The sequence below is a fragment of the Caballeronia grimmiae genome, assembly GCF_022879615.1.
In the GTDB taxonomy this organism is placed as follows: domain Bacteria; phylum Pseudomonadota; class Gammaproteobacteria; order Burkholderiales; family Burkholderiaceae; genus Caballeronia; species Caballeronia grimmiae.
In genome coordinates this window covers 1,078,767-1,135,217 of sequence record NZ_CP084271.1, presented here as the reverse complement: position 1 = coordinate 1,135,217, position 56,451 = coordinate 1,078,767, and the positions used below count along the sequence as shown (strand labels likewise).

At 62.3% G+C, this 56,451-nt stretch carries 53 protein-coding genes, 1 tRNA gene, 1 rRNA gene and 1 pseudogene (2 of these 56 running past the window's edge); 15 read left to right on the top strand and 41 right to left on the bottom strand.

The window, feature by feature from the left end; translation table 11 throughout:
• Window positions 1-1,282, bottom strand: a 16S ribosomal RNA gene (locus tag LDZ21_RS05415); it reaches 250 nt to the left of the window's first position.
• Between the two features lie 617 nt (window positions 1,283-1,899).
• Between LDZ21_RS05415 and LDZ21_RS05410 the strand changes: the two genes are divergently transcribed.
• From LDZ21_RS05410 to LDZ21_RS05395, 4 genes are all read left to right on the top strand, one after another.
• Window positions 1,900-3,111 (top strand): DUF2863 family protein, encoded by a 1,212-nt coding sequence (locus LDZ21_RS05410; protein WP_244794537.1) that lies wholly within the window; start codon window positions 1,900-1,902, stop codon window positions 3,109-3,111.
• 186 nt (window positions 3,112-3,297) lie between these two features.
• Window positions 3,298-4,107: a response regulator transcription factor gene (locus tag LDZ21_RS05405; RefSeq protein ID WP_244794536.1), complete on the top strand. Its 810-nt coding sequence runs from the start codon at window positions 3,298-3,300 to the stop codon at window positions 4,105-4,107.
• Window positions 4,108-4,175: 68 nt separating this feature from the next.
• Window positions 4,176-4,850 carry an energy-coupling factor ABC transporter permease gene (locus LDZ21_RS05400; RefSeq protein WP_035959816.1) on the top strand — a complete coding sequence of 225 codons (675 nt, stop codon included), beginning with the start codon at window positions 4,176-4,178 and terminating at the stop codon, window positions 4,848-4,850.
• A gap of 138 nt (window positions 4,851-4,988) precedes the next feature.
• Window positions 4,989-5,624 carry a BspC domain-containing protein gene (locus LDZ21_RS05395; RefSeq protein ID WP_244794535.1) on the top strand — a complete coding sequence of 212 codons (636 nt, stop codon included), beginning with the start codon at window positions 4,989-4,991 and terminating at the stop codon, window positions 5,622-5,624.
• A gap of 90 nt (window positions 5,625-5,714) precedes the next feature.
• Here the strand turns inward: LDZ21_RS05395 and LDZ21_RS05390 are convergent, their stop codons facing one another.
• On the bottom strand, window positions 5,715-6,884 hold the full coding sequence (locus LDZ21_RS05390) for a M14 family metallopeptidase (protein WP_244794534.1): 1,170 nt from the start codon (window positions 6,882-6,884) through the stop codon (window positions 5,715-5,717).
• Between the two features lie 47 nt (window positions 6,885-6,931).
• The gene (yaaA, locus tag LDZ21_RS05385) at window positions 6,932-7,711 is read right to left on the bottom strand and encodes a peroxide stress protein YaaA (RefSeq protein ID WP_244794533.1); all 780 of its coding nucleotides are present in this window, start codon (window positions 7,709-7,711) and stop codon (window positions 6,932-6,934) included.
• Window positions 7,712-7,767: 56 nt separating this feature from the next.
• Between yaaA and LDZ21_RS05380 the strand changes: the two genes are divergently transcribed.
• The 7 genes from LDZ21_RS05380 (at window position 7,768) to LDZ21_RS05350 (ending at window position 14,966) form a co-directional block, all read left to right on the top strand.
• Window positions 7,768-8,250: a putative toxin-antitoxin system toxin component, PIN family gene (locus LDZ21_RS05380; RefSeq protein WP_035959359.1), complete on the top strand. Its 483-nt coding sequence runs from the start codon at window positions 7,768-7,770 to the stop codon at window positions 8,248-8,250.
• A 42-nt stretch (window positions 8,251-8,292) separates the two neighbouring features.
• Window positions 8,293-9,474, top strand: a complete 1,182-nt coding sequence (locus LDZ21_RS05375; protein WP_244794532.1) for a pyridoxal phosphate-dependent aminotransferase — start codon at window positions 8,293-8,295, stop codon at window positions 9,472-9,474.
• A 62-nt stretch (window positions 9,475-9,536) separates the two neighbouring features.
• The gene (locus tag LDZ21_RS05370) at window positions 9,537-11,078 is read left to right on the top strand and encodes a 3-hydroxyacyl-CoA dehydrogenase (protein WP_244794531.1); all 1,542 of its coding nucleotides are present in this window, start codon (window positions 9,537-9,539) and stop codon (window positions 11,076-11,078) included.
• Window positions 11,075-11,863, top strand: coding sequence for an oxepin-CoA hydrolase, alternative type (locus LDZ21_RS05365; protein WP_035959363.1), 789 nt, complete (start codon window positions 11,075-11,077; stop codon window positions 11,861-11,863). The genes LDZ21_RS05370 and LDZ21_RS05365 overlap by 4 nt, the downstream gene beginning before the upstream one ends.
• A 3-nt stretch (window positions 11,864-11,866) precedes the next feature.
• On the top strand, window positions 11,867-12,592 hold the full coding sequence (locus LDZ21_RS05360) for a histidine phosphatase family protein (RefSeq protein ID WP_244794530.1): 726 nt from the start codon (window positions 11,867-11,869) through the stop codon (window positions 12,590-12,592).
• A 31-nt stretch (window positions 12,593-12,623) separates the two neighbouring features.
• Window positions 12,624-13,721: a phosphotransferase gene (locus tag LDZ21_RS05355; protein WP_244794529.1), complete on the top strand. Its 1,098-nt coding sequence runs from the start codon at window positions 12,624-12,626 to the stop codon at window positions 13,719-13,721.
• Between the two features lie 21 nt (window positions 13,722-13,742).
• Window positions 13,743-14,966: an acyl-CoA dehydrogenase family protein gene (locus LDZ21_RS05350; RefSeq protein WP_244794528.1), complete on the top strand. Its 1,224-nt coding sequence runs from the start codon at window positions 13,743-13,745 to the stop codon at window positions 14,964-14,966.
• A gap of 24 nt (window positions 14,967-14,990) precedes the next feature.
• Here LDZ21_RS05350 and LDZ21_RS05345 read toward each other — a convergent pair whose 3' ends face one another.
• The 27 genes from LDZ21_RS05345 to LDZ21_RS05215 all read right to left on the bottom strand — a co-directional run bounded on the left by LDZ21_RS05345 (window position 14,991) and on the right by LDZ21_RS05215 (window position 41,668).
• On the bottom strand, window positions 14,991-15,449 hold the full coding sequence (locus tag LDZ21_RS05345; protein ID WP_035959368.1) for a MaoC family dehydratase: 459 nt from the start codon (window positions 15,447-15,449) through the stop codon (window positions 14,991-14,993).
• Between the two features lie 19 nt (window positions 15,450-15,468).
• Window positions 15,469-16,602: an acyl-CoA dehydrogenase family protein gene (locus LDZ21_RS05340; RefSeq protein ID WP_244794527.1), complete on the bottom strand. Its 1,134-nt coding sequence runs from the start codon at window positions 16,600-16,602 to the stop codon at window positions 15,469-15,471.
• Between the two features lie 10 nt (window positions 16,603-16,612).
• Entirely contained in the window at window positions 16,613-17,809 is a 1,197-nt protein-coding gene (locus LDZ21_RS05335) for an acyl-CoA dehydrogenase family protein (protein ID WP_244794526.1), read from the bottom strand.
• Window positions 17,810-17,861: 52 nt separating this feature from the next.
• On the bottom strand, window positions 17,862-18,311 hold the full coding sequence (locus LDZ21_RS05330) for a DUF1178 family protein (RefSeq protein WP_244794525.1): 450 nt from the start codon (window positions 18,309-18,311) through the stop codon (window positions 17,862-17,864).
• A 188-nt stretch (window positions 18,312-18,499) separates the two neighbouring features.
• A complete protein-coding gene (locus tag LDZ21_RS05325) occupies window positions 18,500-19,099 on the bottom strand; it encodes an NUDIX domain-containing protein (protein ID WP_244794523.1) in 600 nt (199 codons plus the stop codon).
• A 46-nt stretch (window positions 19,100-19,145) separates the two neighbouring features.
• A complete protein-coding gene (locus LDZ21_RS05320; RefSeq protein WP_244794770.1) occupies window positions 19,146-19,466 on the bottom strand; it encodes a DUF2818 family protein in 321 nt (106 codons plus the stop codon).
• Entirely contained in the window at window positions 19,466-20,938 is a 1,473-nt protein-coding gene (nuoN, locus tag LDZ21_RS05315) for an NADH-quinone oxidoreductase subunit NuoN (protein ID WP_244794522.1), read from the bottom strand. The genes LDZ21_RS05320 and nuoN overlap by 1 nt, the downstream gene beginning before the upstream one ends.
• Before the next feature lie 25 nt (window positions 20,939-20,963).
• The gene (locus LDZ21_RS05310) at window positions 20,964-22,454 is read right to left on the bottom strand and encodes an NADH-quinone oxidoreductase subunit M (protein ID WP_244794519.1); all 1,491 of its coding nucleotides are present in this window, start codon (window positions 22,452-22,454) and stop codon (window positions 20,964-20,966) included.
• Window positions 22,455-22,467: 13 nt separating this feature from the next.
• Window positions 22,468-24,516, bottom strand: coding sequence for an NADH-quinone oxidoreductase subunit L (gene nuoL / locus LDZ21_RS05305; RefSeq protein WP_244794517.1), 2,049 nt, complete (start codon window positions 24,514-24,516; stop codon window positions 22,468-22,470).
• Between the two features lie 17 nt (window positions 24,517-24,533).
• Window positions 24,534-24,839 (bottom strand): NADH-quinone oxidoreductase subunit NuoK, encoded by a 306-nt coding sequence (gene nuoK, locus LDZ21_RS05300; RefSeq protein WP_007588140.1) that lies wholly within the window; start codon window positions 24,837-24,839, stop codon window positions 24,534-24,536.
• Window positions 24,840-24,860: 21 nt separating this feature from the next.
• Window positions 24,861-25,550 carry an NADH-quinone oxidoreductase subunit J gene (locus LDZ21_RS05295; RefSeq protein ID WP_035959378.1) on the bottom strand — a complete coding sequence of 230 codons (690 nt, stop codon included), beginning with the start codon at window positions 25,548-25,550 and terminating at the stop codon, window positions 24,861-24,863.
• 162 nt (window positions 25,551-25,712) lie between these two features.
• Window positions 25,713-26,201 (bottom strand): NADH-quinone oxidoreductase subunit NuoI, encoded by a 489-nt coding sequence (gene nuoI, locus LDZ21_RS05290; RefSeq protein WP_035959380.1) that lies wholly within the window; start codon window positions 26,199-26,201, stop codon window positions 25,713-25,715.
• A 26-nt stretch (window positions 26,202-26,227) separates the two neighbouring features.
• The gene (gene nuoH, locus LDZ21_RS05285; protein ID WP_035959381.1) at window positions 26,228-27,292 is read right to left on the bottom strand and encodes an NADH-quinone oxidoreductase subunit NuoH; all 1,065 of its coding nucleotides are present in this window, start codon (window positions 27,290-27,292) and stop codon (window positions 26,228-26,230) included.
• The gene (gene nuoG / locus LDZ21_RS05280; protein ID WP_244794515.1) at window positions 27,292-29,628 is read right to left on the bottom strand and encodes an NADH-quinone oxidoreductase subunit NuoG; all 2,337 of its coding nucleotides are present in this window, start codon (window positions 29,626-29,628) and stop codon (window positions 27,292-27,294) included. Before nuoG ends, nuoH begins: the two co-directional genes overlap by 1 nt.
• A gap of 50 nt (window positions 29,629-29,678) precedes the next feature.
• The gene (gene nuoF / locus LDZ21_RS05275; RefSeq protein WP_244794513.1) at window positions 29,679-31,001 is read right to left on the bottom strand and encodes an NADH-quinone oxidoreductase subunit NuoF; all 1,323 of its coding nucleotides are present in this window, start codon (window positions 30,999-31,001) and stop codon (window positions 29,679-29,681) included.
• On the bottom strand, window positions 30,998-31,483 hold the full coding sequence (gene nuoE / locus LDZ21_RS05270; RefSeq protein ID WP_035959385.1) for an NADH-quinone oxidoreductase subunit NuoE: 486 nt from the start codon (window positions 31,481-31,483) through the stop codon (window positions 30,998-31,000). The genes nuoF and nuoE overlap by 4 nt, the downstream gene beginning before the upstream one ends.
• Window positions 31,484-31,651: 168 nt before the next feature.
• Window positions 31,652-32,905: an NADH-quinone oxidoreductase subunit D gene (locus LDZ21_RS05265; protein ID WP_035959386.1), complete on the bottom strand. Its 1,254-nt coding sequence runs from the start codon at window positions 32,903-32,905 to the stop codon at window positions 31,652-31,654.
• 9 nt (window positions 32,906-32,914) lie between these two features.
• The gene (locus tag LDZ21_RS05260) at window positions 32,915-33,517 is read right to left on the bottom strand and encodes an NADH-quinone oxidoreductase subunit C (RefSeq protein WP_035959387.1); all 603 of its coding nucleotides are present in this window, start codon (window positions 33,515-33,517) and stop codon (window positions 32,915-32,917) included.
• Between the two features lie 20 nt (window positions 33,518-33,537).
• A complete protein-coding gene (locus tag LDZ21_RS05255; protein ID WP_006052903.1) occupies window positions 33,538-34,017 on the bottom strand; it encodes a NuoB/complex I 20 kDa subunit family protein in 480 nt (159 codons plus the stop codon).
• Window positions 34,018-34,078: 61 nt separating this feature from the next.
• A complete protein-coding gene (locus LDZ21_RS05250) occupies window positions 34,079-34,438 on the bottom strand; it encodes an NADH-quinone oxidoreductase subunit A (RefSeq protein WP_035959388.1) in 360 nt (119 codons plus the stop codon).
• A gap of 177 nt (window positions 34,439-34,615) precedes the next feature.
• Window positions 34,616-34,700 (bottom strand) — tRNA-Leu (locus tag LDZ21_RS05245).
• 127 nt (window positions 34,701-34,827) lie between these two features.
• Window positions 34,828-35,193, bottom strand: coding sequence for a preprotein translocase subunit SecG (gene secG / locus LDZ21_RS05240; RefSeq protein ID WP_035959390.1), 366 nt, complete (start codon window positions 35,191-35,193; stop codon window positions 34,828-34,830).
• 80 nt (window positions 35,194-35,273) lie between these two features.
• Window positions 35,274-36,047 carry a triose-phosphate isomerase gene (tpiA, locus tag LDZ21_RS05235; RefSeq protein ID WP_244794511.1) on the bottom strand — a complete coding sequence of 258 codons (774 nt, stop codon included), beginning with the start codon at window positions 36,045-36,047 and terminating at the stop codon, window positions 35,274-35,276.
• A gap of 185 nt (window positions 36,048-36,232) precedes the next feature.
• Window positions 36,233-37,249, bottom strand: coding sequence for an NAD(P)H-quinone oxidoreductase (locus tag LDZ21_RS05230; protein ID WP_244794509.1), 1,017 nt, complete (start codon window positions 37,247-37,249; stop codon window positions 36,233-36,235).
• Window positions 37,250-37,448: 199 nt separating this feature from the next.
• Window positions 37,449-39,584, bottom strand: a complete 2,136-nt coding sequence (gene pnp, locus LDZ21_RS05225) for a polyribonucleotide nucleotidyltransferase (protein ID WP_035959393.1) — start codon at window positions 39,582-39,584, stop codon at window positions 37,449-37,451.
• 368 nt (window positions 39,585-39,952) lie between these two features.
• The gene (gene rpsO, locus LDZ21_RS05220) at window positions 39,953-40,222 is read right to left on the bottom strand and encodes a 30S ribosomal protein S15 (RefSeq protein WP_035959394.1); all 270 of its coding nucleotides are present in this window, start codon (window positions 40,220-40,222) and stop codon (window positions 39,953-39,955) included.
• A gap of 165 nt (window positions 40,223-40,387) precedes the next feature.
• Window positions 40,388-41,668: a branched-chain amino acid ABC transporter substrate-binding protein gene (locus tag LDZ21_RS05215; RefSeq protein ID WP_244794507.1), complete on the bottom strand. Its 1,281-nt coding sequence runs from the start codon at window positions 41,666-41,668 to the stop codon at window positions 40,388-40,390.
• Window positions 41,669-41,816: 148 nt separating this feature from the next.
• On the opposite strand from LDZ21_RS05215, the gene LDZ21_RS05210 reads away from it, so the two are divergent.
• On the top strand, window positions 41,817-42,332 hold the full coding sequence (locus tag LDZ21_RS05210) for a hypothetical protein (RefSeq protein WP_244794505.1): 516 nt from the start codon (window positions 41,817-41,819) through the stop codon (window positions 42,330-42,332).
• 65 nt (window positions 42,333-42,397) lie between these two features.
• On the opposite strand, the gene LDZ21_RS05205 is transcribed toward LDZ21_RS05210, so the two are convergent.
• The 6 genes from LDZ21_RS05205 to LDZ21_RS05180 form a co-directional block, all read right to left on the bottom strand.
• Entirely contained in the window at window positions 42,398-43,942 is a 1,545-nt protein-coding gene (locus LDZ21_RS05205; protein WP_035959395.1) for a 2-isopropylmalate synthase, read from the bottom strand.
• 375 nt (window positions 43,943-44,317) lie between these two features.
• On the bottom strand, window positions 44,318-44,974 hold the full coding sequence (locus tag LDZ21_RS05200; RefSeq protein WP_035959397.1) for a C40 family peptidase: 657 nt from the start codon (window positions 44,972-44,974) through the stop codon (window positions 44,318-44,320).
• A gap of 147 nt (window positions 44,975-45,121) precedes the next feature.
• Window positions 45,122-46,720 (bottom strand): ABC transporter ATP-binding protein, encoded by a 1,599-nt coding sequence (locus LDZ21_RS05195; protein WP_244794503.1) that lies wholly within the window; start codon window positions 46,718-46,720, stop codon window positions 45,122-45,124.
• Window positions 46,717-47,829, bottom strand: a complete 1,113-nt coding sequence (locus tag LDZ21_RS05190; protein WP_244794501.1) for an ABC transporter permease — start codon at window positions 47,827-47,829, stop codon at window positions 46,717-46,719. The genes LDZ21_RS05195 and LDZ21_RS05190 overlap by 4 nt, the downstream gene beginning before the upstream one ends.
• A gap of 2 nt (window positions 47,830-47,831) precedes the next feature.
• Window positions 47,832-48,887, bottom strand: coding sequence for a microcin C ABC transporter permease YejB (locus LDZ21_RS05185; RefSeq protein ID WP_244794499.1), 1,056 nt, complete (start codon window positions 48,885-48,887; stop codon window positions 47,832-47,834).
• 12 nt (window positions 48,888-48,899) lie between these two features.
• Window positions 48,900-50,732, bottom strand: a complete 1,833-nt coding sequence (locus tag LDZ21_RS05180) for an extracellular solute-binding protein (RefSeq protein ID WP_244794769.1) — start codon at window positions 50,730-50,732, stop codon at window positions 48,900-48,902.
• 335 nt (window positions 50,733-51,067) lie between these two features.
• Here LDZ21_RS05180 and fabI point away from each other — a divergent pair, with 335 nt between their 5' ends.
• The gene (gene fabI / locus LDZ21_RS05175; RefSeq protein ID WP_244794497.1) at window positions 51,068-51,859 is read left to right on the top strand and encodes an enoyl-ACP reductase FabI; all 792 of its coding nucleotides are present in this window, start codon (window positions 51,068-51,070) and stop codon (window positions 51,857-51,859) included.
• Between the two features lie 92 nt (window positions 51,860-51,951).
• On the opposite strand, the gene LDZ21_RS05170 is transcribed toward fabI, so the two are convergent.
• Together LDZ21_RS05170 and LDZ21_RS05165 are read right to left on the bottom strand one after the other, a co-directional pair.
• Window positions 51,952-52,296 carry a hypothetical protein gene (locus LDZ21_RS05170; protein WP_035959403.1) on the bottom strand — a complete coding sequence of 115 codons (345 nt, stop codon included), beginning with the start codon at window positions 52,294-52,296 and terminating at the stop codon, window positions 51,952-51,954.
• A gap of 235 nt (window positions 52,297-52,531) precedes the next feature.
• Window positions 52,532-52,864 (bottom strand): annotated as a pseudogene (locus LDZ21_RS05165) (hypothetical protein); the annotation flags it as partial.
• 352 nt (window positions 52,865-53,216) lie between these two features.
• Here LDZ21_RS05165 and loiP point away from each other — a divergent pair.
• Complete coding sequence (gene loiP / locus LDZ21_RS05160; protein ID WP_244794495.1) at window positions 53,217-53,987, top strand: metalloprotease LoiP; 771 nt, start codon at window positions 53,217-53,219, stop codon at window positions 53,985-53,987.
• 81 nt (window positions 53,988-54,068) lie between these two features.
• Here loiP and LDZ21_RS05155 read toward each other — a convergent pair whose 3' ends face one another.
• Entirely contained in the window at window positions 54,069-54,569 is a 501-nt protein-coding gene (locus tag LDZ21_RS05155; RefSeq protein WP_244794493.1) for a porin family protein, read from the bottom strand.
• A gap of 652 nt (window positions 54,570-55,221) precedes the next feature.
• Here LDZ21_RS05155 and LDZ21_RS05150 point away from each other — a divergent pair.
• Complete coding sequence (locus LDZ21_RS05150) at window positions 55,222-55,482, top strand: hypothetical protein (protein WP_244794491.1); 261 nt, start codon at window positions 55,222-55,224, stop codon at window positions 55,480-55,482.
• 333 nt (window positions 55,483-55,815) lie between these two features.
• Here LDZ21_RS05150 and LDZ21_RS05145 read toward each other — a convergent pair whose 3' ends face one another.
• Entirely contained in the window at window positions 55,816-56,187 is a 372-nt protein-coding gene (locus tag LDZ21_RS05145) for a hypothetical protein (protein ID WP_244794489.1), read from the bottom strand.
• A gap of 3 nt (window positions 56,188-56,190) precedes the next feature.
• A protein-coding gene (locus tag LDZ21_RS05140) for a hypothetical protein (protein ID WP_244794487.1) crosses the window boundary here: on the bottom strand, window positions 56,191-56,451 show its 3' end. It continues 738 nt past the right edge of the window; 261 of the gene's 999 nt are visible here — the last part of the coding sequence; its start codon lies beyond the right edge, outside the window; the stop codon is at window positions 56,191-56,193.

Sequence of the window (56,451 nt, the reverse complement as noted above, 5' to 3'; positions counted from 1 at the left end):
GGTTTTCTGGGATTGGCTCCACCTCGCGGCTTGGCAACCCTCTGTTCCGACCATTGTATGACGTGTGAAGCCCTACCCATAAGGGCCATGAGGACTTGACGTCATCCCCACCTTCCTCCGGTTTGTCACCGGCAGTCTCCTTAGAGTGCTCTTGCGTAGCAACTAAGGACAAGGGTTGCGCTCGTTGCGGGACTTAACCCAACATCTCACGACACGAGCTGACGACAGCCATGCAGCACCTGTGCGCCGGTTCTCTTTCGAGCACTCCCGCCTCTCAGCAGGATTCCGACCATGTCAAGGGTAGGTAAGGTTTTTCGCGTTGCATCGAATTAATCCACATCATCCACCGCTTGTGCGGGTCCCCGTCAATTCCTTTGAGTTTTAATCTTGCGACCGTACTCCCCAGGCGGTCAACTTCACGCGTTAGCTACGTTACTAAGGAAATGAATCCCCAACAACTAGTTGACATCGTTTAGGGCGTGGACTACCAGGGTATCTAATCCTGTTTGCTCCCCACGCTTTCGTGCATGAGCGTCAGTGTTGGCCCAGGGGGCTGCCTTCGCCATCGGTATTCCTCCACATCTCTACGCATTTCACTGCTACACGTGGAATTCTACCCCCCTCTGCCACACTCAAAGCCTGCCAGTCACCAATGCAGTTCCCAGGTTAAGCCCGGGGATTTCACATCGGTCTTAACAGACCGCCTGCGCACGCTTTACGCCCAGTAATTCCGATTAACGCTCGCACCCTACGTATTACCGCGGCTGCTGGCACGTAGTTAGCCGGTGCTTATTCTTCCGGTACCGTCATCCTCCATCCATATTAGGGACGAAGTTTTCTTTCCGGACAAAAGTGCTTTACAACCCGAAGGCCTTCTTCACACACGCGGCATTGCTGGATCAGGGTTGCCCCCATTGTCCAAAATTCCCCACTGCTGCCTCCCGTAGGAGTCTGGGCCGTGTCTCAGTCCCAGTGTGGCTGGTCGTCCTCTCAGACCAGCTACAGATCGTCGCCTTGGTAGGCCTTTACCCCACCAACTAGCTAATCTGCCATCGGCCGCCCCTATAGCGCGAGGTCCGAAGATCCCCCGCTTTCCTCCGTAGATCGTATGCGGTATTAATCCGGCTTTCGCCGGGCTATCCCCCACTACAGGACACGTTCCGATGTATTACTCACCCGTTCGCCACTCGCCACCAGGGTTGCCCCCGTGCTGCCGTTCGACTTGCATGTGTAAGGCATGCCGCCAGCGTTCAATCTGAGCCAGGATCAAACTCTTCAGTTCAAACCTGTTACTGTTTTTCGGTTCCGTTAGAAACCGGTCGCTCACTCAACGTACTGACGATGATTGTTCATCCTAAGATGAAAAACCTTCCTCTTAATACTTCGTGTGAGACTCTTGATACTTTTGCTATTGCCTCAGTCCGAAGACCGAAGCCGCACTCGCTATCAAGCGCCCACACTTATCGGCTGTTAGTTTTTAAAGAACATTTCCGCCAAGACCGTCTTGCTTCGTCTTGCGTCGCTGCATCAGCAGCAGAGAAACGAGATTATGAACATCGTTTCGAAGTCTGTCAACAAGTTTTTGAACCGCTTTACTTGCTGACTGCGCTGGAGAAGATGTTTTACCGCCCCTCTCCAGCACCCCTCCGAACCGCTTACTCCCGCTTCCTTCGCGTTCCGTGAATCGCGAAGGAACGGAATTCTAGTTAGCCCGAACGCAATATGCAAGGGCTGCAACGTGAAAATTTCCAGACCGCTACGGCACGTCGCTGGCCCCCGGGCGATCGCGTGGGGCGCGCCGCTTCGTCGCTTATGTCCTTCGACGACGAACGCTCCGGTAAAACAAGCGCCCGAGCGACTACAATAAAAGGTTCACTGCTCCAATTAACTCGTATCGATATGCGCACGCGAACCGCCAAACGTATTCCCCCAGACGCGGACAAGCTCGTCAGTCTCTCCCTTGCGCTGTTCGCCTCTGGCAGCCGCGTCGAGGATCGATTCTGGGAAAGCCGCCTCGACACACTCGTCGCCAAACTCGTGCGCAATGGCAACCAGACGACGCTCGATGCCGCGCTCGATCACCTTCAGCAGAATCATCCTGATGCCTACGGCGCCCTGGCCGATATGGCCGAAACTCACAGCGAGTCGTTCCGCATCGACATCGATGGCGCTCCGCACGAAGCGCTGTTGATCGCGGCGCCCGTGCTGGCCTGGACGCGCTACGCGATCCCGTCGGGGGCACTCAAAAGCGATACCGTCGACGCCCTTCGTACGCAATTGCAAGCGCATGTCCTTGCTTCGGACGCGCGCGTCGCCGTCGCGCCTTATCTGTATAGCATCGACCAGTTGCCGCGCCATCACGTGGACACCGCGCGTCTCGCGCAACAGTTGATGCAGACCGCGCTTGGCGGCGCCACGGCCCGCCTGAACTTGTCGGACTTGCCTGAAACTTCGCCGATTCTCGCCGACCCGCGCTTCTTGCTCGCACTGGCTGTCGTGCCGGCGGACGCCGCGTTCTTCCGCTGGCAACAAGAAGAGAGCGGCGTGCGGATCGAGCGTAGTCAGTGTCTTGAGCAGTGGGCAACGCAGGGCGGAGCGAGCTTCGCGACGATTCTGCCCGGCTGCGAATTCGAATGCCTGCTGCCGGATGCCTACTATTCAGCGTGCCGTGATGCCGACGAGCAAGTTCGTCCCCATACCGTTCGCACCGCCGTCCGCTATCTTTTCGATACGCTCGGCACCGCGCCGCAGGAATTGCGAGCGGTTATCGCCGGCTTCGGGGAGCGGCGCATTGACGAATACCGCATCGGCTTCACGCGCCGCGGCAGCAACGACGTGATCTACGGCGTCGTCTGGCCGCTATATGGCCGTGAAAACGCGGACACCGATATGGAAGACGAAGGCGACCTGGAGGGGGAAGACGGTCCCATCGAAGAGATCGTCGAACTGTTGAGGAAAGCAGGCGTCTCGGATGTGCGTCGCCATGCCGGCCGCTTCGAGCCGGAATTTTGCGACGACTGCGGCGTTCCGCTGTATGCCGATCCTCTCGGCGAGATCGTCCACGCGGAAATGCCCGAAGACGCCGAGCCCGCGCAACCTCATTTTCACTGACCCGACTCAGCCATCTCGCCGTCCAGCCAAGCCCCGCCTCGCGCGGGGCTTTGTCCATTTTGCTTATGCCTTTCGGATAGGGGGCGGAACGACCGGAAGTTTGTCAATATGACGTCGACACCGACAGATTGGCCGGTGTCGAGACCCGTCGCGAATGGCGGCGGACGTATTGAAACGAGGTCAAGCATGAAAATTATCATCATGGGTTCGGACGCGGAGCGCCGTGCGGGCCTGAAAACATTGCTGCGCCGTATCGCGCGTCAAGCACAGTTCACCGAAGCGAAAGACTGGCGGCAAGCGGCTTCCGCGCTGAAGCGCACCGAGGCAAGCATGATCGTCATCGACTGGGCGGAGACTTTGCGCATGAGCGATCTGGAGACATTGCTCGACAACGCGCCGGGCGTACCCGCCGCCACGGTGGTGGACCGCTGCGGAGCTGCGCAGGTGTACATGCTGATGGGCGCCGGCGCGATGGGCGTCATTCCGCGCACCCTCGAACCCGTTTTGATCCTCCGCGCGCTCGAGATGGTGCTGATCGGCGGCCACTATGTTCCGCCCGATGTCATCGACCTCGAGCCGCTGCGCGACCTTCCCCTGCGCCGCTTTCAGAACAACGCCGCACTTGCGCGCCCCACACGGATTCATTCGACCTTGTCGCCGCGCCAGCATCAGATCATGCGATGCGTCCATATGGGAAGCACGAACAAGATGATTGCGAAGACGCTCGGCATCAGTGAAGGCACAGTCAAGATTCACCTTGCGAGCATCTTCCAGCAACTCGGCGCGACGAATCGCGCGGCTGCCGTCGCGATTTACAACGGCGTGCAGAACTCGCACCTTGAAGTCCTGCGCAGCGAGGCGCAACGATCGATACGCCCCAAGCCCGGCGAATCCAACGTGATCCCGCTGCGTCATCGGCATATCCAGTATTCGCCGCTAACGGACGATGCAGCCGCGCCCCTGCCGATGGCGGCCGAGCCCGAGGCTTCGTTTTAGCAACAATCGCGAAAAGTGGGTTCGTGGATTGCGCACACGTTTCACACGCAACGAGTAATATGCAAGGCATGGGGTTCTTCTACACACCGCTACCGCTTTGGCTGACCCTCGGCAGCTGGATTGTCGCCGCGGGGCTGCTCGCACTCGTACTGGTGCAGCGGCCGTTCAGCCGGCTGCAGGACGCTACGCTTCAGCACGTGTGGCTGGGCGTCATCGTGTCGGTGACGGTGCTATGGGCGTGCAATGCATGGTTCGACGACGGCCCCGTCATCCATCTGCTGGGCGCAACGCTGATGGTCACGCTCTTCGACTGGCGGCTGGCGCTTATCGGCACCGCCGCCAGCACGGGGCTTGCCGCAGTGGTACTCGATGCCTCGTGGCTCTCGGTTGCCACCACGTACCTGCTTTTCGGCGCGCTTCCCGTCGGGGTGTCGACGTTGCTGCAACGTCTCTCCAACGCGTGGCTGCCCCGCAATCTCTTCACGTTCATCGTCGGCCACGGATTCGTCACTTCGGCGGCGGCAGTTGCTGCTGCATGCGGCGCGACGGTGCTTCTGGAGATGGCGCTTGCCGGCGGTCACATCAATGTTCCTGCGTCATTTACGCGCGGCTCGCTGCTGCTTGGCATCGGCGAGGCGCTCTTCACCGGGCTGCTCACCATATTGATTACGGTGTATAAGCCTGCGTGGATCACTACCTACGACGTCCGTCGTTACCGGCTGGACCGCGGCCCTCGCGTCTGAACGCGCCGGGTTTTTTACCTGCCCAGCAACGTCATCTCGGACTTCAGGCGGTCCGAAGCGCGCACAAAGTACGATAAGATTGAACTCCTTCCCCACACGAGGCATCTTACTTGCCCGTGTCTTCTTAGCGCCAAATTGATGGAAAGTAACTACGCACCGCGCCGGCTCATGCGGCTCGTCGGCCGGTTCGCGGTATGCGCATGGCTTGCCTGCGCGGTATCCGCCTTTGCCGATACGCTCGACGAGCGCAATGAACTGATTCACCACTTCGTCACCGATTACAACGCCAATCCGCTGGTTGCCGATTGCGCCGCGCACGGCAACTTCATCGCCAGCACATCGGCGGCGTTCGATCACGTCGACTTCCCTCCCTCTTCTTTCGATCCCTCGCATTCCACCATCGAGCCCTGGAACGATTCCTTCGATGAGAAAAAGCAGCGCATCAAGGTCGACAACGTCGTGACGGTCGAGGGACAAGGCATGTCGAAGAGCGGCGAGAACGATTCCACGCCGCTGAAGTTCCGCTGCGGCTATGTCGGCAGTCAGATGCTCGCGTTCGGCTGGAACGACCCCGTGCCGCCCCTGCGTCCGCGCACCGAAGCGCCTGCCGCGCGAAGCGCGGCACGCGGCGGGAAGCACGGCGCAACGGCCAAGCACGGCGCGAAGAGCAAGCCGGCGGCATCGGCAGGCAAGGCAAAGACCACGAGCAAGGCGTCCACGAAGTCAACGAAGGCATCGTCGGGCAGCACGAAGAAGACTTCGAAGAAGCACTGAGCTTCGGGAAGGCACATAGGCAAAGGGCGTGGCCATCGGAAGATGGCCACGCCCTTCGTTTTTATCGCGCTTCAGCGATGCCCGGTCAACTCACGCGACGCCGTCGGCAAATGCCTGCAGGTGCCAAAGAATCGCCTGAAGCATCGATGCTCCCAGCGCCGCACTCCGCTCCCCGTTCCAGCCGACGCGCTCGTCCGGCAGGTTCGCGTTGTCCTTGAACGGCATTTCCAGAGTGAGCGACACGCATTTGTACTCATTGCCGATGTACTTCGACGCGAGCTTCAACGCATCCGACTGATACTTGCCCGACTCATAGCCGTGGACATCCTGAAAGTCCGGGCTCGCCTGCTTGAAGAAATCGACGAATGCTTTCTGCTCCCTCGCCTGCTGCGCGGTGAAGCCCAGCAGCATCTCGGAGCCCGCGACGAACACGTACGGAATGGCTTCGTCGCCGTGGATATCGAAGAACATGTCGCAGCCGTTCGTGCGGATCGCGTCGCGCACGAGCAGCACTTCCGGACTACGCTCGGCACTCGGCTCCATCCATTCGCGATTCAGATTCGCGCCCGCCGCATTCGTGCGCAGATTGCCGAGCACGCTGCCGTCCGGGTTCATGTTCGGCACGATATGAAACACCGCGCGATCGAACAGCGCGCGCGCTACCGGATCGCCGGACCAGTCGCCCCAACCCGCGAGGCGCTTGACGAGCCCTTCGACGAACCATTCCGCCATCGTTTCGCCAGGATGCTGACGCGCGATGATCCAGACGTGCTTTTTCGCCCGCGCGTCCGGCTCGTTGTCGAGACCGAGCGTGAGCAGCGACATCGGCCGATGCTCGACCGTGCGGCCAAACTCGGTCAGCCTCGCGTGCGGCATTTGCTGAAGCGCGCCGAGAAACTCGGCATGGCGCTCCTCGCTGTACGGCTCGAAGTAGGCGTAGTAGATGCGATCGAAATCCGGCGTATGGTCGATGACCAGCACCGTGCCGTCATACCGCGTCGGCACACGGAACCAGTTCACGCGATCGTAGCTCGCGACCGCCTGATAGTCGCGCCAGCCCTCGGGAAAGGCGCACTTCGACGCGTTCTCGAACGTCATCACGAGACGCTCGCCGCGCACGCCCGATACGCGAAAGTAGAACCACTGCGCAAAGTCGGCGCGGTTATCCGGACGAACGCGCAGACGAATGTCCGCCGGATTGCCGGCGTCGATGACTTCGATCGCGCCCGCGTCGAAGTTGCTGGTGATGGAAATGCTCATGTGGATGTCCCTTGTTCTGCGTCGCGATGCATGAATGCCACTGGCGGTCACTCCGCGATGCGGCGGCGAAAAACGTAAGTCGTATCGTTCGATGCTTTCGCGTCGAACCGGTAGCCTTCGCTGTCGAAGCCCTTCAGCGCCTCCGGCTCGTCGATGCGATTCTGCACCGCATACCGCGCCATCAACCCGCGCGCCCGCTTCGCATGAAAGCTGATGATCTTGTACCGCCCGCCCTTCCAGTCCTCGAACACCGGCGAGACCACCGGCACGTCCAGCAGCTTCGGCCTCACCGACTTGAAATACTCTCCCGACGCGCAATTCACCAGCACGCGCGCGCCGCGCTGCCGTTTGAACTGCTCGTTGAGCGCCGCCGTGATGCGCTCGCCCCAGAATGCGTACAGGTCCTTGCCGCGTGCGTTCGGAAACTTCGTGCCCATTTCCAGCCGATACGGCTGCAGCAGATCCAGCGGCCGCAACAGCCCATACAGCCCCGACAGCACGCGCACGTGGCTCTGCGCGAAATCGAGATCGGCGGAGGTGAGCGTCCTGGCCGCGAAGCCTTCGTACACGTCGCCGTTGAACGCGAGCACCGCCTGCTTCGAGTTTTGGGCGTCGAAGGTCTTCGACCATTCGGCGTAGCGCTGGAAGTTCAGCGTCGCGAGCTGATCGGAAATGCCCATCATGCCGCCGATCTGCTGCGGCGAAAGTTGCCGCAAGCCCTGTATGAGTTCGGCGGCGTCATCGACGAAATCCGGCAGCGTGTGTTTCCTGATATGGGCGGGCGTCTCGTAGTCGAGCGATTTGGCAGGCGAGAGAACGATTATCATGGAGGCTCGCCGGCACCCCGCCGACGATCATAGGCATAAACCCCCGATTGTATCGAATGGATAATTCCGCCGCGTCACCCGCCAGAGCGCGCGTCGTGCTCGATTCGAACGTGTGGATCGACATCCTCGTGTTCGACGATCCCGCCACCCGGCCGATCCGCGCCGCGCTCGAAGCCCGCACGCTCGACGCGCTGATCGATGCCCGCTGTCTCGCCGAACTGACGCACGTGCTCGACTATCCGCAGTTCGTGCGCATCGGCATCGACAAGGCAGCGGCACTCGATACGCTCGCGCGTCTGTCGACACTGATCGCACCGGAAGCGCCGGCGGACGAGCGGCCTTTGCCGAAGTGCCGCGACCGCGACGACCAGAAGTTTCTCGAACTCGCGCATGCATCGAACGCGGACTGGCTCGTTTCGAAGGACCGCGCGGTGTTGAAGCTCGCGCGCCGCGTCGCGCGCGATTTCGCGTTCCGTATCGCCGAGCCGAAGCCGTTCGTCGCGGCATTCGAAGCGGGAGTCGTCGCCGAACCTGCCTGAAAGCGTGCGCGAGAACCGCACAGCCCACGTCCAACAATCACCATGAACGCCATGCACTCCATGCCTGAAGCGTCACCCGAGCTGTCCTTTCCGTCGCGTCTGCCGAACGTCGGCACGACCATCTTCACCGTGATGAGCGCGCTCGCCGCACAAAAAGGCGCGGTGAATCTCGGTCAGGGCTTTCCTGATTTCGATTGCGATCCGCGCATCGTCGATGCTGTCGCCTCAGCGATGCGCGACGGCCACAATCAGTATCCGCCGATGGCCGGCGCCGCGCCGCTGCGTCAGGCCATCGCGCGCAAGATCGAGGCGCTTTATGGCCGCGCCTACGAAGCCGACCGCGAGATCACCGTCACCGCGGGCGCGACGCAAGCGCTGCTCACCGCCGTGCTGTGCTGCGTGCATCCGGGCGATGAAGTCGTCGTGATCGAGCCGATGTACGACAGCTACGTGCCCGCGATCGAACTGGCGGGCGGCAAGCCCGTGTTCGTATCGCTCGAAGCGCCGGACTACGCACTCCCGTTCGACAAGATCGCCGCCGCGATCACGCCGAAGACGCGGCTCCTGATGATCAACACGCCGCACAATCCGACCGGCCGCGTCTGGCGCGAAGCGGACATGCGCAAGCTCGAAGACATCGTGCGCGGCACCAACGTGCTGATCGTCTCCGATGAAGTCTACGAGCACATGGTCTACGACGGCGCGCCGCACGAAAGCGTCTCGCGCTATCCGGAACTCGCAAAGCGCAGCTTCGTCGTGTCGAGCTTCGGCAAGACGTTTCACGTGACGGGCTGGAAGCTCGGCTATGTCGCCGCGCCCGCCGCGCTCACCGCCGAATTGCGCAAGGTGCATCAGTTCAATGTGTTCACGGTGAACACGCCGATGCAGATCGGCCTTGCGCACTATCTCGAAGACCCGAAGCCGTATCTGGAACTGCCCGCGTTCTATCAGAAAAAGCGCGACTTCTTCCGCGCGGGCCTCGCGAACACCCGCTTTTCGCTGCTGCCTTGCGACGGCACGTACTTCCAGTGTGTCGATTATTCGGCGATCAGCGACATGTCCGAGGCCGACTTTGCGCAATGGCTCACGAGCGAGATCGGCGTCGCGGCCATTCCGGTGTCGGCGTTCTATCACGAGCCTCACGAATCCGGCGTCGTGCGTTTCTGCTTCGCGAAGAAGGAAGAAACGCTGGCGCTCGCGCTGGAGCGGCTGAGCAAGCTCTAGACGTCGATTCCGCTGCCGGACATTCAGATCAGACGAAGCACATCGAGGAGACGAAACGCATCATGAGTCCGCAGGAATACAAGATCGACACGCTCGGCATCGTCGGCAGCGGCGCGATGGGACGCGGTATCGCCCAGATCGCCGCGCTCGCCGGGCTGACCGTGCGTCTCTACGATTCAAACCCGGCCGCGCTCGACGCCGCGCGCGCGTATCTGTCGGAGACCTTCGGCAAGCTCGCCGCCAAGGGCAAGATCAAGGAGGCCGACGCGCACGCCGCGTTCGCCCTCGTCCACGATGCGCAAGACCTGAGCGAGCTTGCCGATTGCGGCGCGGTCGTCGAGGCGATCGTGGAGAAACTGGACATCAAGCGCGAACTTTTTCGCGAACTCGAAGCCGTGGTCGGCGCGTCCTGCATTCTGGCGTCGAATACGTCGTCGCTGTCGATCACCGCGATCGCCGCGGGCTGCTCGAAGCCCGAGCGCGTCGCGGGCTTTCACTTCTTCAACCCGGTGCCGCTGATGCGCGTCGTCGAAGTCATCGACGGACTGCGCGGCGATCCCCGCGCCGGCGATGCGCTGATGCAGCTCGCGCGCCGCATCGGTCACACGCCGGTGCGCGCGAAGGACATGCCGGGGTTCATCGTCAACCACGCGGGACGCGGCATGAACACCGAAGGCCTGCGCGTGGCGAGCGAAGGCGTCGCGAGCTTCGCGGATATCGACCGCATCATGCGCGAGCAGGCGGGCTTCAGGCTCGGGCCGTTCGAACTGCTCGACCTGACCGCGCTGGACGTCTCGCACCCGGTGATGGAATCCATCTATCACCAGTTCTACGAGGAGCCGCGCTTCACGCCGTCGCCCATCACCGGCACGCGGCTCGCGGGCGGGCTAATCGGACGCAAGGCGGGCGAAGGCTTCTATCGTTATGTCGATGGCAAGCAGCAAGCGCCCGAAGAAGCGCCCGCGCCGACGCAACTGCCGGCGCGCGCGTGGATCAGCCGGGCATCGCACGCGGCGCGCGAGCAAGTGCTGAAAGTGATTGCCAAGCATGACGCCGGCATTCACATCGATTGCGGCATCACGCCCGCGCCGGAATCGCTGATCGTCGTCACGCCGCTCGGCTTCGATGCAACGACGACCGCCGTCGCCGAGCATCTCGACGCCACGCGCGTCGTCGCGGTCGACACGCTTTTTCCGCTCGATACCGTCGCGCGCCGCACGGTCATGACGACGCCCGCGACCACGCCCGCGATGCGCGACGCCGCCCACGCGCTCTTCGCCGCCGATGGCGTGCCCGTCACCATGATTCGCGATTCGACCGGCTTCGTCGCCCAACGCGTCGTGGCGACGATCGTCAACATCGGCTGCGATATCGCGCAGCAAGGCATCGCGACGCCGGAGGATATCGACCTCGCCGTGACGCTCGGGCTTGGCTATCCGCGCGGGCCGCTCGCGCTCGGCGACTCGCTCGGCGCGACGACTATCCTCACGATCCTGCGCAACATGCAAAGCGTGCTCGGCGATCCGCGTTACCGCCCTTCGCCGTGGCTCACGCGCCGCGCGCAGCTCGGACTTTCGCTCACCCACGACGAGGAGCGCCGATGAGCGCCGAACTTCTGACACACCGCCCGGCGGGCAGCGACACCACGCTCGTGCTGAAGCTGTCGAATCCGGGCGCACGCAACGCGCTGCATCCCGACATGTACGCGGCGGGCATCGAGGCGCTGTCGACCGCGGAGCGCGATAGCTCCGTGCGCGCCATCGTGCTCACCGGCGCGGACAACTTTTTCTGCGCGGGTGGCAATCTGAATCGCCTGCTGGAGAATCGCGCGAAGGAGCCATCGGTGCAGGCCGAAAGCATCGACTTGCTCGCGGAATGGATCAGCGCGCTGCGGGCATCGACCAAACCGGTGATCGCGGCTGTCGAAGGCGCGGCGGCCGGCGCGGGCTTTTCGCTTGCGCTCGCGTGCGATCTGATCGTCGCCGCCGACGACGCGCGCTTCGTCATGTCGTACGCACGCGTCGGCCTCACGCCGGATGGCGGCGCTTCGTGGTTTCTCTCCCGCGCGCTGCCACGCACGCTCGCGAGCGAAGTGCTGCTCGAAGCAAAGCCGATCGGCGCGGTGCGGCTGTATGAGGTGGGCGTCGTCAACCGGTTGACGAAGAAAGGCATCGCGCTGGATGCGGCCATCGCCTGGGCCGACGATCTCGGCAGCGTGTCGCCGAAGGCGCTCGCGCGCATCAAGTCGCTGATCAACGCAGCGGACGTGCAGCCGCTCGCCGCGCATCTCGATCTGGAACGCGACTGCTTCGTCGATGCCCTCCATCACGGCGATGCGCTCGAAGGCATCACCGCGTTCCTCGAAAAGCGCCAGCCCAACTACCGTTAAGTCATGGCTCACTACGAACTGCCGAAACGGCGGCGCATCTTTCTGATGCGTCACGGCGACGTCACTTATTTCGACGACACCGGCCGCGCGATCGATCCCGCAAGCGTGCCGCTTAACGAACGCGGCCGCGAGGAAGCGAGCGCGGCCGGGCGCGAGTTCGCGGCGCAGAAGATCCGCTTCGATCGCGTGATCGCGAGCGGCCTGCCGCGCACGGTCGAGACGGCGCAACGCGTGCTCGCGGAAACGGGGCAAGCGGCGGAAATCGAAATTTGGCCGGAGTGGCAAGAGATACGCGGCGGCCGGCTCGCGAACCTGTCGACGAGCGACATCGAGCGCGCGTTTCTCTCCGTGTTCGATGGCGTCGTGCCCGAAGACACGCAGTTTCTCGGCGGCGAGACGATCGGCGAATTGCTCGACCGCGCGTTGCCCGCGATGGCCCGGCTGCGAGCGGACACGGCGTGGGACACGGTGCTGCTCGTGCTGCACGGCGGCGTCAACCGTGCGCTGCTCTCGCATGCGATCACGGCGGGCGGACGCGCGTTCTACGGGCATCTGTCGCAGGCGACGGGCTGCATCAACGCGCTCGATGTCGGCGACAAAAGCGGCGACTGGGTCGTCCACGCGATCAATCATTCGCCGCCCTCGCCGCTGCACGCCGGCATCCGCAATACGACGATGGAACTGCTTTACGCCCAATTCGTGCGATTCAAGGCGAGCGGCATGAACTGACGACGCTTCGCTCACAAAACCGGAGGAGACAATGCCCGACAACGACACAGACAAGCACTCCGATTTTTCAGCATTCGAAGGCACGCGCCCCGTTCACGAACGGCAGCGCTTCGATACCGGCGCGCTCGCCGCGTGGCTCGCATCGCACGTCGATGGCTTCGCGGGGCCGCTCGACATCGAGCAATTTGCAGGCGGCCAGTCCAACCCAACGTTCAAGCTCGTTACACCGTCGCGCTGTTTCGTGATGCGTGCGAAGCCCGGCCCGGCCGCGAAGCTGCTGCCGTCGGCGCACGCGATCGAGCGCGAGTACCGCGTGATGGACGCGCTCGCCGCCACCGACGTGCCCGTCGCGCGCATGCTGGCGCTTTGCGAGGACGAGAGCGTGATCGGCCGCGCGTTCTATGTGATGGAGTTCGTCGACGGCCGCGTGCTGTGGGACCCGTCGCTGCCCGGCATGACGCAGGCCGAACGCGCCGCGATCTACGACGAAACCAATCGCGTGATCGCCGCCCTTCATACGGTCGATGCCGAGGCCGCCGGTCTCGCGAGCTATGGCAAGCCGGGCAATTACTTCGAGCGGCAGATCGGGCGCTGGAGCAAGCAGTACGTCGCATCGCAGACGGAGGACATCGATGCGATGAACCGGCTGATCGACTGGCTGCCTCGACACCTTCCCCCTCAGTCGGAACGCAAAGTGAGCGTCGTGCATGGCGACTTCCGGCTCGACAATCTCATCTTTCATCGCGACGAGCCGCGCGTGCTCGCCGTGCTCGACTGGGAACTCTCGACGCTCGGCGATCCGCTCGGCGACTTCGCGTATCACTGCATGGCGTGGCATGTCGATCCGTCGCAGTTTCGCGGTATCGCCGGACTGGACTGGGCAGCGCTCGGGATTCCGGACGAAGCCGCGTATGTCGCGCGTTATTGCGAGCGCACGGGCTTCACGATCGAAGGCGACTGGAACTTCTACCTGGCGTACAACATGTTCCGCATCGCAGCGATTCTGCAAGGCATCATGAAGCGCGTCGCCGATGGCACCGCCGCGAGCGCGCAGGCCGTCGACGCGGGACGCCGCGCCCGCCCGATGGCCGAACTCGCGTGGCGATATGCGCAGAAAGCCGGACGATGAACACAACGGGGACACGACCGCATGAACTTCGATTACACGCCGCAAGTCGACGCGCTGCGCGAGAAACTGCTTGCGTTCTTCGATGCGCACATCTACCCGAACGAGCGCGCGTTCTTCGATGAGATCGCAGCGAATCGCGCGGCGGGCAATGCGTGGGTGCCGACGCGGCTCGTCGAAAGCCTCAAGGAAAGAGCCCGCAGCGAAGGACTCTGGAATCTCTTTCTGCCCGCGTCGGAACGTGGCGCGGGCCTGACGAACCTCGAATACGCGCCGCTTTGCGAGATCATGGGCCGCGTGCCGTGGGCGCCGGAAGTGTTCAATTGCAGCGCGCCCGATACCGGCAACATGGAGACGATCGAGCGTTACGGCACCGACGCACAGAAAGCGCAATGGCTCGAACCGCTGCTGCGCGGCGAGATCCGCTCGGCGTTCCTGATGACGGAGCCGGAAGTGGCGTCATCGGATGCGACGAATATCCGGTGCAGCATCGTGCGCGACGGCGACAGCTATGTCATCGACGGTCACAAGTGGTGGTCGTCCGGTGCGGGCGATCCGCGCTGCAAGCTGTTCATCGTGATGGGCAAGACGAATCCCGACGCACCGAAGCACGCGCAACAGTCGATGATCCTCGTCCCGGCGGATGCGGACGGCATCACGATCCATCGCCCGCTGAACGTCTTTGGATACGACGACGCGCCCCACGGCCACATGGACATCACGCTCAATCGCGTGCGCGTGCCCGCTGCGAACATGCTGCTGGGCGAGGGACGCGGCTTCGAGATCGCGCAGGGACGGCTCGGGCCTGGGCGCATTCATCACTGCATGCGGCTGATCGGGCTCGCGGAACGCGCACTCGAACTGATGACGAAGCGCGCACTTTCACGCGTCGCGTTCGGCAAGCCGATTGCGGAGCATGGCGTGACGCAGGAACGGATCGCGGAGGCGCGGATCATGATCGAGCAGGCGCGGCTTCTCACGCTGAAGGCCGCGTACATGATGGACACCGTCGGCAACAAGGGCGCACGCGGCGAAATCGCGATGATCAAGGTCGTCGCACCGAACGTAGCGTGTCAGGTCATCGACTGGGCGATACAGGCACACGGCGCCGGCGGCGTCTGCGATGACTTTCCGCTCGCGTACGCCTATGCGTCGGCGCGGACCTTGCGCCTGGCGGACGGACCCGACGAGGTTCATCGCAACGCGATCGCCCGGCTCGAGTTGGCGAAATACATCGCGCGCGAGTAGCGACCCGGCGCGCGACGGCTGCCTTCAAGACTGCGATGCCGGCTCGCGCAATCCGAACAACGCGGCCGAATCGACCGTCAGGACGAGTTCGCCGTCCTGGTTATGCGCTTCCCAGCGCGTCGACACGATGCCGCGATCCGGCTTGCTCTTCGACACGCGCTTGTCGAGCACGCGCACCGTGAGGCGCACCGAATCGCCGACGCGCACGGGCTTCAGCCAACGAATGTTGTCGAGGCCCGGCGATCCCATCGATGTCGAATCGGCGAGCATGTCGCGCACCAGAATGCCCATCATCGCCGAGCAGGTGTTCCAGCCGCTCGCGACGAGCCCGCCGAAATGCGACGCCCTGCCCGCTTCCTCGGAGAGATGGAACGGCTGCGGATCGTAACGGCCGGCGAAGTCGACGATCTCCTCGCGCGTGAACGTATGGGCGCCGAGCGTCACCGCCGCGCCGACTTCAAAGTCTTCAAAGCTGTAGGTCATGCAAAGGTCCTCGTGAACGTCAAACGTTGGTGATGTCGGTGATGGAAAACGCGGGCGACGATGCAAAACGCGCGAGATGATGATCCACGTCGCCGAGCGTCGTCTCGATAATCGACAAGCGCTTAAACCAGTGCGCCACCGGCAACTCGTTCGTCATTCCCATGCCGCCGTGCAACTGCACCGCCTGCTGGCCGACGAAGCGCGCGGCCTGTCCGATACGCGCCTTCGCCGCCGATATCGCTTGCGCGCGCGTCGCGGCGTCGTCGTGCCGGCAGCGCGCGGCGGCGAGATAGGTGATCGAGCGCGCCTGCTCCGTGTGAATCAGCATGTCGACCATGCGATGCTGCAACGCCTGGAACCGCGCGATCGGCCCGCCGAATTGCTGGCGCTCTTTCGTGTAGCCGACCGTCGCGAGATTGAGCGCATCGAGCGCGCCGAGCGCTTCGGCGCAAAGCAGGAACGTCGCGTAATCCGCGATGCGCTCGAGCGTGGCTGCGCCTGAGCCAGCGAGGCGCGTGGCGGGCGTCGCGTCGAAGACGAGGGTCGCGGCGCGCTGGCCGTCGATCGTGCGGTATCCGGTGATGCCCGCGTTGGCCGCATCGCGCGCAATGAGAAACAGCGCGATCTCGCCGTCCACGCGTGCCGGCACGATCCAGTAATCCGCTTGCGCGCCGTGCTGCACGACGGACTTTACGCCGGTTATCGCGCAAGCATCGCCGCTCAAGGTGGCCGTCGCGCGCAAGTCGAGCACGTCATAACGCGCGTGCGGTTCGTTGAACGCGACCGTCGAACGCACATCGCCCGTTGCCGCACGCTCGAGCAACTCACGGGCTATCGCGCTTCCCTGCGAAGCGGCGAGCCGCAACGCCTCGATTCCCGTCAGCGTCGCCCAGACCGGCTCGACGACGAGCGCGCGCCCAAGTTCCTGCATGACGACGAGCATATCGACCGGACCGCCATCGAAGCCGCCTTGCGCTTCCGGAACCGGCAGCGCAAGCAGGCCGAGTTCCGCGAAAGCACGCCAATGTTTGTCATCGACGCCGGACTCGGATGCAACGATTTTCTGCCGCATATCGAAGCTGTATTCGTTGTCGAGATAGCGGCGCAGCGCATCGCGAAACTGCTGCTGTTCATCGCTGAAATCGAAGTTCATGGGCGGCTCCTCAAAGTCCCAGAATCATCTGCGCGATGATGTTCTTCTGAATTTCGTTCGATCCGCCGTAGATCGATGTCTTGCGGAAATTGAAGTAGTAAGCAGCGAGCGGCGCGGCGTCATCGTCACCGGTGATGCTTGTTTGCCGCTCGCCGTCGAGGAACGCCGGATCGAAGGCGGCGGCCTGCGGACCGATGGCTTCGAACATCAACTCGGTCAACGTCTGCTGCACTTCCGTGCCCTTGATCTTGAGCATCGAGGCTTCCGGACCGAGGCCCTTCCCGCCCGTCTCGCTCCCGACGACACGCAGCACCGTCACCTCCAGCGCCATCAATTCGATTTCGAGCGCCGCGACCTTCGCCGCAAACAAGGGATCGTGGAGCAGCGGCTTGCCCTCTTTGTTCCGATCGAGCGCGGGGCGCTTGAGAAACGCCAGCTCCCGCTTCGATTGCCCGACGCGCGCGATGCCCGTGCGCTCGTGGCCAAGCAGATACTTTGCGTACGTCCACCCGCGATTCTCCTCGCCGACGAGATTGGCGACCGGCACCTTCACGTCCTCGAAGAAGACTTCATTGACCTCGTGATCTTCGTCGAGCGTGATGATCGGGCGCACGGTGATGCCCGGCGTTTTCATATCCACGAGCAGGAATGAAATGCCCTCCTGCTTTTTCGCGGTGCTGTCGGTGCGCACGAGGCAGAACATCATGTCGGCGTGCTGGCCGAGCGTCGTCCAGGTCTTTTGTCCGTTGATGATGTAGTGCTCGCCTTGCCGCTCGGCGCGGGTGCGCAGCGACGCGAGGTCGGACCCCGCGCCAGGTTCCGAATAGCCCTGGCACCACCAGTCGTCGCCATTGAGGATGCGGGGAAGGTAACGAGACTTTTGCGCGTCGCTGCCGAATTTCATCAGCACGGGCGCGACCATCGACACCCCGAACGGCAGCACGATCGGCGCGCCGGCGCGGGCGCATTCCTCGTCCCAGATGTGGCGCTGCGTGGCGTCCCAGCCGGGGCCGCCGTATTCCTTCGGCCACGCGACCGCCGACCAGCCGCGTGCGGCCAGCAACTTGTGCCAACTGGCGTAGTCGTCGCGGTTCAGGCGTTTGTGTCCGAGAACTTTATCGCGCAGCGCGCGCGGCAGACTGGCGTCGAGCCAGGCGCGGACGTCGGCCCGGAAGGCGTTGTCCGCAGGGGAATAGTCGAGATCCATGCGCGGTGTCTCCTTATCGTGCCGAAGCCTTCGGAGACGCCGCGCTCGCGCTCTACTGCAGCGGCTCCTTCAACGCTGCCGGCACCGGCAGCGGCATCACTTCGATTCCTTCTTCGAGCAAGGCATGCGCGTCTTCCGGCGTCGTGACGCCGCGAATATTGCGCGCGGGCGCTTCGTTGTAATGGATGCGCCGCGCCTCTTCCGCAAAACGCTCCCCCACGTTTTCGGTCTTCTCGACGAGCTCGCGCATGAACTTCAGCGCGCGGGCCTGAAGCGCGGCGGCGTCGGAGGCGGCAGCCGGCGGTTGCGCCGATGCGGGCGCATCTCCGCGCGCCGACGTCAGATTCAGCCGCGGTGCGGACGGCATGCGGCTGACGTCCGTCGCCGAGCAAACGGGACAGGCGACCAGCTTGCGCGCCAATTGCGACTCGAACTCGTCGGCCGAAGCGAACCAGCCTTCAAAGCGATGTTCGTGCGCGCACTTTAAATCGAGGACCTTCATGCTGATGGGGCTTCGTGAAGTTTAATCTCGGAATTGCTGTTTGTGAACGGTCGTTCGTGACGGACATCGACGATGCGTCCGGCTTTTAGATTCTAGCTGTTCAACCGGTGCGACGCTTGGCGGTTGGAGTGCATATAAACGACAAAAGCGGCCACGTGGGCCGCTTTCGGATCCGCTGACGCTTTGGCTCAAGCCTTGACCGGATCGCCCGCCTGCCACTCGCCGGACCGCAGCTTCTCGAGCCAGAACGCGCCGATGATCGTCTTCACGTCGCTGATGGTGCCGTCTTTAACCCACGTCATCAACTGCGCGTGATCCACGATGAACGTTTCGAGGAATTCACCCTCGTCGAGCTTCGCGTCGCCGGCGGTCAGGCCGCTTGCGAGATACAGATCGATGAATTCCGTCGAATACGAAATCACCGGATGAATGCGCGTCAGAAACGTCCACTCACGCGCGCTATAGCCGGTCTCTTCCTGCAACTCGCGCTTGGCGCACGTAAGTTCATCCTCGTTCGGATCGAGCTTGCCCGCCGGAAACTCGAGCACCACGCGGCCGACCGGATAACGAAACTGGCGTTCGAGCAGCACGCGGCCATCGTCGAACACGGGGAGGATCATCACCGCGCCCGGATGCTCGACGAACTCGCGCGTCGCATGCTTGCCATCGGGCAGAGCCACGGTGTCGCGCTTGAGCGTCAGCAACTTGCCTTCGTGCAACGTGACGCTTTCGACCTTTTTTTCGATAAGGCCATCGTCGCTACCGGGAGTGGACGTGTGATCTGCCATGCTGAACCCTAGCTTGGATGCAAACAAGCCGCTGACGGCAGAACCATCAGCGGCGTTTGACGAGGTATTGGTACGTGAAGCCCGGAAACGCGAACACCACGAAGAGACTGAAGGTAATGGCATAAAACTGCCATTCCTGACTGAAGCGATTGCCGGCGCGCGCTTCGAGCGTGAAGCCGAGCGCGCCGACGACGAAGTACAGAACGATCAACTCGCCGATTCTGATCCAGGCGCTTTTCTTCGCCGCTTTACGCCCCGTCGACGCGGCAAGCGGCAACGGCACGACGGCGAAGAGGCGCTGATTCAGGAAGGGGATGTTGGCGCCCACGAGCGCCAACAGCACGATGAACCAGCCCGCCGCCGACATTACAGCGGCAGCGTATGCGAGATCGCCTGCATGCACGCCGTCATCAGCGGACCGGGAACCAGGCCGAGCACCAGCACGGCCAGACCGTTGAACGCGAGCAGCGAACGATTGAATGCACCGGCCACGATCGGCGATGCGTCCTGCGGCGCGTCGAAGTACATCAGCTTCACGATACGCAGATAGTAGAACGCGCCAACCAGCGAAGTCAGGACGGCCAGCACCGCGAGCCACGTAAGGCCAGCGTTCATCGTCGCTTCGAGCACGGCGAGCTTCGCGTAGAAACCGACCGTCGGCGGAATGCCAGCGAGCGAGAACATCATCACCATCATCACGAACGCGAAGACCGGGCTGCGTTGATTCAGGCCCTTGAAGTCGTCGATCATTTCAGCTTCGAAGTCGCGCCGCGCGAGCAGCATGACCACGCCGAAGGTGCCGAGCGTCGTCACGAGATAGATGATGCTGTAGAACATTGCCGAGCTGTAAGCGCCCGCCGCGCCCGTCACCTTGCCGTCCACGACGCCCGCAAGCAGGCCGAGCAGCACGAAACCCATGTTGGAGATGGCCGAGTAAGCCAGCATCCGCTTGATGTTCCGCTGGACGATACCCGTGATATTGCCGACGATCAGCGACAGCGCCGCCAGAATCACCAGCATTTCCTGCCAGTCCACCGCCAGCGGCAGCAGGCCCATCACGAGGAAGCGCAGGCCCCAGGCGAACGCCGCGACCTTCGGGCCGCCGCCGGTGAGCAGCGTCATGGCGGTCGGTGCGCCTTGATAGACGTCGGGCACCCACATATGGAACGGCACCGCGCCCATCTTGAACGCCACGCCCGCGACGATGAAGATCACGCCGAAGAGCAGCACGGCGTCGTTGATGCGGCCGGAAGCCACCGCCTTCAGCACTTCGTTCAGTTCGAGCGAGCCGGTCGCGCCGTACAGCATCGACACGCCGTAGAGCAGGAAACCGGAAGCGAGCGCGCCGAGCACGTAGTACTTCATCGCCGATTCGTTCGACTGCGGCGCGTCCTTGCGCAGCGCGATGACCGCATACAGCGACAACGACATCAGTTCCAGACCGAGATACAGCGTCAGGAAGTTGTTGCCCGAAATCATCACGCACTGGCCGAGCAGCGAGAACAGGCCGAGCAGGAAGAAGTCGCCGCGGAACAGATCTCGGTCTTCCAGATACTTGCGCGAATAGATGATCGACACCGCGTACCCGAGCGTCACGACCGCTTTCATCGCGCTCGCGAACGGATCGACGACATACATGCGCGTGAAGAAGTAGTGCGGCGTCGGATCGAGCGCGGTGAAGGCGAACCACACGCCGACGACGATCGTCGACAACAGCGCGATCAGGTAAGTGACGCGACGGCTCGACGGTCCGAAGATGGTGTCGTTCAACCAGGCCACGACGACCGCGGCCATCAGGACCGCGTCGGGCAACAGCACACTCATAGGGGCGTTTTGCATGATCTTTTAGTTCCTCCGCACGGCGTTACTGAGCCAGCGGCAGCTTGGACTGCGCGACGTGGGAGAGCAGGTTTGCCACCGACTCGTGCATCACGTCGGTGAAGGGCTTCGGATGCAGGCCCATGTAAAGCGTGAACAGCGCGAGCACGACGAGCATGAACATCTCACGCTTGTTGATGTCCGCGAGTTTCGCGACGTGGTCGTTCGCGACCGCGCCGAAGTACACGCGCTTGTACATCCACAGCGTGTAAGCCGCGCCGAGAATCAGCGTGAACGTGGCGAGGAAGCCAATCCAGAAGTTGAACTTCACGGCAGCCAGAATCACCATGAATTCGCCGACGAAACCCGACGTGCCCGGCAAGCCGCAGTTGGCCATCGCGAACAGCATCGACAACGCCGCGAACTTCGGCATCGTGTTGACGACGCCGCCGTAATCCGCGATCTGGCGCGAATGAACGCGGTCATACAGCACGCCGATCGAAAGGAACATCGCGCCCGAGATGAAGCCGTGCGAGATCATCTGGATGATCGCGCCTTCGACGCCCAACTGGCTGAAGATGAAGAAGCCGAGCGTGACGAAGCCCATGTGCGCAATCGACGAATACGCGACGAGCTTCTTCATGTCCGCCTGCACCATCGCCACGAGGCCGATGTAGATCACGGCGATCAGCGACAGCGTGATGACCACGGGCGCCAAGAAGTGGCTCGCGTCCGGCGCGATCGGCAGCGAGAAACGCAGGAAGCCGTATGCGCCGAGCTTCAGCATGATCGCCGCCAGCACGACGGAGCCGCCCGTCGGCGCTTCGACGTGCGCGTCGGGCAGCCAGGTGTGGACCGGCCACATCGGCACCTTCACGGCGAACGCCAGGAAGAACGCGATGAACAGCAGCACCTGCGGCGTCATGCCGATTTTCGCGGCGTGCCACGTGGCGAGGTCGAACGTGTGCGTCTGCGTGTACAGGTACAGCAGCGCGACCAGCATCAGCAGCGAGCCGGCCAGCGTGTACAGGAAGAACTTGAACGCCGCGTACACACGGTTCGGGCCGCCCCACACGCCGATGATGATGTACATCGGAATCAGCGTGGCTTCGAAGAACACGTAGAACAGCATGCCGTCGGCCGTCGAGAACACGCCGATCATGATGCCCGAGAGGATCAGGAAGGCGGCGAAGTACTGCGACACGCGCTCGGTGATCACTTCCCATCCGGCGATCACGACGATGACGGTGATCAGCGCGGTCAGCACGACGAACCACATCGAGATGCCGTCCACGCCCAGGTGATACGTGATGTTGAACCGCTCGATCCAGTTCGCCTGCTCAACGAACTGCAACGCGGCGGTCGACGAATCGAAGCCGGTGATCAGCGGAATGGTGACGATCAAACCGAGAACCGAGCCGATCAGCGCGACCCAGCGCGCGGGCGCCGGGTTGCGGTCATTGCCTACAGCGAGAACCAGGAGGCCGAATACGATCGGCAACCAGATCGCGACACTGAGAATCGGAAAAGAGTGCATGGGGTCCCTCGCCTTATTTGCCGCCGAGCGTTACAAACAGGGTCAACAGCCCCAACATGCCGATAATCATGGCGAACGCGTAGTGATAGATGTAACCGGATTGAAGGAAGCGGATGACACCGGCGAACCAGCCGACGAATCGCGCACTGCCATTGACCATGCCGTCGATGACGACCACATCGCCCTCTTTCCACAGGCCACGGCCGATGGCGATGGCGCCCTTCGCGAAGACCACTTCGTTGATCTTGTCGAAGTAGTACTTGTTGTCGAGCAGCGTGTAGATCGGGCCGAAGCGGCGGCGGATGACCGGCGGCAGATCCGGGCGCTTCATGTACAGGAACCACGCGACGACCACGCCCGCGAGCGCCAGCCACACCGGCAAGCCGGAGACCGAATGCAGGCCCATCGCGAACCAGCCGTGGAATTCCTCAGCCATTTCGTGCATGCCTTCGTGGTTCTCGGCGATGTAGATCACCTTGTCGAACACGACGCCGTGCGAGAAGAAGTCGCCGAACAGCATCGGGCCGATCATGATCGCACCGATCACGACCGACGGAATCGCGAGCAGGATCAACGGCAGCGTGACGACCCACGGGCTTTCATGCGGCTCATGCGCGTGGCCGTGGTCATCGTGACCATGACCGTGGCCGTGCGCTGCTTCTTCGGCGCCCATCGGCGACTCAGGGTGTTTCGGACCGCGGAAACGCTCCTTGCCGTGGAACACCAGGAAATACATACGGAACGAGTACAGCGCCGTGACGAAGACGCTCGCCACCACCGCGAAGTACGCAAAGCCAGAACCCGGCAGATGCGAGAGCTTCACTGCGTCGATGATCGAGTCTTTCGAGTAGAAGCCCGAGAAGAACGGCGTGCCGATCAGCGCGAGCGAACCGAGCAGCGACGTGATCCACGTGATCGGCATGTACTTGGCCAAGCCGCCCATGTTGCGCATGTCCTGATCGTGGTGCATGCCGATGATGACCGAGCCCGCGCCGAGGAACAGCAGCGCCTTGAAGAACGCGTGCGTGCCCAGATGGAACACGGCGACCGGATACGCCGATACGCCGAGCGCGACCGTCATGTACCCGAGCTGAGAAAGCGTCGAATAAGCGACGACACGCTTAATGTCGTTCTGCACCACGCCGAGGAAGCCCATGAACAGAGCCGTGATCGCACCGATGACGGTCACGAACGATAGCGCCGCATCCGAATGCTCGAACAGCGGCGACATGCGCGTCACCATGAAGATGCCGGCGGTCACCATCGTCGCCGCGTGAATCAGCGCGGAGATCGGCGTCGGGCCTTCCATCGAATCAGGCAGCCACACGTGCAGCGGGAACTGCGCGGACTTGCCCATCGCGCCGATGAACAGGCAGATGCACGCCACCGTCAGCAGGCCCCAACTCGTGCCCGGGAATTGCATGCTGGCGAGCTTGTCGCCTTGCGCGAAGACATCGCCATAATTGAGCGAGCCGGCGAACGCGAGCAACAAGCCGATGCCCAGCAGAAAGCCGAAGTCGCCGACGCGGTTCACGAGGAACGCCTTCAGGTTCGCGTAAATGGCGCTTTCACGCGTGTAGTAGAAGCCGATCAGCAGGTACGACACGAGACCCACCGCTTCCCAGCCGAAGAACAGCTGCAGGAAGTTGTTGCTCATGACGAGCATCAGCATCGAGAACGTGAAGAGCGAGATGTACGAGAAGAAACGCTGGTAGCCGTCCTCTTCCGCCATGTAGCCGATGGTGTAGATGTGGACCATCAGCGAGACGAAGGTGACGATGACCATCATCATCGCGGTGAGCGAGTCGACCAGGAAGCCGACTTCCATCTTCAGCGAGCCGAGCGACATCCACTGATAGATGGTCCCGTTGAAGCTGGCGCCCTTCATCACGTCGGCGTAGACGATCGCCGACAGGATGAATGAGATAAAGACGCCGAGAATGGTCACGCGATGCGCGCCCTTGCGCCCGATGGCCTTCCCGAGCAGCCCGGCGATCAGCGAGCCCGCGAGCGGCGCAAGCGGGATCGCAAGCAGTAGGTTTTCGTTGAGTGTCGTGGACATAACAGCCTAGCCTGAAATTAACCTTTGAGCTGATCGAGATCCTCGACGTTGATCGTGTCGAGGCTACGGAACAGGGTCACGAGAATCGCGAGACCGATCGCGGCTTCGGCGGCGGCCACGGTCAGGACGAAGAACACGAAAATCTGGCCGTGCACGTCGCCCAGATAGTGCGAGAACGCGACGAAATTGGTGTTCACCGCGAGCAGCATCAGCTCGATGGCCATCAAGATGATGATCACGTTGCGGCGGTTCAGGAAGATCCCGACGATGCTGATCGCGAACAGGATCGCGCCGAGCACCAGGTAATGAGCAAGACTCAACATGTTTAGATTTCTCCTCTGCGCTCAGCCTTTGTTGTCGACGGTGCCCGCGCCGACATTGCCGGTCACGGCGGGCTCGACAGACGCGTCCGGCGCCTGCTTCTCCGCTTGCATCTTCACGAGGCGCACGCGGTCTTCGCGGCGCACCTTGACCTGCTCGCTGACGGTTTGCGTCTTCTTGTCCTTCTTGTCGCGGATGGTGAGCGAGATCGCTGCGATGATCGCGACGAGCAGCACGAGGCCCGCGATTTCGAACGCGAAAATGTAGTCGGTGTAGATGACCTTGCCGATGAGTTGCGTGTTCGGCATGACCGCCGCCCCGCCGACGCCCGCGCCCGCTGCCGCATCACGCAGCGGCGCGAAGGTGTCCCCGTAGCCGTGCCACAGGATCAGCGCGGTCTCGATCACGATGATCGCGCCGACGATGGTCGCGAGCGGCACGAAGCGCCGGAAGTCGCGTCGCAGCACGTCGATGTTGATGTCCAGCATCATCACGACGAACAGGAACAGCACCATCACGGCGCCGACATACACGAGAACCAGCAGGATCGCGAGGAATTCGGCTTGCAGCAGCATCCAGATCGCGGCCGCGTTGAAGAACGCGAGCACGAGAAAAAGCGCGGACGACACCGGATTGCGCGAAGTGATCACCTTCAGCGCGGACACGGTCAGCAGCAGCGCGAAGATATAGAACAGTACGGTTGTGAATTCCATGATTACCGGTTCATCGTTAGGCCATCATCAGGCATGGTGTGTCGGCGCGCGTTTCTTTTCGCGTGCGCCGACACCAAAGCAGAATCGCTTCGTGTTCGATGCCGGTTTGCGCGAAAGCATGACGCCTGGTTCTTTCCGCGCGGCGCCGACACCGAACTCGCATCAACGGTAAGGAGCGTCGGCCGCCTTCGATGCGGCGATTTCCTTCTCGTAACGATCGCCCACTGCAAGCAGCATGTCCTTCGTGAAATACAGATCGCCGCGTTTTTCGCCGTGATACTCGAGGATGTGCGTCTCGACGATCGAGTCGACCGGGCAGCTTTCTTCACAGAAGCCGCAGAAGATGCACTTGGTCAGGTCGATGTCGTAGCGCGTCGTGCGGCGGGTGTTGTCCGCGCGCGTTTCCGATTCGATGGTGATCGCGAGCGCCGGGCATACCGCTTCGCACAGCTTGCACGCGATGCAGCGCTCTTCACCGTTTTCGTAGCGGCGCAGCGCATGCAACCCGCGGAAGCGCGGCGAAACCGGCGTCTTTTCTTCCGGGAACTGCACGGTGATCTTGCGCTGGAACGTGTAACGTCCCGTCAGCGCCAGACCCTTCAGCAGCTCGGTCAGGAAGAAGGTCTTAAAGAAGTTCTGAATGGCATTCATGATGATTTTCGTCCGCTCTTTCGCCGTTACTTCCAGATGTTGAGCGGCGACATGATCCAGAAGCCGACCACGACCACCCACACGACCGACACCGGCAGGAAAACCTTCCAGCCGAGACGCATGATCTGGTCATAGCGGTAACGTGGGAAAGTCGCGCGCGCCCAGATGAAAATCGACAGCAGCAAGAAGACTTTCAGCACGAGCCAGAAGACGCCGGGGATGAACGACAGGAAGCCGAACGGTGCATCCCAGCCGCCCAGAAACAGCGTCGCCGCGATCGCCGAAATCACGATCATGTTGATGTATTCGGCCAGGAAGAACAGCGCGAACGCCATGCCCGAATAGTCGATCATGTGACCCGCGACGATCTCCGATTCGCCTTCCACGACGTCGAACGGGTGACGGTTCGTTTCGGCGATGCCCGAGATGAAGTACACGACGAACATCGGCAACAGCGGCAGCCAGTTCCACGACAGGAAGTTCACGCCGAAGCCCGCGAAGATGCCGCGCTGCTGCGAAGCGACGATGTCCGACATGTTCAGTGTGCCGGCGACCATCAACACGACGACCAGCGCGAAGCCCATCGAGATTTCGTAGGACACCATCTGCGCCGCCGCGCGCATCGCGCCGAGGAACGCGTACTTCGAGTTCGATGCCCAGCCCGCGAGAATCACGCCGTACACGCCGATCGACGAGATCGCCATGATGTACAGCAGGCCCGCGTTGATGTTGCCGAGCACGGCCTTCGCCTGGAACGGAATGACCGCCCACACGGCGAACGCCGGAACCACGGTCATGATCGGCGCAATCACGTAGATCCACTTGCTGGCTTGCGTCGGCTGAATGACTTCCTTCAGCAGCAGCTTCAGCACGTCCGCGATTGGCTGCAACAAGCCAGCCGGGCCGACGCGGTTCGGTCCGAGACGCACGTGCATCCAGCCGATGAGCTTGCGCTCCCAGAGAATCAGGTACGCGACGCACAGCAGGATCACCACCGCCACGACGACGATGCGCACGAGCGCCCACACGGTCGGCCATGCAACGCCAAGAAGCTGCGTGCCGCCTGCGTTGATCGTATCGAACAAGCCCATTACGCCTTCTCCACTACCAGTTCACCGAACAGGCCGCCGAGTGCCGCGCCAGCCGCCGTCGCGGCCGGCACGCGGACCACCGATTCAGCCAGATTCGCGTCACGGACCGCGGGCAGCACCACCGACAGGTTGCCTTGCTTGACACGCACCGCGTCGCCGTCCTTCAGGCCGAGCTTGTCGAAGAGCGTCGTCGGCAGGCCGGCGACATTCGCGTCGCGCGCCGCTGCGGTCAGATGCAGCGACGGCGCGCGGCGCACGAGCGCGTCGGCGTGATAGATCGGCACATCGGCAAGACGCTCGAAGCCGCCCTTCACCGCGATGTTCGACGCTGCGCGCTTTGCCGCGACCGTCGTCTTGTTCGACAGGCGCGTGGTCAGATCACCCGTGCCGAGCGCCGCGATGCGCACTTCTTCGGCGGTGTCGAATTCGAAGCCCGGCAGGCCGAGCATCGTGCCGAGCACGCGCAGCACCTTCCAGCCCGGACGCGTATCGCCGAGACCGCGCACGACGCCGTTGAACGACTGAGCCGTGCCTTCCGCGTTGACGAACGTGCCCGATGTTTCCGTGAACGGCGCGATGGGCAGCAGCACGTCCGCATACTCCATGCCGTGCCTGAACGGCGACATCACGACGACCATTTCCGCCGACTTCAGCGCAGCGATGGCTTGCGCCGGATTGGCCGTGTCGAATTCCGGCTCCGCGTTCAGCAGCACGTAGCCCTTGCGCGGTTGTTCGAACACTTCGCGTGCATTGAGGCCGCCTTCGCCCGGCAATGCGTCGACGAGATGGGCGCCGACCGAGTTTGCACCTTCGGTCAGGAAGCCGAAGCTCGCGCCGGTGTTATCGGCGATCCACTGCGCCGCCGCTTGAATCTGCGCGAAATCAGGATGCTGAACCGCGACGTTGCCGAGCAGCACGACGCGCTTCTCGCCCGCCGACAGCGACGCAGCAACGTCCTTTGCCGCAGCCGATGCTTCGCGACCCGCGAATGCCTCGGGCAACGCGACGCCGCGCGCCTCGGAGACCGCCGCCGCGATACCCGCCAGTTGATCCAGCCATGCCGACGGCGCCGCCACCAGGCGATGCGCGGTTGGGATCAGCGAATCGTCGTTGCTCGCGTTGAGGAACGTGAGCTTCGCGCCGTTCTTCGCTGCCTGACGCAGACGCGCGGCGAAGAGCGGATGATCGCGGCGCAGGAACGAGCCGATCACGAAAGCGGTGTCGACGCTCGACAGATCCGCGATCTTGACGCCCAGCCACGGCGCGCCCACGCCGACCGGCGCGGAGAAATCGCTTTGACGCAGACGGAAGTCGATGTTCGGCGTGCCGACGCCTTCAGTCAGCGCCTTCAGCAGGTGCAGTTCTTCGATCGTGCTATGCGGCGTCGCGAGCGCGGCGATGGCGTTCGCGCCATGATCCGCCTTGATGCCCTTGATGCCCTTCGCCACGTATTCGAGCGCGGTCTGCCAGTCGGTTTCGATCCAGTTGCCGCCCTGCTTCAGCATCGGCGTGGTGAGACGCTCGTCGCTGTTCAGGCCTTCGTAGGAGAAGCGGTCCTTGTCCGAGATCCAGCATTCGTTGATGGCTTCATTTTCCATCGGCAGAACGCGCATCACGCGGTTGTTCTTCACCTGGACGACCAGGTTCGCGCCGACGGAATCATGCGGGCTCACCGACTTGCGGCGCGACAATTCCCACGTCCGCGCGCTGTAGCGGAACGGCTTGCTCGTGAGCGCGCCGACCGGGCACAGGTCGATCATGTTGCCGGACAGTTCGGAATCCACCGTCTTGCCGACGAACGACGTGATCTCCGAATGCTCGCCGCGGCCCAGCATGCCGAGTTCCATCACGCCCGCGACTTCCTGGCCGAAGCGCACGCAGCGGGTGCAGTGGATGCAGCGCGTCATCTCTTCCATCGAGATGAGCGGACCGACGTTCTTGTGGAACACGACGCGCTTTTCTTCGCTATAGCGAGACTGCGACTTGCCGTAACCGACCGCCAGATCCTGCAACTGGCACTCGCCGCCCTGATCGCAGATCGGGCAATCGAGCGGATGGTTGATCAGCAGGAATTCCATCACCGACTGCTGGGCCTTCACGGCCTTGTCGGACGTCGTGCGCACGACCATGCCCGCGGACACGGGGGTCGCGCACGCGGGGACCGCCTTCGGCATTTTCTCGACTTCGACGAGGCACATCCGGCAGTTCGCCGCGATCGACAGCTTCTTGTGATAGCAGAAGTGAGGAATGTACGTATCGACCTTATGCGCAGCCTGGATCACCATGCTGCCTTCGGGCACCTCGACCGTCTTGCCGTCAATTTCTAGTTCAACCATGATGGGGAATGGTCCTCAACCTCTTTCGCGCAACTGACTTGTGCGCCTGATTACGCGGTAAGCGCTTCGGACGCCGCATGATGTGCGTGCCCGCCGACGAGACAGTGCTTGTGCTCGACGTGATATTCGAATTCGTTCCAGAAGTGCTTCAGCATGCCGCGCACCGGCATCGCCGCGGCATCGCCGAGCGCGCAAATCGTGCGGCCCATGATGTTTTCGGCGACCGAGTTCAGAAGATCCAGATCTTCCTTGCGCCCGAGACCATGCTCGATGCGATGCACGACGCGATAAAGCCAGCCCGTGCCCTCGCGGCAAGGCGTGCACTGGCCGCATGACTCTTCGTAATAGAAGTACGACAGGCGCAACAGCGAGCGCACCATGCAGCGCGTCTCGTTCATGACGATGACCGCGCCCGAGCCCAGCATCGAACCGGCTTTGGCGATCGAATCGTAGTCCATGTCGGTGGCGAGCATCATCTCGCCAGGCACGACCGGCGCGGACGAACCGCCCGGAATCACCGCCTTCACCGAGTTGCCGCGCACGCCGCCGGCGAGTTCCATCAGCGTCGAGAACGGCGTCCCGAGCGGAATTTCGTAATTGCCCGGACGGTTCACATCGCCCGACACCGAGAAAATCTTCGTGCCGCCGTTGTTCGGCTTGCCGAGTTCCAGATAATTCTGCGGGCCGATTTCCAGCAGGAACGGCACCGCCGCGAACGTTTCGGTGTTGTTGATCGTGGTCGGCTTGCCGTACACGCCGAAGCTCGCCGGGAACGGCGGCTTGAAGCGCGGCTGGCCCTTCTTGCCTTCGAGCGATTCGAGCAGCGCCGTTTCTTCGCCGCAGATGTACGCGCCGTAACCGTGATGCGCGTAAAGCTCGAACGAGAAGCCGGAGCCGAGAACGTTCGCGCCGAGATAACCGGCTGCGCGCGCTTCTTCGAGCGCCGCTTCGAACACGCGGTAGACCTCGAAGATCTCGCCGTGGATGTAGTTGTAGCCGACGGTGATGCCCATCGCGTACGCGCCGATGGCCATGCCTTCGATCAGCGCGTGCGGATTCCAGCGCAGGATATCGCGGTCCTTGAACGTGCCCGGCTCGCCCTCGTCCGAGTTGCAAACGAGATACTTTTGCCCCGGAAACTGGCGCGGCATGAAGCTCCACTTCAGGCCGGTCGGGAAGCCTGCACCGCCACGGCCGCGCAGACCCGACGCCTTGACGTCGGCGATCACCTGCTCCGGCGGAATCTTTTCTTCGAGAATGCGGCGCAGTTGCTTGTAGCCGCCGCGCGCAACGTAATCTTCGAGATGCCAGTTCTCGCCGTTGAGGCCGGCGAGGATCAGCGGCTTGATGTGACGATCGTGGAGAGACGTCATTTCGAAAGTTCCTCGATCAACTGGTCGATCTTCTCGCGGCTCATGAAGCTGCACATGCGGTGATTGTTCACGAGCATCACCGGCGCATCGCCGCACGAACCGAAGCACTCGCCTTCCTTCAGCGTGAACTTGCCGTCGGGCGTGGTCTCGCCGAAATCGATGCCGAGCTTCTGCTTCAGATACTGCGCCGCGCTGTCGGAGCCGCCATCCGGGCCCAACTGGCAAGGCAGGTTCGTGCAGAGCGTGATCTTGTGCTTACCGACCGGCGCCAGTTCGTACATCGTGTAGAAGGTGGCGACTTCCTGTACGGCAACAGGCGGCATGCCCAGATAGTCGGCGACGAACTTCATCAGTTCCGGCGACAGCCATCCGTGTTCCTCCTGCGCGACAGCGAGCGCAGCCATCACCGCCGACTGCTTTTGCTCGGCGGGATACTTCGCGATCGCACGATCGATTTCTTTGAGGCCTTCAGCTGAGATCATTTTCAGACACGACTCTTTCAATTCCTACCGAACGAAAACCTGCCGCGACCATCTTATTGCAGCAGACCTGGCGTCCTGCGGTTTCCTGTAATTGCTTCTACGCTTCCCGCTTCGATTCACCGCGACGGCGGCTCGACGAGCGCGCCGTGCTTGCAGCGGGCGAATGGATCAGCGATCGATCTCGCCGAACACGATGTCTTGCGTACCGATGATCGTCACGGCGTCGGCGATCATGTGGCCGCGCGCCATTTCGTCGAGCGAGGCGAGGTGTGCATAACCGGGCGCACGGATCTTCAGGCGGTACGGCTTGTTCGCGCCGTCCGAGACCAGATAGATGCCGAATTCGCCCTTCGGATGCTCGATCGCGGCGTACGTCTCGCCTTCCGGCACATGGAAGCCTTCGGTAAAGAGCTTGAAGTGGTGAATCAGCTCTTCCATGTTGCTCTTCATGCCGACACGCGATGGCGGCGCAACCTTGTGATTATCGATCATCACAGGGCCGGGATTCGCGCGCAGCCAGGCAATGCACTGTTTGGCGATACGCGTGGATTGACGCATTTCTTCGACGCGCACCAGATAGCGGTCATAGCAATCGCCATTCACGCCGACGGGGATGTCGAAGTCGAGCTGGTCGTAGACTTCGTACGGCTGCTTCTTGCGCAGGTCCCATTCGATGCCCGAACCGCGCAGCATCGCGCCGCTCATGCCGAGCTGCAATGCGCGCTCAGGGCTGACCACGCCGATGCCGACCAGACGCTGCTTCCAGATTCGGTTGTCGGTGAGCAGCGTTTCGTACTCGTCGACATGACCGGGGAAACGCGTGAAGAAGTCGTCGATGAAGTCGAGCAGCGAACCCTGACGGTTCTCGTTCATCCTCTCGAGCGCCTTCGCGTTACGAATCTTAGAAACCTTGTATTGCGGCATCGCGTCCGGCAGATCGCGATACACGCCGCCCGGACGATAGTAGGCCGCGTGCATGCGCGCGCCGGATACCGCCTCGTAGACGTCCATCAGGTCTTCGCGCTCGCGGAACGCGTAGAGGAACACGGCCATCGCGCCGACGTCGAGCGCGTGCGAGCCGATCCACATCAGGTGGTTCAGCACGCGCGTGATTTCATCGAACAGCACGCGGATGTATTTCGCGCGCACCGGCACGTCGACGCCGAGCAGCTTCTCGATGGCGAGCACGTAAGCGTGCTCGTTACACATCATCGACACGTAGTCGAGACGGTCCATGTACGGCACGGACTGAATGAACGTCTTGGTTTCCGCGAGCTTTTCGGTCGCGCGATGCAGCAGGCCGATGTGCGGATCGGCGCGCTGGATCACTTCGCCGTCCAGTTCCAGCACGAGGCGCAACACGCCGTGTGCGGCAGGGTGCTGCGGGCCAAAATTCAGCGTGTAATTCTTGATCTCTGCCATGACGCTCTCTTAATGTTTCAGGCCACCGTAGCGATCTTCGCGAATCACGCGCGGCGTGATCTCGCGCGGCTCGATCGTCACGGGCTGATACACGACGCGCTTCTCTTCCGGGTCATAACGCATCTCGACGAAACCGCTCACCGGGAAGTCCTTGCGGAACGGATGGCCGATGAAGCCATAGTCCGTGAGAATGCGGCGCAGATCGGGGTGGCCTTCGAACACGATGCCGTAGAGGTCGAATGCCTCGCGCTCGTACCAGTTGGCTGACGACCAGACGTCGACCACCGACGGCACGATCGGCACGTCGTCGTCCGGTGCGAATACGCGCACGCGCACCCGCCAGTTATTCGACACGGAGAGGAGATGCAGAACGGCTGCGAAGCGCGGGCCTTCGTAGGCGCCGTCGCCATAGGTCGAATAGTCGACGCCGGCGAGGTCCATCAACTGCTCGAAACCGAGCGAGCGATCGTCACGCAGGCGGGTTGCGACTTCGAGGTAATCGGCCGCCTTCACGACGACCGTCAACTGACCCAGCGACTCGGTGATGCTCTGGAGACGGCCGCCAAACGCCGTCTCGAGGTTCGCCTTCAGGGTCTCGAGTTTGCTTGCCATAGTTGGGGAGGCTCAGGCCTTTATTGACGGGCGATGGTGTTGGTGCGGCGAATCTTCGCCTGCAACTGGATCACGCCGTAGACCAGCGCTTCGGCCGTGGGAGGACAGCCGGGAACGTAGACATCGACCGGAACGATTCGGTCGCAGCCGCGCACGACGGAGTACGAGTAGTGGTAATAGCCGCCACCGTTCGCGCACGAACCCATCGAGATGACCCAGCGAGGCTCGGCCATCTGGTCGTACACCTTACGAAGCGCGGGCGCCATCTTGTTGCATAGCGTGCCGGCGACGATCATCACGTCGGACTGACGCGGACTCGGGCGAAACACCACGCCGAAGCGGTCCAGGTCGTAGCGGGCCGCGCCCGCATGCATCATCTCGACCGCGCAGCACGCGAGACCGAACGTCATCGGCCACAACGAGCCGGTGCGCGTCCAGTTGATCAGCTTGTCAGCCGTGGTGGTGACAAAGCCTTCCTTCAAGACCCCTTCGATACTCATTTGATTTCCACTCCAGATGAGCAGCCAGCCAAAGCCGCCCATGAATCCGGTGATCTACCCGTTATTCCCAGTCGAGGCCGCCCTTTCTCCAGATGTAGGCGAAGCCGAGCAGGAATTCGAGCAGAAAGATCATCATGGCCATGAAGCCGGGCCAGCCGATATCACGCAGAGCCACGCCCCACGGAAACAGGAACGCCGTCTCAAGGTCGAAAATGATGAAAAGAATTGCGACGAGATAGTAACGCACATCGAACTTCATACGGGCGTCTTCGAAGGCTTCGAAGCCGCACTCGTAAGGCGCGTTCTTTTCGGTGTCAGGCTTGCTGGGACCGAGAATCTTGCCGATGCTGACCAACGCTATACCTAAACCAAGGCCCACCACGAGGAACAAGAAGACGGGGTAATAGGGTGCGAGGTTCAAGGCTATCCTCAGATCGGTAGGTTCGGTCAGTCGATGATTGGGCGCTTCTGCCGGGACAGACCACCCGGCGACGGAACTCACTTGGGACCACTCACGATGCCACACGGCAGCATAAGGGTACTCCAGAAGTGACAATGCCAGCCGAAGCGAAGCAAGCGGCTGGCATTGGATAACTTTTGGTGCCGACGGCGAGACTCGAACTCGCACAGCTTTCGCCACTACCCCCTCAAGATAGCGTGTCTACCAATTTCACCACGTCGGCACTGTACTGCAATCCGGGAAAACAACTTCTTAATTGCCGCGAATCGCTTCAAGACTTGAATTATAACTAGGCCTCAAGAATTGTTCAACGCATAAAACACGAATTTCGCGAAAATATGTCCCGGACGTTATTTCGGTACGTCAGTGCCCGGCGCCGCCGATGCGGGAGCCGTTGCAGCGGGTGCCGAGGCACCCGAAGCGGGCGCTGATGCAGCCGGAGCGGCGCCGCCTAGCACGCCAGCCGACGTCTGCGGCTTGTAGCTGCCGAGATAGGTCAGCGCAAGCGTCGTGATGAAGAAGATCGCCGCGAGGACGGCGGTGGTGCGCGAGAGGAAGTTCGCCGATCCGGTCGCGCCAAACAGGCTTCCCGATGCCCCGCTGCCGAACGCCGCGCCCATGTCCGCGCCCTTGCCGTGTTGCAGCAGCACGAGCCCGATAACGCCAAGCGCCGACAGCAACTGGACGACGATAATCAATGTCTTCAAATACAGCATTTAAACTCACCTAGATCTTGATGTTTCCGTGACACTCACGTGCCGCGACTTACTCTTTCTACTGCCCTGCGTCCGGCCGCTTATCGCGTCGCGGTGTGCGCCGCCTGGCAGATCGCAAGAAAATCTTTCGACTTCAGCGACGCGCCGCCAATCAGCCCGCCGTCGATGTCCCGTTGCCCGAACAATTCCTGCGCGTTCTCGGGCTTCACGCTGCCGCCATACAACACCGGTACGTTCGCTACCGCTTCGCCCTTTTCGGCCAGCTTGCCGCGCACGAACGCGTGAACGCCCTGCGCCTGCTCGGCCGTCGCGCTCTTGCCCGTGCCGATCGCCCACACCGGTTCATAGGCGATGACGATGCGCGCCGCTTCCGCCGCGCTCAACATAAGCAGCACGGCGTCCAGTTGCGCGCCGATGACTTGCTCCGTCGCGCCGGATTCGCGCTCTTCGAGCGTTTCGCCGATACAGACGATCGGCGTCAAACCCGCTTCCAGCGCACGACGCGCCTTCGCCGCGACGAGCTCGGGCGTTTCGCGATGATACGCGCGCCGCTCCGAATGTCCGACGATCGCGTACGTCGCGCCGAAATCGGCTGCCATTTCCGCAGCGACTTCACCGGTGTAGGCGCCTTGCGCGTGCGCCGAAATATCCTGCACGCCCCAGCGCAACAGCGAGCCCGAAAGCAACGCCTGCGATTGCGCGAGATACGGGCACGGCACGCATACGCCGACACTCACGCCATTCTGCAAAGCCGATGCGCCTGCGGCGACTTCGGTCAGCAGGGCCGCGTTGTCCTTGATGCGACCATGCATCTTCCAGTTGCCCACCACCAGTTTTGCTCGTTCTCTGGACATTGTCTCGTCGCTCGGCGGCTTTCGACAGCCGCCTTCTTAGTCGATCAGACGGCCTCTCGATACGGAAGCCGCCCTGTTATTGGAATGAAGCGCTGTGACTGCAAACTGCTTACAAAACAGGCGATTTTACTGTGATACCGCGAAACCGGTCAAACCGCCAAAGCGGCTGCCGTTGCATTGTGCTGTCACGCGTTGTCGCGCCAGTCGAGCACGATCTTGCCAACGTGGGTGCTGCTCTCCATCAACGCATGCGCGGCCGCCGCCTCGGCCGCCGGAAATACCTGGTGGATCACCGGCTTGATGCGTCCCGCTTCAATCTCCGGCCACACGCGCTCCTTCAGCTTCGCGGCGATCTTCGCCTTGAACGCAACAGGACGCGGACGCAGCGTCGAGCCGGTGATAACGAGCCGGCGGCGCAAGATGTCGTTCAGGTTGATTTCCGCCTTCGCGCCGCCGAGCAGCGCGATCACGCAGATGCGGCCGCCGTCGGCCAGCGCCTTCAGCTCGCGCGGCAGATAGTCGCCGGCGACCATATCGAGAATGACGTCGACGCCGCGATCGTTCGTCAGCGATTTCACCACTTCGACGAAATCTTCCGTCTTGTAGTTGATCGCGCGCTCCGCGCCGAGCGATTCGCACGCGCGGCACTTTTCGTCGCTGCCGGCGGTGGCGAACACGCGAAAACCGAGCGCCCGCGCAATCTGAATCGCCGTCACGCCGATCCCGCTCGATCCGCCCTGCACGAGCAGCGTCTCCTCCTCACCGTTCTCGCCGGCGCCGAGATGCGCGCGCTCGAACACGTTGCTCCATACGGTGAAGAACGTCTCGGGCAGCGAGGCCGCTTCGATATCGGAGAGGCCTGCCGGCACCGGCAGGCATTGCTCGATCGGCGCGACCGCGTATTCCGCATAGCCGCCGCCCGCGAGCAGCGCGCACACGCGATCGCCCTTCTTGAGACCGAACGGGTTGTGCTTCGAATCGAAGTCGCCATCGACGATCTCGCCCGCCACTTCCAGCCCCGGCAAATGCGACGCGCCCGGCGGCGGTGCATACGCGCCCTTGCGTTGAAAGACGTCGGGCCGGTTCACGCCCGAAGCCGCGACCTTGATCAGCACTTCGCCCTCGCCCGCTTCGGGCATCGGACGCTCGCCCAGCTTCAGCACTTCGGGTGCGCCGAACTCCGTGATTTCGATGGCCTTCATAGCTTTCCCCTGAATGCGTGGCAGGTTGATCGAATGACGCTACGGCTCGAATCGGATGGCAGTGCGCACGCGACGCGCGCTTCACGCGCCACACTGCCATCGAATCCGATGACGCGTCGGACAATGCATAGCCCGAACGCCGTCATACATGAAAACGGCCGGCTCGCGCAGGCGAGCCGGCCGTCGACACATTACCGCATTACTGCTGCGGGTGCGTCGTCTCGGCTGGGGCGCCTTCGTTCAGCAACGCCTTGGCCGACAGACGCACACGGCCCTTCTCGTCCGTCTGGATGACCTTGACCTTCACGATCTGGCCTTCCTTCAGATAGTCGTTGATGTCCTTGACGCGCTCGTTGACGATTTCCGAGATGTGCAGCAGACCGTCCTTGCCCGGCAGGATGTTCACGATCGCGCCGAAATCCAGAAGCTTCAGCACCGGACCTTCGTAGATCTGGCCGACTTCCACTTCAGCCGTGATGTTCTCGATGCGCTTCTTCGCCTCGGCCATGCCTTCGGAACTCGTGCTTGCGATCGTCACCACGCCGTCGTCGGAAATATCGATGGTCGTGTTGGTCTCTTCCGTCAGCGCGCGGATCACCGAACCGCCCTTGCCGATCACGTCGCGGATCTTTTCCGGGTTGATCTTCAGCGTGATCATGCGCGGCGCGAACTCGGACAGTTCCGTGTTCGTGCCCGGCACGGCGCTGGTCATCTTGCCGAGGATGTGCATGCGGCCTTCCTTCGCTTGCGCGAGCGCGACCTGCATGATTTCCTTCGTGATGCCCTGGATCTTGATGTCCATCTGCAGCGCGGTCACGCCTTGCGCCGTGCCGGCCACCTTGAAGTCCATGTCGCCGAGGTGATCTTCGTCGCCGAGGATGTCGGTCAGAACCGCGAACTTGTTGCCTTCGAGAATCAGGCCCATTGCGATGCCCGCGACGTGCGCCTTCATCGGCACGCCGGCGTCCATCAGCGCGAGGCAGCCGCCGCAGACCGAAGCCATCGACGAGGAACCGTTCGATTCCGTGATTTCCGACACGACGCGGATCGAGTAGCCGAACTCGTCGGCGCTCGGCAGACACGGGACGAGCGCGCGCTTCGCCAGGCGGCCGTGGCCGATTTCGCGGCGCTTCGGCGAACCGACGCGGCCGGTTTCGCCGGTCGCGAACGGGGGCATGTTGTAGTGGAGCATGAAGCGCTCGCGGTACTCGCCTTCGAGCGCGTCGATGTTCTGCTCATCGCCCTTCGTGCCGAGCGTGGCGACGACCAGCGCTTGCGTCTCGCCGCGCGTGAAGAGCGCCGAGCCGTGCGTGCGCGGCAGCACGCCAGTGCGGATTTCGATCGGACGCACCGTGCGCGTGTCGCGGCCGTCGATACGCGGCTCGCCGTTCAGGATCTGCGTACGGACGATCTTCGCTTCGATGTCGAACAGAACGTTGCCGACGGTGGCCGCATCCGCTGCCGCCGTGCCCGATGCCGCCGCTTCTTCGGCGAGCTTCGCGGACGTCGCCGCGAAGACTTCCTTCAGCTTGGCCGAACGCGCTTGCTTGTTGCGCAACTGGTAAGCCGCTTCGAGTTCCGGCTTGGCGATTTCGGTCACGCGCGCAATCAGCGCTTCGTTCTTGGGCGCCGGCTGCCAGTCCCATTCCGGCTTGCCGCCGTCGCGCACGAGTTCGTGGATCGCGTCGATCGCGGTTTGCATCTGGTCGTGACCGTACACGACCGCGCCGAGCATCACTTCTTCCGAAAGCTGCTGCGCTTCGGATTCGACCATCAGCACCGCGCGCTCCGTGCCGGCGACAACCAGATCCAGCGCCGATTCCTTCATCTGCGCGCGCGTCGGGTTGAGCACGTATTCGTTGTTGATGTACGCGACGCGTGCGGCGCCGACCGGGCCGTTGAACGGCAGGCCGGAAACGGCCAGCGCTGCGGACGCGCCGATCAGCGCGGGAATATCCGCCGGAACTTCCGGGTTCAGCGACAGGACGTGGATCACGACCTGCACTTCGTTATAGAAGCCTTCCGGGAACAGCGGACGCAGCGGACGGTCGATCAGGCGCGAGATGAGCGTCTCGCCTTCCGACGGACGGCCTTCGCGGCGGAAGAAGCCGCCGGGGATCTTGCCGGCCGCATAGGTCTTTTCGAGGTAATCGACGGTCAGCGGGAAGAAGTCCTGACCCGGCTTGGCCGTCTTCGCGCCGACGACCGTGGCCAGGACCACGGTGTCTTCCACGTCGACGACGACCGCACCGCTCGCCTGGCGCGCGATTTCACCCGTTTCGAGGCGGACGTTGTGTTGTCCCCACTTAAATTCTTTGACGATTTTATTGAACATTGCGACTCCTTCTAGGTTGCGCCGCGCCTTCGATCGAGCGCATGAGGCTACCGAGCGGCGCTGGGCTGGGACGGTCCCGCGCCACGCTTGAGAGGTGTGTTATGCCATTCCAGCGCGACGCGCGTTCGCGCCGCCGTGCCGCGCTGGAATGACACAAAGCTCTGCCGCGAGGCTGGACCGTGCATCGGACCGGATGACTCATCCGGGTAAAACTGAAACTGCTGACTTCAACAACACGTGCCGACCGACACAAACTTCGATCAGGCACCACTTCGCGAGCGGATCGCGCAAAAACAAAATGCCTGTATCAGCGAACTGACACAGGCACTTCGTTAGAACGCTGGCCGCGAAGCCACGTTATGGGCCAATTACTTGCGCAGACCCAGCTTTTCGATCAGCGAGCGATAACGGTCCGCATCCTTGCCCTTCAGGTAATCGAGCAGCTTGCGACGGCGGCTCACCATGCGCAGCAGACCGCGGCGGCTGTGGTGGTCCTTCGTGTGGGCCTTGAAGTGGACGGTCAGTTCGTTGATGCGGCTCGTGAGCAGTGCAACTTGCACTTCGGGGGAGCCGGTGTCGTTGGCGCCGCGCGCGTACTCAGCGACGACGTCGGATTTCTTGACTTCTGCTACGGACATTTGCTTTTCCTTTGAAACAGACAGGCGGTCACGGAAGAAAGGCCGTGCCGTGGTTTGCTTCGACGGACTCGGCGTGAGCCCGTCTCCTTTCATCTCTGGCTTTACGCCAAAAACGAAGCGCAAAGTATAGCACAGGGCATGGCCGGCACGCGACTGCCCCGGCGCTTAGCGCGACGGCCGCGCCATCTTGCAGGTCGTCGCCTGCGCGGTGGCTTGCGCCGGCACGGCAAGCAGCGTGCGAAAGCCGTATCCCGATCCTTCGTTGTCGAACTTCACGCCCGGCGCGCCGGCCTTGTCCATCTCCATCACGTAAAGGGGCTGAATCAGTTGATGATCGGCCGCGCGCATCGTCGATGGATGGAAGCCGCCGCCGTCGGACCGCATGCCTTCGAGCGCGCGCGCCACGGCGAGCGGATCGGCGCTGCCGGCGCGTGTCATGGCGGCGGCGAGCATGTCGATCATCATCGGCATGCGCAGCACGAGGTAATCGTCCGATGCGGCCGGAAAGCGCGCGCGGAACGCCCGGTAGTACGCGTCGGATGCCGCGCCGCCCGCGTTGGGATGCCAGTCCGCGACGGCGATCACGCCCTTCACGCCGGCATCGCCGAGCGCGGCCGGCGCGCCCAGACTATTGCCGTAGAAGGTGTAGAACTTCGTGTTCAGCCCCTGCTCGCGCGCGGCCTTGACCAGCAGCGTCAGATCGTTGCCCCAGTTGCCGGTGACGATCGCATCCGCCCCGCTCGCGCGAATCTTCGCTATATACGGCGCGAAGTCCTTCACGCGTCCGACGGGATGAAACTCGTCGCCCGCGATCGCGACGTCGGGCCGCTTTTCCTGCAACGCGCGCCGCGCCTCACGGCTCACGTCGTGACCGAAGCTGTAGTCCTGATTCAGCAAATAGACTTTCTTCACGGCGTGGTCGCGCGCCAGCGCATCGGCCAGCGCGTCCATGCGCATGCCGGCGTGGGCATCGAAGCGGAAATGCCAGAAACTGCACGCGTCGTTGGTGAGCGCGGGATCGTCGGCGGAATAATTGAGGAACAGCACGCGGCGATCAGGCTCGCGCGCATTCTGCTTGTCGATGGCGGCGACGAGCGCCGCCGCTACCGCGGAACTGTTGCCCTGCATCACGAAGCCGATTTTCTCGTCGATCGCGGCGCGCAATTGCACGAGACTGGCTTCGCTGCTGCCCTTGCCGTCGAGCACGACCAGTTGCAGCGGGTGCATGCCATCCGCGAGCTTCACGCCGCCCTGCGCGTTCACGCGCCCCACGCCGAAGCGCAGATTGCGCTCGACCGCCGCGCCTGCGTTCGCGAACGGACCGGACATGCCTTCGATCATCGCGAGCTTGATCGGCGGCAGATCGGCGGCGCTGGCCTGAACGCATATCGACGCGACGCACGCGAGCAGCCATCGCAATTTTTTCGGGGGATGAACGCTTGCCATCGATCCTTCCGGGAGAGAAGAAGCGCGGATCATAGGCCGGGCTGTGGGCGCGACGCAAGAGCGCATGCATCTTGCGCCGCGTGTCAGAATCACGGAAAACGACGAACGATTCCCGCCTCTGCGCGGGGACAAGCACGTGGAGGCTGCAATGCTGCAATCATTCATCCGTCTGCGCGGCGCGCTGGCATGCGCGGGGGCCGCGCTTCTGCTGTCGGCTTGCGCGCAACCGTGGCAGAACTATCAGCCGGGCGCGGATGCATCGACGATTACCGCGCGCCTCGGCCCGCCGCGGGAAGTCTATGACTTGCCCAACGGCGGCAAGCGCCTGATGTGGCCGACGCAGCCGCTCGGCGAATTCACCACCGCCGCGGATATCGATGCGTCGGGCAGGATCGTCAGCGTGCGGCAAGTGCTCGACGAGAACGAGTTCTATAAAGCGCAGATCGGCACGTGGACGAAGGACGACGTCCTCGTGAACTTCGGCCGGCCGGTCGAAACGTCGTACTTTCCGCTGATGAAGCGGGAGGTGTGGACGTACCGCTATATGGAAGCGAACTTCTGGTATCTGATGTACAGCTTTTATTTCGACGATCAGGGCGTCCTGCGCACGACCCAGAAATCGCCCGATCCGCTGCACGATCCCGACCGGCGCAGTCTCTTCTGACGCAGCCCAAATGCAACGAAGCCCTCGCTCGGAGGGCTTCGTTGTTCAGGCGGACCGCTCGTGCGTCAAAGCTGCGGATTGAGCTTTTCGACCTTCGAGTGCAGCTTGTTCAGCGCCGCGATATACGCCTTCGCCGATGCCGCGACGATATCCGGATCGGTGCCCACGCCATTCACGATGCGCCCGCTCTTCGACAGACGCACCGTCACTTCGCCCTGCGCCTGCGTGCCGGTCGTGATCGCGTTGACCGAATACAGCACGAGTTCCGCACCGCTATCCACCTTCGATTCGATCGCGTGCAGCGTCGCATCGACGGGACCGTTGCCGCGCGCTTCGCCCGTGACTTCCGCGCCTTCCACCGCGAACACGACGCTCGCTTGCGGCTGCTCGCCGGTCTCCGAGTGCTGCTTCATCGAGACGAAGCGGAAATGCTCCTTGGCCTGCGCTTCCGCCGATTCTTCGGACACGATCTGCATGATGTCTTCGTCGAAGATTTCGGCCTTGCGGTCGGCGAGATCCTTGAAGCGCGCGAACGCGGCGTTGACGTCGGCTTCGGATTGCAGCGACACGCCCAACTCCTCGAGCCGCTGCTTGAACGCGTTACGGCCGGACAGCTTGCCGAGCACGATCTTGTTCGCGCTCCAGCCCACGTCTTCCGCGCGCATGATTTCGTAGGTGTCGCGCGCCTTGAGCACGCCGTCCTGGTGGATGCCCGACGCATGCGCGAACGCGTTCGCGCCGACCACCGCCTTGTTCGGCTGCACAACGAAACCCGTAATCTGCGATACGAGCTTCGAGGTCGGGACGATCTGCGTCGTATCGATGCCGACATCCAGCCCGTAGTAATCCTTGCGTGTCTTCACCGCCATCACGATCTCTTCGAGCGACGTATTGCCGGCGCGCTCGCCCAAGCCGTTGATCGTGCATTCCACCTGACGCGCGCCGCCGATCTGCACGCCAGCGAGCGAGTTCGCCACCGCCATGCCGAGGTCGTCGTGGCAGTGCACGGAGAAAACTGCTTTGTCCGAATTCGGGATGCGCTCGCGCAGCGTCTTGACGAGGTTGCCGTAGAGCTCGGGCACGCCGTAGCCGACCGTATCCGCGATATTGATCGTGCGCGCGCCTTCGGCAATGACGGCTTCCAGCACGCGGCACAGGAAGTCGATGTCCGAGCGGCTGCCGTCTTCCGGCGAGAACTCGACGTCGTCCGTGAACTTGCGCGCGAAGCGGACCGCGAGCCGCGCCTGTTCATAAACCTGCTCCGGCGTCATGCGGAGCTTCTTTTCCATGTGGAGCGGCGACGTCGCGATGAACGTGTGGATGCGGAACTGGTTCGCGGGCTTGAGCGCATCGGCGGCGCGCTGAATGTCTTTGTCGTTGGCGCGGGCGAGCGAGCAGACCGTGCTGTCCTTCACGAGCGAGGCGATGGTGTTGATCGCGTCGAAATCGCCGTTCGAACTCGCCGCGAAGCCCGCTTCGATCACATCGACTTTCATGCGCTCGAGCTGCTTGGCGATGCGAATCTTCTCCTCCTTCGTCATCGAAGCGCCGGGGGACTGCTCGCCGTCGCGCAAGGTCGTATCGAAGATGATCAACTTGTCTGCTGCCATTTTGGGCTCCTGTGGGGAGATTTATCGATTGTTGGGAATATCGAGATGAAACGACAAAACGGAATCCGGGTGTTCGCGCCACCGCTGGCGTCGAAAACCTTGAACGAGCAGACGGGAGGCGAAAAGAATCAGCGCGCGAGCGGCGCTAGTAGCGATAGCGCGCGTAGCAGCGCACCAGCCGGAGAAAACGAGAGGGGGAACGAAGAAAAGTTCATTCGAAAACTATAACGGCTTTTGGATACGCGTGCAATGAGGCTTTCCGATGGGATTCATAGCCGGGACATTTGCTCTCTCGAGCGGGGCCAAAAACCAAAAAGCCTGCGTTCGCGAGGAAGCAGGCTTTTCGTTGACTGTCATAAGACAGCGATCGGGCGATCAGTAGCCGCCGAGCGTGGCGCTTACGCGCTGACGCAATTCGCTGCCGTCGCCGATCTGGGCATTCTCGATACGGCGCGCACCCTGGAAACGCTGTTCCCAGTAGCCGCTTTCCATGTCGTCGACGCGAATCGTGCTGCCGGTGGACGGCGAGTGCACGAACTTGTTGTCGCCGATATAGATGCCAACGTGCGAGAACGACCGGCGCATCGTATTGAAGAACACGAGGTCGCCCGGCTTGAGATCCGACACGCGGACCTTCTCGCCCACACGGCTCATTTCTTCCGCGCGGCGCGGCAGCGTCATGCCGAGCGTGTCCTGGAACACGTAGCGCACGAAGCCGCTGCAATCGAGGCCGGAGTCCGGCGTATTACCGCCCCAGCGATAACGCACGCCGATCATGTTGAGGGCGCCGACGACTACGTCGCCCGCTTTGCTCGCCATGCCAGAAAGGAAAGACTTCGCGCCGCCGGGAGTGCTCGTGGTGTCGAGCGTGGCTGCATCGGTGGGCTTCGAAGTGAGATTGCCGTTGCCGGCATTTTGGCTGTAACTGTTGACTTCGTCGGCAAACGCGCCCGAAGTTGTTGTCATCAGAAGGCCGATCAACATGCCAGCGGCAGCGCGCGCGCATGTCTGAGTCAGTGTGAGTGGCTGCATCGGTCGGTAGGTTTTACAATTAAAGACTGAAAAATCAGTGAGATATGCGAAAGTTTGAACGCATACTAGCCACAAAGTATTTAACTGTCAAAAGAAATAGAAAAATACGATGGACGCGGACACGCAATTGACGAAAAAGAAAGATTTTTAGGAATTAAGGGCAGCCGCCAGCAGCTTTCGTGTGTATTCGTCCGACGGATTCGCAAAAATCTTCTCCACGTCCCCGGCTTCGACGACATTTCCATCTCGCATCACCGCGACCCGGTGCGCCATCGCGCCGATCACTTGGAGATCGTGGCTGATGAAGACATAACCCAGGTTGTGCTTTCTTTGAATATCGGCAAGAAGCGCCAGAACTTGAGTCTGGATTGAGACATCGAGCGCGCTGGTCGGTTCGTCGAGAATCAAAATACTCGGCTCGAGCACGAGTGCGCGTGCAATCGCGATGCGTTGCCGCTGGCCGCCCGAGAACTCGTGCGGATAGCGCGTGAGCGCGGTGCGATCCAGCCCGACCTCGCGCAATACGGCGATGACCTTGGCGCGCCGTGCGTCTGCGTTGAGTTCCGGCCGGTGCAGCGCCAGCCCTTCCCCGACGATCCGCTCCACCGTCTGCCGTGGCGAAAGCGAACTGAACGGGTCCTGAAACACCACTTGCAGGTTTGAGCGCAGCACCGTTTTTTCGCGTCCGCGAAAATCCTGCAGCGCCTTTCCCTGGAACTCGACGCTGCCGTGCGAGATGCGTTGCAGGCCGAGCAGCGCCATCGCGAGCGTGGACTTCCCCGATCCCGATTCCCCGACGATCCCGAGCGTTTCCCCTTGCCGGACCGAAAGCGTGACGTCATCGACCGCCTTGAAGCGGCCACGCCCGAACCAGCCGGCAAAGCCCGGCAGCCGCGTCGGATATTCCACGCGGACGTCTTTCGCATCGAGCAGCACGGGCGCGATCGGCAGCACGGGCAGCACGCTGCGCTTCGGCCGGCTCTGCAAGAGGCGCTGCGTATAGGGATGCTGCGGCGCCTCGAAGATGGCATCGACCGTGCCGCTTTCGACGAGCACGCCCTTCTCCATCACCGCGACGCGCTGGGCGAAGCGCCGCACGAGATTCAAATCGTGCGTGATGAGCAGCACCGCCATGCCGCGCTTGGCGGCTTCGTCGCGCTGCAGCTCGAGCAGCAGTTCGACGATCTGCGCGCGGATCGTCACGTCGAGCGCGGTCGTCGGCTCGTCGGCGAGCAGGAGGCGCGGCCGGCATGCGAGCGCCATCGCGATCATCACGCGCTGCCGCTGTCCGCCCGAAAGCTGATGCGGATAGCTGTCGACGCGTCGCTCCGGCTCGGTGATGCCGGTGCGCGCCAGCAGCGCGATAGCCCGCTCGCGCGCCTCACGCGGACTTGCGCCGTCATGGAGCTGGATGGTTTCGCTGATCTGATCGCCCACCGTGTAGAGCGGGTTCAGCGCGGTCATCGGCTCCTGAAAGATCATCGCGATATCGGAGCCGCGCAGGCCGCGCATCGCGTGCTCGCTTTTCGTGAACAACTCCTCGCCGGCGAAGCGAATCGAGCCGCTGACTTCCGCATCGCGGATGAGCCGCAGGATCGACAGCGCCGTCACGCTCTTGCCCGAACCGGATTCGCCGACGAGCGCCACGCGCTCACCGGGCCGAATGTCGAGACTCACGCCGTCGACTGCCAGCGTGTCGCCGAAGCGCACGCGCAGATCGTCGATGGACAGCAACGGTTCGCTCACTGCCCGCCTCCCGCTTTCACCGCATCCGCGATGCGCGTGTCGAGCGCGTTGCGCAGGGCGTCGCCCATGAACGTGAGCAGCAGCAGCGTCGCGACGAGCACGCCGAACGTCGACAGCGAAATCCACCACGCATCCAGATTCGCTTTGCCCTGCGCGAGCAGTTCGCCGAGCGAAGGCGTCGGCGACGGCACGCCGAGGCCAAGAAAATCGAGGCTCGTGAGCGCGAGAATCGCCCCGCTCATCCGGAACGGAAGGAACGTAATGACCGGCGTCAGGCTATTGGGCAGGACGTGCCGCCAGATGATCTGCCAGTTCGACAGGCCCATCGCGCGGGCGGCGCGCACGTAGTCCTGCGTGCGATTGCGTAAAAACTCCGCGCGCACGTAGTCCGATAGCCCGATCCACCCGAACAGCGACAGCAGCACGATGAGCAGCACGAGACTCGGCTCGAAAATCGACGCGAAGATGATCAGCAGATAAAGCTCCGGCAGCGCGCTCCAGATCTCGATCAATCGCTGCCCGACGATATCCGTCCTGCCCCCGAAGAAGCCCTGCACCGCGCCCGCCACCACGCCCAGCACCGTGCCGATGGCCGTCAGCACCAGCGCGAACAGCACCGACACGCGAAAGCCGTAGAGCAGCCGCGCGAACACGTCGCGGCCGCGATCATCGGTGCCGAGCCAGTTTTCACGCGATGGCGGCGCGGGGTTCGAGCCCTTCGAGAAGTAATTGAGCGTGTCGTAGTAATAGTGATTCGGCGGATACACCGCGAAGTTGCCGGGCGCGCTGAAGCGGTCGCGCACGAAGGGATCGAGATAATCGGCCGGCGTCGGGAAGTCGCCACCGAAGGTGGTTTCCGGATAGGTCTTCACGAGCGGGAAGTACAACTGCCCCTGATAGCGCACGACGAGCGGCTTGTCGTTCGACCACAGCGGTCCGGCGAGACTGATGACGAACGCGGCGACGAACAGCACGAGGCTCCAGTAGCCGAGCCGGTTCTGCCGGAAGCGCAGCCACACGCGCCGCCCGGGCGTGATCGATACTTCGCTCGAAAGCGGCTGGCCGTCGCTGGCGGTCGCGGCGCGGCGCGACGATGCGGCTCGATTCAAAGTCAGCGCTCCAGTTGCTCGAATTGAATGCGCGGATCGACCCAGACATAACAGAGGTCCGAGATGAGCTTCGTCGCGAGCCCGATCAGCGTGAAGAGATAGAGCGTGCCGAGCACGACCGGATAATCGCGCCGCACGACGGATTCGTACGAAAGCAGCCCGAGCCCGTCGAGCGAAAACAGCGTTTCGATCAGCAGACTGCCCGTGAAGAACGCGCCGATGAACGCCGCCGGGAAACCGACGATCAGCGGCAGCAGCGCGTTGCGAAACACGTGCTTCCACAGCACGCGCCGCTCCGACAATCCTTTGGCGCGCGCGGTCAACACATACTGCTTGCGGATTTCATCGAGGAAGGCGTTCTTCGTGAGCATCGTGACGATGGCGAAACTGCCCACCACCGACGCCACCACCGGCAAGGTGATGTGCCACAGATAATCGACGATCTTCCCGCCGAGCGAGAGCGTCGCCCAGTTGTCCGAAGTCAGATTGCGCAGCGGAAACAGTTGCAGGAACGTGCCGCCGCCGAATAGCACGAGCAGCAGCACGCCGAGCACGAAGCCCGGAATCGCGAAGCCGATCAGCACGATGAGGCTCGTCGCGACATCGAAGCGCGAGCCGTTTCTGACCGCTTTCGCGATGCCGAGCGGCACCGATATCAGATAGGTGATGAAGAACGTCCATAAGCCGATGCTGATCGACACCGGCAGCTTCGACACGATCAGCGACCACACGCTCTGATGCCGGAAGTAGCTTTCGCCGAGATCGAAGCGCGCGAACTTGCCGAGCATCGAGAGGTAACGTTCGAGCGGCGGCTTGTCGAAGCCGTACAGCGCCTTCAGTTGTGCAATCTGTTGCGCATCGACGCCGGTATGCGCGCGCATGCCGAAGCCCCCGCCACCGCCTCCGCCTCCGCCTTCCGCATTGCCGCGCCGCAAATCATGCACGGCCTGCTCGACCGGCCCGCCCGGCACGAACTGGATCACAACGAACGTGAGCGTGAGCACGCCGATGAGCGTCGGGATCATCAACAGAATGCGCTTTGCGATGTAGCTCCACATGCTCTTCGTCCTCTACTTGGCCGCGCTGCTGGCGCTAGCAGGCTGCTTCCACCACGTCGACAGCACCCACTCGTCCGCCGCGTAATACAGCGGCAGCGTCGACGGATACCCGAGCGTATTGCGATACGCAACGCGGTGCGTCGCCGAGTACCAGTGCGGCACCACATAGTAGCCATGCATCAGCACGCGATCGAGCGCATGCGTCGCGTCGACGAGCTGCTCGCGCGTCTGCGCACCGACGACCCTCTGCAGGATCGCATCGATGGCCGGCGACTTCACGCCCGCGAGATTGTCGGAGCCTTGCTCGTCCGCATGCTTGCTCGCAAAACGCGAGACCTGCTCGGTGCCCGGCACCTGCACGTCGGGCAGACGCACGCTCGTCATGTCGAAATCGAACGCGTCGAGGCGCTTCTGAATCAGCGCGTAATCGACGGTGCGGAAATTCATCGTGATGCCGAGCTTTTGCAGATTGCGGCCGAACGCGGCGGCGACCGGCTCCATCGACGCCCCGCCGCCCGTATCGTCCAGTATCTCGAAGACGAACGGCTGCCCCTTTGCGTTACGCAGCGCGCCATCGCGATACGTCCATCCCGCCTGCGCCAGCAACTCGCGCGCCTTGATGAGGTTCGCCCGCAGCGAGCCGGGCGGATCGGTGTCCGGTTGCTTCGGCATCTCGCCGAAGACGGCCGGATCGAGATTCTTGCGCAGCGGTTCGAGGATCGCGAGTTCGCCTTCGCTCGGCGTGCCCTTCGCCTGCAGATCGGTATTCACGAAGAAGCTGTCGGTCCGCTTGTACTGATTGAAGAACAACTGGCGATTGAGCCATTCGAAGTCGAGCGCGAGATCGAGCGCCTGACGCACGCGGACGTCCTTAAAAAGTGGCCGCCGCAGGTTCATGAAGAAGCCTTGCATGCCGGTGCCGTTGTGATGCGGAAACTCGCGCTTGATCAGTTCGCCGCTATCGAAGCGCTTGCCGATATCTCTGCGCACCCAGCTTCGCGCGACGTTTTCGACGAGCACGTCGTATTCGCCCGCCTTGAATGCTTCGAGCCGCGCGGTCGCATCGGAATAAAGCTTGTAGTCGATGCGCGCAAAGTTGTGCGTGCCGACGCGCACCGGCAGCGACGCGCCCCAATAGTTCGGGTCGCGCTTATAGGTGATCGTGCGGCCATTGTCGAACCTGTCGATCAGATAGTCGCCGCTCCCGATCGGCTTCTCGAACGCGAGTTGATCGAACGGAATGCGCGTGCCGTCCGGGCGCAGACCCCATTTGCGCGAGAACACCGGAATCCCGCCGGCGAGCAGCGGCATTTCGCGCGTCGCGACCTTGAATTCGAAGCGGATCGTGAGCCGGTCGACGACGACCGCACGCGCAATCTGTCCGAAGTACACCGAAAACTGCGGCGCGGCTTTCGGACTCTTGAGCGTTTCGAACGAGAACTTGACGTCTTCCGCGGTGACCGCATCGCCATTGGTGAAGCGCGCCTTCGGATTGATGTGGAAGGTCGTCGAAAGACCATCGGGCGCGACGACGATATCGTCGGCAAGGAGGCAATATGCGCTCGCGACTTCGTCGGAACTGCCTGTCGTCAGGCTTTCGAACATCAGCCCGAGGCCGGGCGCGGGATTGCCGCGCAGCGTGAACGGATTGAACTTGTCGAAGCTCGTGAGGCGGTTGGGATTCGCGAGCACCAGCGTGCCGTCGCGGGGCGCGTCGGGATTGACGTAATCGAAGTGCTTGAAACCGGGCGGATATTTGGGATCGCCGTATTGAGCGATGGCATGCGCCGCGTGCGCCGGACCGCCCGGATGCCAGGCGATCCACGCCGCCAGCGCGAGCGCCATGCACTTGCTCCAGACGGGCGATGATGCGATCGGCTTGGCGGACGTCGTCAGCCCGGTCATACGTTCCTTGCGAAATCGGTGGAGGCCCCGGCGCGATGAAAACGCGGCGGGCGAGGCCGTGAAGATGGCTTCAAGAAAGCCGGACCGCAGTGTCGATGTGAGAGAATTCTACCCAATCAAAACGCCGTCCGGTTCGGGCGCATGGCAGGCGTGAGCACGATGCTTGCCCGCCCCTCGGACCGATGCGCTCAGCACCCTGCGCGGAGCACGCACAACGCGGCCGCAATCGAGCCGCGCCGCGCGCCTCGCGTGACATTGACATTCAAGGAGCATTCATGGGCTTTCTCGCTGGAAAACGAATTCTGCTGACCGGCTTGCTGTCGAACCGCTCGATCGCTTATGGCATCGCGGAAGCCTGCAAGCGTGAAGGCGCGGAACTGGCGTTCACGTATGTCGGCGAGCGATTCAAGGACCGCATTACCGAATTCGCAACGGAGTTCGGCAGCGACATGGTCTATCCGTGCGACGTCGCCAGCGACGAGGAAATCGACGCCCTCTTCGCGTCGCTGAAGGAACGCTGGGGCACGCTCGACGGCCTCGTGCATTCCATCGGCTTCGCGCCGCGCGAGGCGATCGCAGGTAATTTCCTCGACGGCATGACGCGGGAGAACTTCCGCATCGCCCACGACATCTCCGCGTACAGCTTCCCGGCACTGGCCAAGGCGGCGCACCCGATGCTGTCGGACAGCGCGTCCTTGCTCACGTTGAGCTATCTCGGCGCGGAACGCGCGATTCCGAACTACAACACGATGGGCCTCGCCAAGGCGTCGCTCGAGGCGAGCGTGCGCTATCTGGCGGCATCGCTCGGCGAAAAAGGCGTGCGCGTGAACGGCATCTCGGCCGGCCCGATCAAGACGCTCGCGGCGAGCGGCATCAAGGGCTTCGGCAAGATTCTCGACTTCGTCGAAGATAACGCGCCGCTCAAGCGCAACGTGACCATCGAGCAAGTGGGCAATGTCGCGGCGTTCCTGCTGTCGGATCTGGCGGGCGGCGTGAGCGCGGAGATCGTTCACGTCGATTCCGGCTTCCACGCGGTCGTCGGCGGGATGGCGGGCATCGGCGAGTAACTTTTTTCTACGCCACCGCTAAAACAAAAGGGCTGCTTTCCTGGCGAAAGCGGCCCTTTTGCCCTTCAGGCGATGGCGTTAAGGGCCGTCGCTCAGTGGTGTCCGTGGCCGTTGCCATGGCCGTTTCCATGCCCATGACCGTGTTTGTCATGCCCCCTGCCGTGACCGTGATGCCGCTCCCAGTCGCCGCGATTCCAGTAGCGCCGGCCGTCCCAGTACCGGTCGTCGTGCCATCCGATGAACAGAGGCGGCGCTGCCTGATAGACAACGGGCGGCGGAGGCGGCGCATAGACCGGCGTCGGCACGACGTACACCGGCGCGGGCGTGCCGATATTGACGCCCACGTGGACATCCGCCGCTTGTGCCGTGCTGACGGCGGCGCTCGCGACGATACTGAGTGCGGCTGCGAGGATGCGCCCCGTAAGTATGGCTTTCATGGATAGGGACCTCGTTATTGGTGTTGGCGTACAGGAAATATAACGAAAGGCTTTCGAGCGGATATTTCAGCTTTGTAAGTTCTTTCGTGTTCTGACGTTACGTCAGAGGAAAGCTTACCTTTTGTTACATTCTGTCGCCACAGGCCAACGGTCGCGCGCACGGCGTTGACTGCGCCGGACAAAGAAAAAACCACCCGCGGGTGGTTTTTTTGTCGTCGTCTCGCGGGGACCAATGCCAGCCGTGATGCCCGTGATTCTCATGCCCGTAAGCATGGCCACGACCGTTGTGCCGATACCAGTCATCGCGATCCCAGTAACGACGTCCGTCGTAATAACGATCGCCATGCCAGCCGATGACGATGGCCGGCTGCGCATAGATCGGCGCGGGAGGCGGCGCATAAACGACGGGCGGCGGAGGCGGCGCGTACATGGGCGCGGGCGCGACGTACACAGGCGCCGGAACCCCAATGTTCACGCCTACGGAAACTCCCGCCATCGCCGCACCGGACGACATCAGACCGCCGATAACCAGCGCGTAAGCGACGGAAGCCTTCGATACCTTGTTCATGTGAAGCCTTACCTCGATGGGTGTTGGTTGTGTCGAGTGGACTATATCGAAGAATGGCGCGAGCAGTGTTCGACTTGGTAACGTCCTATTACCGAGTCCCAATCTTGCGAAAATGTAAGATAACGCTAAAGTACCGCGTTTTTTACACGTCGCGCTAATGCGATTCCGCCGTGGCTCATCGATTTCACTTCCCGTGTGCGATTGATTCACGTTCGCTGCTGGCCTCGCATCGCTTTCGGTCAGCAAAATCGGAATTGTCGGATAGCTTACGGCACGACTCCCATTGAGCATTGCGCCCGTCCGCGACGTTTGCGGATTGACAACCACAACAGCTCACAACATAGGGCAGACCATGAAATCCACCCGTCTGGCATTGACCGCAAGCGCAGTTGCATGCGCCGTTTTCACGCTCGCATCGTGCGGCAGCGTGGCCAACCTGAATCCCGACACGCTTCTTCAGTCGGGCCAACTGGCCACCTCCGCGCTCACGCTGAGCGACAGCGATGTCCGCGGTCTCTCCGACAAGTCCTGCGCGCAAATGGACACTGAGAACAAAATTGCGCCGGCATCGAGCCAGTACACGCAGCGCCTGAACCGCATTTCGAAGCAACTGGGCGACAACATCAACGGCGTGCCGGTCAACTACAAGGTGTACATGACGAAGGACGTCAATGCATGGGCGATGGCCAATGGCTGCGTGCGCGTATATAGCGGCCTGATGGACCTGATGAACGACGACGAAGTGCGCGGCGTCGTGGGCCACGAGATGGGTCACGTGGCGCTCGGCCATACGAAGAAGGCAATGCAGGTCGCCTACGCGACGTCGGCGGCGCGCTCGGTGGCGTCGGCGGCGGGCGGCGCGGTCGCGAGCCTGTCGGCTTCGCAACTCGGCGATCTGTCGGAGAAGTTCGTCAATGCGCAGTTCTCGCAGTCGCAGGAAAGCGCAGCGGACGACTACTCGTTCGATCAGCAGAAGAAGAAGGGTTACAACCCGGCCGGTCTGGTGACGGCGTTCCAGAAGCTGGCGGCGCTGGACGGCGGCAAGTCGAGCATGCTGAGCTCGCACCCGTCGTCGCCTTCGCGTGCGAAGCACATCGAAGAGCGCATTGCTTCGGGCAAGTAAGCGGAGTATCGACCGGCGGCAGCGTTGCCGCCGGTGACGTGCGTCGCGGGCGCCAACGCTCGCGACGCAAGACGTCGGCAATTAGAAGAAGTAATGCACGCCGACAGTCAGGCTATCGTTGCGACGATGCCCCTGATCGTAGCTCGCGGTATCGCCCGTGTACTCGCCGGCTACGCTCCAGTTCTTGTGAAACTTGTACTCGACGCCCGCGCCGTAATGCAGGCGCGTGTCCGGCCACGTGCCCGTGAAACCGATGCGCGCATACGGCATGATGTTCTGCTGAAGCGGCATGCCGAACTTGGCGTCGATGCCCGCGTCCTTCTTGGTGGTCGAGCCGCCGTGGAAATCGGCGAAGCCTTCCACGCCGATCACGAAGCGTTCCACATCGAAGTTATATCCGACCGTGAGGCCGGGGAAGAACGTCGTGTGCGTGTCGGTCTGATAATGACGGCCGGTTGCATCCGACCAGTTGAGCCCGAGCTTAGCGCCCGCGTACGGGCCAGCGAATTCGCTTGCTTGTGCGGTCACCGCGCCCAGCGCCAGGATAATGAGCGGCGCGACGAATTTTCTTAAACTTGCCATGATGTTTGGAACCTCGTTGTTGCTCGGTGCATCGGTCTTGCCTGCCGTTGCGTTTAATTGCTGAAGAAACAGCAACGCGCGAGGTTAGGTTCCAACAGTTCACTTCGGAAGCGGATTTGTCTTAAAGCGGGCTGGCGGGAAGGAGGCGGTAACAAAAAGACGCAGAGTCGGCGTTTTGGGACGTCCTGGTCTTGCGGAATGAGCGTGTGACTTTAGAGTGCGTGCGTCGGGTTCGATTATTTAGCATGACAGAATAAATATCGCGCGGAATCGTCAGCGTCTGGTTCGAGCGCGAGCGGGTCGCGACGCTACGACGTGTGCAGCCGCGCGAACGTTCCGTCAGTAAGGCGAACCTTCGGTAGACGTGCGGAGGTGCTGCGTCTTGTGTCCTCGAGCTAATTGCCGCCCCGTCCTGCCGAAAGCCATGCCGCCATTGCCACGTTGGCTGCTGCGGTGCCGAATGAATCGCCCAAACAAAAAGCCCCGCAAGGCGCAAACCTTGCGGGGCTTCTCTTCCTACCACTGGCGGAGACGGCGACCGCCTATTTGCATTCCGTCGAATGCCGCATCGAGCCAAAATCTCTATTCTGGACAACAATTTAGGTGCGCCCTGATACCTATCTATTCCACATCGTTCCACGTGGAAATGCTCATGGATCAAATCTCCGCCGCTCCTGACTCAATCGAGTCCGCCCTTTCCCTCGTCGCAAAGCAGACCGCAAATACGTTCCGCTTTCTTAAGCAGCAACGTGCAAATCTGCTGCGTGCGCGCGCCATCGCGGAACAAACGCGCAAAGCGAGCATGCTGGGTTCGCTCGAGCACGTCGCAGCAAAGGCACGTCTCACTGGTCTAATCATGAACTTAGGATGCTCCGGGATCAGACGCGCAGCGCGAAAGAGCACCGTAGACTGAAAGCTTGGTCTATCCGTTCGCGGATAACTTCAATGAGGAGACGGTGTGGATGGGCGCAGCTTGTCCTAGAGCTCGGGAAAGGCGTGCTGCTCTTGAAGTCCTGAAGATGACCGGAGAAGCGCTGACCGCCGCCAGCGGCGGCGCAATCGCGCTTGGACTGCCGCCAGCGTCGTGAACATCGCGTGTGAGCGCGGCCTGAGCCGATAGCGGAGCCGCCCCTCACAACGGGCGGCCTATACCTCTGGATGGCGTGCTATTGGGCAGCGCTACAGTCGCCCACGTCTCAATGTCGGCTCTGAGGAAAGCCTTGTCCGCATCAGGGTCACAATGACCCTATGTTTTTTCTCCTTGCTTAGCGCTTATCTCTCTTATTTCCAACGAATCAAACTCAACGAATAACTCGGCACCGGCTGTCGCGGCAATAAATGCGATAAGCCGTCCTGACACCTTTGAGAATCGATCCGATTGCGCAAGCGCCGTGAGTGCTTTGCTGTAGGATGCGTCGGAAGGGGAAATGATCATAATGTCGTAGACAATATTCAAAATTCCAAAATGTTGAACTGAACAGCGACTTGTCCCGACAAATTCGACTTCTGCTTGCCGCTTATCAAAACTCAGACTCAAAACCAATCGATTGCCTTCGCGTACCGAAAGGGCGTCGATGTGCCAGTCATGAAAATAAACGAGTTGTTTGAGGGTGTCCATAGTTTAGAAAATTGAGACGGGGTTCCCATTGTCACGCCCGCCGTTATCCCAATTATGCGAATGTGGCGCACCAAAGCCGTGGTCGTGACCAAAATCGATGTCTACGGCCGCGTTGCCGTTTTTATCGTAGTAGCGCCACTGTTTTTTTCCTGAGTCATTCTCAAGCCAGCTATTAGGAGGGCCGCCTGTGCTTGGCAACCATGCCGTTTGCTCTTCATCGCCGATCTCGTCCGGCTGATACTCGAACGGCTGCGCGTCACTGAG

Coding starts and splice junctions, on each gene's coding strand:
- LDZ21_RS05410 (WP_244794537.1), top strand. CDS start 1,900: ATGCGCACGCGAACCGCCAAACGTATTCCCCCAGACGCGGACAAGCTC.
- LDZ21_RS05405 (WP_244794536.1), top strand. CDS start 3,298: ATGAAAATTATCATCATGGGTTCGGACGCGGAGCGCCGTGCGGGCCTG.
- LDZ21_RS05400 (WP_035959816.1), top strand. CDS start 4,176: ATGGGGTTCTTCTACACACCGCTACCGCTTTGGCTGACCCTCGGCAGC.
- LDZ21_RS05395 (WP_244794535.1), top strand. CDS start 4,989: ATGGAAAGTAACTACGCACCGCGCCGGCTCATGCGGCTCGTCGGCCGG.
- LDZ21_RS05390 (WP_244794534.1), bottom strand. CDS start 6,884: ATGAGCATTTCCATCACCAGCAACTTCGACGCGGGCGCGATCGAAGTC.
- yaaA (WP_244794533.1), bottom strand. CDS start 7,711: ATGATAATCGTTCTCTCGCCTGCCAAATCGCTCGACTACGAGACGCCC.
- LDZ21_RS05380 (WP_035959359.1), top strand. CDS start 7,768: ATGGATAATTCCGCCGCGTCACCCGCCAGAGCGCGCGTCGTGCTCGAT.
- LDZ21_RS05375 (WP_244794532.1), top strand. CDS start 8,293: ATGAACGCCATGCACTCCATGCCTGAAGCGTCACCCGAGCTGTCCTTT.
- LDZ21_RS05370 (WP_244794531.1), top strand. CDS start 9,537: ATGAGTCCGCAGGAATACAAGATCGACACGCTCGGCATCGTCGGCAGC.
- LDZ21_RS05365 (WP_035959363.1), top strand. CDS start 11,075: ATGAGCGCCGAACTTCTGACACACCGCCCGGCGGGCAGCGACACCACG.
- LDZ21_RS05360 (WP_244794530.1), top strand. CDS start 11,867: ATGGCTCACTACGAACTGCCGAAACGGCGGCGCATCTTTCTGATGCGT.
- LDZ21_RS05355 (WP_244794529.1), top strand. CDS start 12,624: ATGCCCGACAACGACACAGACAAGCACTCCGATTTTTCAGCATTCGAA.
- LDZ21_RS05350 (WP_244794528.1), top strand. CDS start 13,743: ATGAACTTCGATTACACGCCGCAAGTCGACGCGCTGCGCGAGAAACTG.
- LDZ21_RS05345 (WP_035959368.1), bottom strand. CDS start 15,449: ATGACCTACAGCTTTGAAGACTTTGAAGTCGGCGCGGCGGTGACGCTC.
- LDZ21_RS05340 (WP_244794527.1), bottom strand. CDS start 16,602: ATGAACTTCGATTTCAGCGATGAACAGCAGCAGTTTCGCGATGCGCTG.
- LDZ21_RS05335 (WP_244794526.1), bottom strand. CDS start 17,809: ATGGATCTCGACTATTCCCCTGCGGACAACGCCTTCCGGGCCGACGTC.
- LDZ21_RS05330 (WP_244794525.1), bottom strand. CDS start 18,311: ATGAAGGTCCTCGATTTAAAGTGCGCGCACGAACATCGCTTTGAAGGC.
- LDZ21_RS05325 (WP_244794523.1), bottom strand. CDS start 19,099: ATGGCAGATCACACGTCCACTCCCGGTAGCGACGATGGCCTTATCGAA.
- LDZ21_RS05320 (WP_244794770.1), bottom strand. CDS start 19,466: ATGTCGGCGGCGGGCTGGTTCATCGTGCTGTTGGCGCTCGTGGGCGCC.
- nuoN (WP_244794522.1), bottom strand. CDS start 20,938: ATGCAAAACGCCCCTATGAGTGTGCTGTTGCCCGACGCGGTCCTGATG.
- LDZ21_RS05310 (WP_244794519.1), bottom strand. CDS start 22,454: ATGCACTCTTTTCCGATTCTCAGTGTCGCGATCTGGTTGCCGATCGTA.
- nuoL (WP_244794517.1), bottom strand. CDS start 24,516: ATGTCCACGACACTCAACGAAAACCTACTGCTTGCGATCCCGCTTGCG.
- nuoK (WP_007588140.1), bottom strand. CDS start 24,839: ATGTTGAGTCTTGCTCATTACCTGGTGCTCGGCGCGATCCTGTTCGCG.
- LDZ21_RS05295 (WP_035959378.1), bottom strand. CDS start 25,550: ATGGAATTCACAACCGTACTGTTCTATATCTTCGCGCTGCTGCTGACC.
- nuoI (WP_035959380.1), bottom strand. CDS start 26,201: ATGAATGCCATTCAGAACTTCTTTAAGACCTTCTTCCTGACCGAGCTG.
- nuoH (WP_035959381.1), bottom strand. CDS start 27,292: ATGGGCTTGTTCGATACGATCAACGCAGGCGGCACGCAGCTTCTTGGC.
- nuoG (WP_244794515.1), bottom strand. CDS start 29,628: ATGGTTGAACTAGAAATTGACGGCAAGACGGTCGAGGTGCCCGAAGGC.
- nuoF (WP_244794513.1), bottom strand. CDS start 31,001: ATGACGTCTCTCCACGATCGTCACATCAAGCCGCTGATCCTCGCCGGC.
- nuoE (WP_035959385.1), bottom strand. CDS start 31,483: ATGATCTCAGCTGAAGGCCTCAAAGAAATCGATCGTGCGATCGCGAAG.
- LDZ21_RS05265 (WP_035959386.1), bottom strand. CDS start 32,905: ATGGCAGAGATCAAGAATTACACGCTGAATTTTGGCCCGCAGCACCCT.
- LDZ21_RS05260 (WP_035959387.1), bottom strand. CDS start 33,517: ATGGCAAGCAAACTCGAGACCCTGAAGGCGAACCTCGAGACGGCGTTT.
- LDZ21_RS05255 (WP_006052903.1), bottom strand. CDS start 34,017: ATGAGTATCGAAGGGGTCTTGAAGGAAGGCTTTGTCACCACCACGGCT.
- secG (WP_035959390.1), bottom strand. CDS start 35,193: ATGCTGTATTTGAAGACATTGATTATCGTCGTCCAGTTGCTGTCGGCG.
- tpiA (WP_244794511.1), bottom strand. CDS start 36,047: ATGTCCAGAGAACGAGCAAAACTGGTGGTGGGCAACTGGAAGATGCAT.
- LDZ21_RS05230 (WP_244794509.1), bottom strand. CDS start 37,249: ATGAAGGCCATCGAAATCACGGAGTTCGGCGCACCCGAAGTGCTGAAG.
- pnp (WP_035959393.1), bottom strand. CDS start 39,584: ATGTTCAATAAAATCGTCAAAGAATTTAAGTGGGGACAACACAACGTC.
- rpsO (WP_035959394.1), bottom strand. CDS start 40,222: ATGTCCGTAGCAGAAGTCAAGAAATCCGACGTCGTCGCTGAGTACGCG.
- LDZ21_RS05215 (WP_244794507.1), bottom strand. CDS start 41,668: ATGGCAAGCGTTCATCCCCCGAAAAAATTGCGATGGCTGCTCGCGTGC.
- LDZ21_RS05210 (WP_244794505.1), top strand. CDS start 41,817: ATGCTGCAATCATTCATCCGTCTGCGCGGCGCGCTGGCATGCGCGGGG.
- LDZ21_RS05205 (WP_035959395.1), bottom strand. CDS start 43,942: ATGGCAGCAGACAAGTTGATCATCTTCGATACGACCTTGCGCGACGGC.
- LDZ21_RS05200 (WP_035959397.1), bottom strand. CDS start 44,974: ATGCAGCCACTCACACTGACTCAGACATGCGCGCGCGCTGCCGCTGGC.
- LDZ21_RS05185 (WP_244794499.1), bottom strand. CDS start 48,887: ATGTGGAGCTACATCGCAAAGCGCATTCTGTTGATGATCCCGACGCTC.
- LDZ21_RS05180 (WP_244794769.1), bottom strand. CDS start 50,732: ATGGCGCTCGCGCTGGCGGCGTGGATCGCCTGGCATCCGGGCGGTCCG.
- fabI (WP_244794497.1), top strand. CDS start 51,068: ATGGGCTTTCTCGCTGGAAAACGAATTCTGCTGACCGGCTTGCTGTCG.
- LDZ21_RS05170 (WP_035959403.1), bottom strand. CDS start 52,296: ATGAAAGCCATACTTACGGGGCGCATCCTCGCAGCCGCACTCAGTATC.
- loiP (WP_244794495.1), top strand. CDS start 53,217: ATGAAATCCACCCGTCTGGCATTGACCGCAAGCGCAGTTGCATGCGCC.
- LDZ21_RS05155 (WP_244794493.1), bottom strand. CDS start 54,569: ATGGCAAGTTTAAGAAAATTCGTCGCGCCGCTCATTATCCTGGCGCTG.
- LDZ21_RS05150 (WP_244794491.1), top strand. CDS start 55,222: ATGGATCAAATCTCCGCCGCTCCTGACTCAATCGAGTCCGCCCTTTCC.
- LDZ21_RS05145 (WP_244794489.1), bottom strand. CDS start 56,187: ATGGACACCCTCAAACAACTCGTTTATTTTCATGACTGGCACATCGAC.